At 46.1% G+C, this 57,671-nt stretch carries 53 protein-coding genes and 9 pseudogenes (2 of these 62 only partly in view); 12 read left to right on the forward strand and 50 right to left on the reverse strand.

The window, feature by feature from the left end; translation table 11 throughout:
- From RE628_RS26300 to RE628_RS29885, 5 genes and pseudogenes are all read right to left on the reverse strand, one after another.
- Positions 1 to 1,330: the 5' portion of a S41 family peptidase gene (locus tag RE628_RS26300; RefSeq protein WP_309156281.1), read on the reverse strand. The gene continues 137 nt to the left of window position 1, outside the view; 1,330 of the gene's 1,467 nt are visible here — the first part of the coding sequence; the start codon lies at positions 1,328 to 1,330; its stop codon lies beyond the left edge, outside the window.
- A 381-nt stretch (positions 1,331 to 1,711) separates the two neighbouring features.
- Positions 1,712 to 2,944 (reverse strand): murein hydrolase activator EnvC family protein, encoded by a 1,233-nt coding sequence (locus RE628_RS26305; RefSeq protein WP_309156283.1) that lies wholly within the window; start codon positions 2,942 to 2,944, stop codon positions 1,712 to 1,714.
- Between the two features lie 76 nt (positions 2,945 to 3,020).
- Entirely contained in the window at positions 3,021 to 3,935 is a 915-nt protein-coding gene (gene ftsX, locus RE628_RS26310; RefSeq protein WP_309156285.1) for a permease-like cell division protein FtsX, read from the reverse strand.
- The gene (locus RE628_RS29880; RefSeq protein ID WP_375143149.1) at positions 3,925 to 4,176 is read right to left on the reverse strand and encodes an FtsE family protein; all 252 of its coding nucleotides are present in this window, start codon (positions 4,174 to 4,176) and stop codon (positions 3,925 to 3,927) included. The genes ftsX and RE628_RS29880 overlap by 11 nt, the downstream gene beginning before the upstream one ends.
- Positions 4,177 to 4,637 (reverse strand): annotated as a pseudogene (locus RE628_RS29885) (cell division ATP-binding protein FtsE); the annotation flags it as partial. It abuts the gene before it with no gap.
- A gap of 425 nt (positions 4,638 to 5,062) precedes the next feature.
- Here RE628_RS29885 and RE628_RS26320 point away from each other — a divergent pair.
- The 3 genes and pseudogenes from RE628_RS26320 (at position 5,063) to RE628_RS26330 (ending at position 7,023) form a co-directional block, all read left to right on the forward strand.
- Positions 5,063 to 5,437 (forward strand): annotated as a pseudogene (locus RE628_RS26320) (collagen-like protein).
- A 345-nt stretch (positions 5,438 to 5,782) separates the two neighbouring features.
- Positions 5,783 to 6,106 (forward strand): transposase, encoded by a 324-nt coding sequence (locus RE628_RS26325; protein WP_309156287.1) that lies wholly within the window; start codon positions 5,783 to 5,785, stop codon positions 6,104 to 6,106.
- Positions 6,097 to 7,023: an IS3 family transposase gene (locus RE628_RS26330; protein WP_309154442.1), complete on the forward strand. Its 927-nt coding sequence runs from the start codon at positions 6,097 to 6,099 to the stop codon at positions 7,021 to 7,023. Before RE628_RS26325 ends, RE628_RS26330 begins: the two co-directional genes overlap by 10 nt.
- A gap of 93 nt (positions 7,024 to 7,116) precedes the next feature.
- Here RE628_RS26330 and RE628_RS26335 read toward each other — a convergent pair whose 3' ends face one another.
- From RE628_RS26335 to RE628_RS26390, 12 genes and pseudogenes are all read right to left on the reverse strand, one after another.
- Positions 7,117 to 8,046 (reverse strand): N-acetylglucosamine kinase, encoded by a 930-nt coding sequence (locus RE628_RS26335; RefSeq protein WP_309156289.1) that lies wholly within the window; start codon positions 8,044 to 8,046, stop codon positions 7,117 to 7,119.
- A 304-nt stretch (positions 8,047 to 8,350) separates the two neighbouring features.
- On the reverse strand, positions 8,351 to 9,490 hold the full coding sequence (locus RE628_RS26340; RefSeq protein ID WP_309156291.1) for an exo-beta-N-acetylmuramidase NamZ family protein: 1,140 nt from the start codon (positions 9,488 to 9,490) through the stop codon (positions 8,351 to 8,353).
- A gap of 197 nt (positions 9,491 to 9,687) precedes the next feature.
- On the reverse strand, positions 9,688 to 10,392 hold the full coding sequence (locus RE628_RS26345; protein WP_309156293.1) for a PIG-L deacetylase family protein: 705 nt from the start codon (positions 10,390 to 10,392) through the stop codon (positions 9,688 to 9,690).
- A gap of 16 nt (positions 10,393 to 10,408) precedes the next feature.
- Positions 10,409 to 11,113, reverse strand: coding sequence for a GNAT family N-acetyltransferase (locus RE628_RS26350; RefSeq protein ID WP_309156296.1), 705 nt, complete (start codon positions 11,111 to 11,113; stop codon positions 10,409 to 10,411).
- Between the two features lie 29 nt (positions 11,114 to 11,142).
- The gene (locus tag RE628_RS26355; RefSeq protein WP_309156298.1) at positions 11,143 to 11,361 is read right to left on the reverse strand and encodes a hypothetical protein; all 219 of its coding nucleotides are present in this window, start codon (positions 11,359 to 11,361) and stop codon (positions 11,143 to 11,145) included.
- A 66-nt stretch (positions 11,362 to 11,427) separates the two neighbouring features.
- A complete protein-coding gene (locus RE628_RS26360; protein ID WP_309156300.1) occupies positions 11,428 to 12,681 on the reverse strand; it encodes an anhydro-N-acetylmuramic acid kinase in 1,254 nt (417 codons plus the stop codon).
- Positions 12,681 to 13,541: a carbohydrate ABC transporter permease gene (locus RE628_RS26365; RefSeq protein ID WP_309156301.1), complete on the reverse strand. Its 861-nt coding sequence runs from the start codon at positions 13,539 to 13,541 to the stop codon at positions 12,681 to 12,683. The genes RE628_RS26360 and RE628_RS26365 overlap by 1 nt, the downstream gene beginning before the upstream one ends.
- Before the next feature lie 19 nt (positions 13,542 to 13,560).
- A pseudogene (locus RE628_RS26370) lies at positions 13,561 to 14,480 on the reverse strand (carbohydrate ABC transporter permease).
- 81 nt (positions 14,481 to 14,561) lie between these two features.
- A complete protein-coding gene (locus tag RE628_RS26375; RefSeq protein ID WP_309156302.1) occupies positions 14,562 to 16,034 on the reverse strand; it encodes an ABC transporter substrate-binding protein in 1,473 nt (490 codons plus the stop codon).
- Between the two features lie 29 nt (positions 16,035 to 16,063).
- A complete protein-coding gene (gene murQ, locus RE628_RS26380; protein ID WP_309156303.1) occupies positions 16,064 to 16,978 on the reverse strand; it encodes an N-acetylmuramic acid 6-phosphate etherase in 915 nt (304 codons plus the stop codon).
- A gap of 644 nt (positions 16,979 to 17,622) precedes the next feature.
- Positions 17,623 to 17,973, reverse strand: coding sequence for a hypothetical protein (locus RE628_RS26385; protein ID WP_309156304.1), 351 nt, complete (start codon positions 17,971 to 17,973; stop codon positions 17,623 to 17,625).
- Between the two features lie 480 nt (positions 17,974 to 18,453).
- A pseudogene (locus RE628_RS26390) lies at positions 18,454 to 19,322 on the reverse strand (MurR/RpiR family transcriptional regulator).
- A 282-nt stretch (positions 19,323 to 19,604) separates the two neighbouring features.
- Here RE628_RS26390 and RE628_RS26395 point away from each other — a divergent pair.
- The 9 genes from RE628_RS26395 to RE628_RS26435 all read left to right on the forward strand — a co-directional run bounded on the left by RE628_RS26395 (position 19,605) and on the right by RE628_RS26435 (position 28,452).
- The gene (locus RE628_RS26395) at positions 19,605 to 20,906 is read left to right on the forward strand and encodes a 6-phospho-beta-glucosidase (protein ID WP_309156305.1); all 1,302 of its coding nucleotides are present in this window, start codon (positions 19,605 to 19,607) and stop codon (positions 20,904 to 20,906) included.
- Positions 20,903 to 21,346 carry a hypothetical protein gene (locus RE628_RS26400; RefSeq protein WP_309156307.1) on the forward strand — a complete coding sequence of 148 codons (444 nt, stop codon included), beginning with the start codon at positions 20,903 to 20,905 and terminating at the stop codon, positions 21,344 to 21,346. Before RE628_RS26395 ends, RE628_RS26400 begins: the two co-directional genes overlap by 4 nt.
- 50 nt (positions 21,347 to 21,396) lie before the next feature.
- A complete protein-coding gene (locus RE628_RS26405; RefSeq protein ID WP_309156308.1) occupies positions 21,397 to 21,840 on the forward strand; it encodes a hypothetical protein in 444 nt (147 codons plus the stop codon).
- A gap of 380 nt (positions 21,841 to 22,220) precedes the next feature.
- Positions 22,221 to 22,538: a WXG100 family type VII secretion target gene (locus RE628_RS26410; protein WP_309156310.1), complete on the forward strand. Its 318-nt coding sequence runs from the start codon at positions 22,221 to 22,223 to the stop codon at positions 22,536 to 22,538.
- Between the two features lie 25 nt (positions 22,539 to 22,563).
- A complete protein-coding gene (locus RE628_RS26415) occupies positions 22,564 to 23,178 on the forward strand; it encodes a hypothetical protein (protein WP_309156313.1) in 615 nt (204 codons plus the stop codon).
- A gap of 71 nt (positions 23,179 to 23,249) precedes the next feature.
- Positions 23,250 to 23,744, forward strand: coding sequence for a hypothetical protein (locus tag RE628_RS26420; RefSeq protein WP_309156315.1), 495 nt, complete (start codon positions 23,250 to 23,252; stop codon positions 23,742 to 23,744).
- A gap of 70 nt (positions 23,745 to 23,814) precedes the next feature.
- The gene (locus RE628_RS26425; RefSeq protein WP_309156317.1) at positions 23,815 to 24,552 is read left to right on the forward strand and encodes a hypothetical protein; all 738 of its coding nucleotides are present in this window, start codon (positions 23,815 to 23,817) and stop codon (positions 24,550 to 24,552) included.
- A 14-nt stretch (positions 24,553 to 24,566) separates the two neighbouring features.
- Entirely contained in the window at positions 24,567 to 27,002 is a 2,436-nt protein-coding gene (locus RE628_RS26430) for an Mbeg1-like protein (RefSeq protein WP_309156319.1), read from the forward strand.
- Positions 27,003 to 27,213: 211 nt separating this feature from the next.
- The gene (locus RE628_RS26435; protein ID WP_309156321.1) at positions 27,214 to 28,452 is read left to right on the forward strand and encodes a CynX/NimT family MFS transporter; all 1,239 of its coding nucleotides are present in this window, start codon (positions 27,214 to 27,216) and stop codon (positions 28,450 to 28,452) included.
- A gap of 93 nt (positions 28,453 to 28,545) precedes the next feature.
- Here the strand turns inward: RE628_RS26435 and RE628_RS26440 are convergent, their stop codons facing one another.
- From RE628_RS26440 to RE628_RS26600, 33 genes and pseudogenes are all read right to left on the reverse strand, one after another.
- Positions 28,546 to 29,310, reverse strand: coding sequence for a hypothetical protein (locus tag RE628_RS26440; protein WP_309156323.1), 765 nt, complete (start codon positions 29,308 to 29,310; stop codon positions 28,546 to 28,548).
- 1 nt (position 29,311) lies between these two features.
- Positions 29,312 to 29,662, reverse strand: coding sequence for a hypothetical protein (locus RE628_RS26445; RefSeq protein ID WP_309156325.1), 351 nt, complete (start codon positions 29,660 to 29,662; stop codon positions 29,312 to 29,314).
- Entirely contained in the window at positions 29,659 to 30,036 is a 378-nt protein-coding gene (locus RE628_RS26450) for a hypothetical protein (protein WP_309156327.1), read from the reverse strand. Before RE628_RS26450 ends, RE628_RS26445 begins: the two co-directional genes overlap by 4 nt.
- Positions 30,037 to 30,040: 4 nt before the next feature.
- The gene (locus RE628_RS26455; protein WP_309156328.1) at positions 30,041 to 30,685 is read right to left on the reverse strand and encodes a YhbD family protein; all 645 of its coding nucleotides are present in this window, start codon (positions 30,683 to 30,685) and stop codon (positions 30,041 to 30,043) included.
- A 156-nt stretch (positions 30,686 to 30,841) separates the two neighbouring features.
- The gene (locus tag RE628_RS26460; protein WP_309156329.1) at positions 30,842 to 31,051 is read right to left on the reverse strand and encodes a hypothetical protein; all 210 of its coding nucleotides are present in this window, start codon (positions 31,049 to 31,051) and stop codon (positions 30,842 to 30,844) included.
- Complete coding sequence (locus RE628_RS26465) at positions 31,027 to 31,338, reverse strand: methyl-accepting chemotaxis protein (protein ID WP_309156330.1); 312 nt, start codon at positions 31,336 to 31,338, stop codon at positions 31,027 to 31,029. Before RE628_RS26465 ends, RE628_RS26460 begins: the two co-directional genes overlap by 25 nt.
- Positions 31,277 to 32,542 carry a methyl-accepting chemotaxis protein gene (locus tag RE628_RS26470; protein ID WP_309156331.1) on the reverse strand — a complete coding sequence of 422 codons (1,266 nt, stop codon included), beginning with the start codon at positions 32,540 to 32,542 and terminating at the stop codon, positions 31,277 to 31,279. Before RE628_RS26470 ends, RE628_RS26465 begins: the two co-directional genes overlap by 62 nt.
- Complete coding sequence (locus tag RE628_RS26475; protein WP_309156332.1) at positions 32,511 to 32,843, reverse strand: hypothetical protein; 333 nt, start codon at positions 32,841 to 32,843, stop codon at positions 32,511 to 32,513. Before RE628_RS26475 ends, RE628_RS26470 begins: the two co-directional genes overlap by 32 nt.
- Before the next feature lie 300 nt (positions 32,844 to 33,143).
- Positions 33,144 to 34,559 carry an argininosuccinate lyase gene (gene argH, locus RE628_RS26480; protein WP_309156333.1) on the reverse strand — a complete coding sequence of 472 codons (1,416 nt, stop codon included), beginning with the start codon at positions 34,557 to 34,559 and terminating at the stop codon, positions 33,144 to 33,146.
- 40 nt (positions 34,560 to 34,599) lie between these two features.
- Positions 34,600 to 35,835, reverse strand: a complete 1,236-nt coding sequence (locus tag RE628_RS26485) for an argininosuccinate synthase (RefSeq protein ID WP_309156334.1) — start codon at positions 35,833 to 35,835, stop codon at positions 34,600 to 34,602.
- Positions 35,836 to 36,062: 227 nt separating this feature from the next.
- The gene (gene argF / locus RE628_RS26490; RefSeq protein ID WP_309156335.1) at positions 36,063 to 37,025 is read right to left on the reverse strand and encodes an ornithine carbamoyltransferase; all 963 of its coding nucleotides are present in this window, start codon (positions 37,023 to 37,025) and stop codon (positions 36,063 to 36,065) included.
- Positions 37,022 to 38,212, reverse strand: coding sequence for an acetylornithine transaminase (locus RE628_RS26495; RefSeq protein ID WP_309156336.1), 1,191 nt, complete (start codon positions 38,210 to 38,212; stop codon positions 37,022 to 37,024). The genes argF and RE628_RS26495 overlap by 4 nt, the downstream gene beginning before the upstream one ends.
- Before the next feature lie 37 nt (positions 38,213 to 38,249).
- Positions 38,250 to 39,089 carry an acetylglutamate kinase gene (gene argB / locus RE628_RS26500; protein ID WP_309156338.1) on the reverse strand — a complete coding sequence of 280 codons (840 nt, stop codon included), beginning with the start codon at positions 39,087 to 39,089 and terminating at the stop codon, positions 38,250 to 38,252.
- A gap of 225 nt (positions 39,090 to 39,314) precedes the next feature.
- Positions 39,315 to 40,551 (reverse strand): annotated as a pseudogene (argJ, locus tag RE628_RS26505) (bifunctional glutamate N-acetyltransferase/amino-acid acetyltransferase ArgJ).
- Positions 40,552 to 40,638: 87 nt separating this feature from the next.
- The gene (argC, locus tag RE628_RS26510; protein ID WP_309156339.1) at positions 40,639 to 41,691 is read right to left on the reverse strand and encodes an N-acetyl-gamma-glutamyl-phosphate reductase; all 1,053 of its coding nucleotides are present in this window, start codon (positions 41,689 to 41,691) and stop codon (positions 40,639 to 40,641) included.
- Positions 41,692 to 41,922: 231 nt separating this feature from the next.
- A pseudogene (locus RE628_RS26515) lies at positions 41,923 to 42,815 on the reverse strand (YitT family protein).
- Between the two features lie 143 nt (positions 42,816 to 42,958).
- Positions 42,959 to 44,069 (reverse strand): peptide chain release factor 2 gene (prfB, locus tag RE628_RS26520; protein ID WP_309156340.1). Its coding sequence is split into 2 segments (ribosomal slippage): positions 42,959 to 43,996 and positions 43,998 to 44,069, totalling 1,110 coding nucleotides; the frame shifts between segments, so codons are not numbered across the junction.
- Between the two features lie 134 nt (positions 44,070 to 44,203).
- Positions 44,204 to 46,710 (reverse strand): annotated as a pseudogene (secA, locus tag RE628_RS26525) (preprotein translocase subunit SecA).
- A gap of 222 nt (positions 46,711 to 46,932) precedes the next feature.
- On the reverse strand, positions 46,933 to 47,481 hold the full coding sequence (hpf, locus tag RE628_RS26530; protein WP_309156341.1) for a ribosome hibernation-promoting factor, HPF/YfiA family: 549 nt from the start codon (positions 47,479 to 47,481) through the stop codon (positions 46,933 to 46,935).
- 205 nt (positions 47,482 to 47,686) lie between these two features.
- Positions 47,687 to 47,884 (reverse strand): cold shock domain-containing protein, encoded by a 198-nt coding sequence (locus RE628_RS26535; protein ID WP_309156342.1) that lies wholly within the window; start codon positions 47,882 to 47,884, stop codon positions 47,687 to 47,689.
- A gap of 234 nt (positions 47,885 to 48,118) precedes the next feature.
- Positions 48,119 to 48,454, reverse strand: coding sequence for a hypothetical protein (locus tag RE628_RS26540; RefSeq protein ID WP_309156343.1), 336 nt, complete (start codon positions 48,452 to 48,454; stop codon positions 48,119 to 48,121).
- 8 nt (positions 48,455 to 48,462) lie between these two features.
- On the reverse strand, positions 48,463 to 48,843 hold the full coding sequence (gene fliS / locus RE628_RS26545; RefSeq protein ID WP_309156344.1) for a flagellar export chaperone FliS: 381 nt from the start codon (positions 48,841 to 48,843) through the stop codon (positions 48,463 to 48,465).
- Positions 48,844 to 48,870: 27 nt separating this feature from the next.
- The gene (gene fliD, locus RE628_RS26550; RefSeq protein ID WP_309156345.1) at positions 48,871 to 50,355 is read right to left on the reverse strand and encodes a flagellar filament capping protein FliD; all 1,485 of its coding nucleotides are present in this window, start codon (positions 50,353 to 50,355) and stop codon (positions 48,871 to 48,873) included.
- 22 nt (positions 50,356 to 50,377) lie between these two features.
- Complete coding sequence (locus tag RE628_RS26555; protein WP_309156346.1) at positions 50,378 to 50,764, reverse strand: flagellar protein FlaG; 387 nt, start codon at positions 50,762 to 50,764, stop codon at positions 50,378 to 50,380.
- A gap of 357 nt (positions 50,765 to 51,121) precedes the next feature.
- Positions 51,122 to 52,399: a flagellin N-terminal helical domain-containing protein gene (locus RE628_RS26560; RefSeq protein WP_309156347.1), complete on the reverse strand. Its 1,278-nt coding sequence runs from the start codon at positions 52,397 to 52,399 to the stop codon at positions 51,122 to 51,124.
- 152 nt (positions 52,400 to 52,551) lie between these two features.
- Entirely contained in the window at positions 52,552 to 52,785 is a 234-nt protein-coding gene (gene csrA, locus RE628_RS26565) for a carbon storage regulator CsrA (RefSeq protein WP_309156348.1), read from the reverse strand.
- A gap of 1 nt (position 52,786) precedes the next feature.
- Positions 52,787 to 53,236 carry a flagellar assembly protein FliW gene (fliW, locus tag RE628_RS26570; RefSeq protein ID WP_309156349.1) on the reverse strand — a complete coding sequence of 150 codons (450 nt, stop codon included), beginning with the start codon at positions 53,234 to 53,236 and terminating at the stop codon, positions 52,787 to 52,789.
- 107 nt (positions 53,237 to 53,343) lie between these two features.
- Positions 53,344 to 53,907: a DUF6470 family protein gene (locus RE628_RS26575; protein WP_309156350.1), complete on the reverse strand. Its 564-nt coding sequence runs from the start codon at positions 53,905 to 53,907 to the stop codon at positions 53,344 to 53,346.
- Positions 53,908 to 53,927: 20 nt separating this feature from the next.
- Positions 53,928 to 54,854 carry a flagellar hook-associated protein FlgL gene (gene flgL / locus RE628_RS26580; RefSeq protein ID WP_309156352.1) on the reverse strand — a complete coding sequence of 309 codons (927 nt, stop codon included), beginning with the start codon at positions 54,852 to 54,854 and terminating at the stop codon, positions 53,928 to 53,930.
- 13 nt (positions 54,855 to 54,867) lie between these two features.
- Positions 54,868 to 56,470: pseudogene (gene flgK / locus RE628_RS26585) on the reverse strand (flagellar hook-associated protein FlgK).
- Positions 56,471 to 56,487: 17 nt separating this feature from the next.
- The gene (locus RE628_RS26590; RefSeq protein WP_309156354.1) at positions 56,488 to 56,988 is read right to left on the reverse strand and encodes a flagellar protein FlgN; all 501 of its coding nucleotides are present in this window, start codon (positions 56,986 to 56,988) and stop codon (positions 56,488 to 56,490) included.
- A gap of 9 nt (positions 56,989 to 56,997) precedes the next feature.
- Positions 56,998 to 57,283 (reverse strand): annotated as a pseudogene (gene flgM, locus RE628_RS26595) (flagellar biosynthesis anti-sigma factor FlgM).
- Between the two features lie 126 nt (positions 57,284 to 57,409).
- Positions 57,410 to 57,671: the 3' portion of a TIGR03826 family flagellar region protein gene (locus RE628_RS26600; protein ID WP_309159579.1), read on the reverse strand. It continues 161 nt past the right edge of the window; 262 of the gene's 423 nt are visible here — the last part of the coding sequence; its start codon lies beyond the right edge, outside the window; its stop codon occupies positions 57,410 to 57,412.

A 57,671-nucleotide genomic window follows, 5' to 3' on the forward strand; every position in this document is an offset into this window, starting at 1 on the left:
CACCGTCGGCCTTTAAGCCTTTTGCTGCCTGGAATTTCTCTAGAGCAGCCTCTGTCTTCTTATCAAAATATCCATCTTTCCGGCCTGGATCATAACCTATTCCGCTTAACATCATTTGAGCGCTCTTGATGTCTTCGCCCAACATATCATATTTATACGTCTTCTCCTTATTAATCGGAGCTACCGAGAAATAATCCGGCTGTGATACGGGAATGTCCGGCTCGATCCCCTTTTTATGAATCCACTCGCCATTTGGCGTCAGCCATTTGGCAATCGTAATTTTCACAAGACTGCCATCACCCATCTCTTTGGAAAAGCTCGACTGCACAGTTCCCTTGCCATACGTCGTTTCTCCAAGCGTTATGGCTCCTGCCGATTCTTTAAGTGCACCTGCCATAATCTCCGATGCACTCGCACTGCCCTTATTCGTAATGATGATCACCGGATAACTTTTACCCTTGCCCTCAGTAGAACTCATCTTCTTACGGTTTTTATTCTTATCTTCGATTTGAACAATAGCCTTTCCTTTGGGTACAAATTGCTCGGCCATTTTCTCAACGACCTGAAGCACACCGCCAGGATTATTCCGTACATCAATGACCAGTGCCTTCATCCCCTGTTTCTCAAGAGAAGCCAGCTCCTGTGCGAAGCGATCCGCTGTATTCATCGAGAACTCCGTAACTTCAATCACGCCAATGTTCCCTTGCTTCATGCTGGAATAGACCGTTTCCAACGCAATATCATCACGGACAATCGAGAATTCCAGTTCATTGGTCGTTCCTGGGCGCTTGACCTTAACTTTTGCCTGCGTACCTTTCTTACCGCGAATCTTGGCAACTGCTTCATTCAAGCTAAGCCCTTCAAAGGATTCACCATTGACCGAGAGCAGGATGTCCTTCGGCTTAATGCCAGCCTGTTCTGCGGGAGAGCCTTTGATCGGTGACACGACGACGACCTTGCCATCTTCCATCGATACCTCAGCACCAATCCCGGTAAAAGAACCTTCGATTTGTTCGGAGAACTGCTGCGCGGTCTCCGGAGCCATATAAGAGGTAAACGGATCGCCAAGCGCATTCAGCATACCAACAATTGCTCCGTCTACCAGCTTGTTCTGGTCAACATCTTCTACGTAATTTTTCTCGACAAGATCCATAGCCGTCTCGATCTTCTTGATACCGCTCTTGTTACCGCCAAAAGCATCAGCAAAAATCCCGCTGCCTACCGAACCTGAGCCTGCAAAAGTCCACTGGCCTGTTAACGTTAAAGTTAGGATACTACTGAGCAGCATGGCGACTACGACCATAAGAGCAACTGTACGTCCTTTGAACATCTTCTCTTCTTCACCGCCTATGTATCTTAAATAGAATAGGTATTACATCATTCCTTCAGGAAGCAGTCCGCAAAACCACTGTCATCTTTAAATGAGTGTTCAAAAAGTCCGGTTTTCAGCACCGAGAAGGTTGGATGAAGCCAGGGCCTGAGGAGCGGAGTGTACGTTTTGGGTACGTGAGCACCGGAAGGCCCGGATGAATTCAAGATTCGATGTCGAATCTGCTTCCTGATTCACTTCGTAATCAAAAGCTGACTTTTTGAACAACCTCTTTTATTATATGCCCAGCTTGTACAGATTATTTACACACTTCTGGCCTGCCGCGCAAGAAGGAAAAACGGATACCCAAAGGTATCCGTCTCTTTGATATAACCTATTTTATTACAAATACGGCATTGGGTCTACCGGATTACCATTTATACGAACCTCGAAATGACAGTGCGGTCCGGTTGCCACGCCCGTTTGACCGACCTCGGCGATCTTCTCACCCTTTTTCACTGTGTCTCCGACCGATACCTTCGTTCCATTATTACGGATATGACCGTAAAGTGTCCATACATTATTGCCATGATCAATAACTACGGTATTACCGTAACCACTCCACCATTCTGCAACGATGACGACACCGCCCTCCGCCGCATGAATATCAGTTCCTTCCGAAACAGCGAGGTCAACCCCCGTATGCGTCTTAACCTGCCCTGTCACCGGATGCACCCGTGTACCGTATCCAGAGGAGACGCGCGCACCATTTACCGGAACCATCATCGAACCGCCATTTCCCGTAAATCCGCCTGATCCCGAATAGGAAACCTTCTTAGTTGTCGTCTTAGCTTTAACGATTTGAGCCGCTTTGATCTTCTTCTTCTCATTCTCAAGAGCGGAGCGTTTGGTTGCCAATTCAACGAGCAGCTTGTTCTGTTCCTCGGTAATCTCATCCTGTTCATCGATCTGGTCGCTATATTTCGCGATCAATTCCTGTTTCTCGGATTCTTTCTCTTCAAGAATACCCCTGCGTTCCTCCGCTTGAGCGAACAAAGTCTTCACCTTGGCATAGTCCTGTTCTAACTGATTCTGCTGGTCCTGAAGGAGTTCCTGATCATGCTTATGCTCGTCCAACAGGACTTTGTCCTGGTTCATGATCGCCTGCAAGGAATCAGCCCGTTGCAGAAAATCCGAGAAGCTAGTGGAAGACAGCAATACATCTAAATAAGAGACAGCGCCATCGGTATACATAATACGAACTCTCGTATCCAGCAAACCTGAGCGTTCCTCAATCCGCTGCTTCGTCTCGTCCAGCTGGTTCGCGGTATCCCGCAGATTCTCCTTCGTATCCTCAATATCCAACGCAATCTTGGACAGTTCATTGCTGACTGTATCTATCTGTGTTAGAACCTGCTTCAAATACGCCTGGTTCTTGTTCACATAGTGTTGTGCTTTCTGCTTCGTGTCAGCAGCCTTCTCCTGCTGAATCTTTGCTTTCTTAGCCTGCTCTTGAAGCTGCTTCAGTTCAGCATCGATCTGATTGATGGTCTTAGATTTGGCATAACCCTCAGTTGGGTTGAACATCGTAGCGGCTATAGTGATAACGGCAATCACGGATATCCATTTCTTCAACTTCTTTTCCCCATCCTTCTCACATTTTAGATTAAGCCTCTTCCCAAGCTCATTTCTCTTCTGCACCCTAACACGTCTATACCTTCAAAAACTTACGAATGGACATGAGACTTCCCCAGATGCCTATCAACAATCCAAGGCCGATTAGTAGTCCACCGATCTGAAATGCGACCTCATTGATCGGAACGAGTCTGAAGGCGAGCGTCATATCTGCGGCTACCGCTTGCTCTAGCTCCTGATACCCGAAGACCAATACACCCACCGTAATGACGGAGCCGATCAATCCAATCAGCGCTCCCTCGATAAAGAATGGCCAACGAATGAAGGCGTTGGTTGCTCCCACGAGCTTCATAATTCCGATCTCACGACGTCGTGCTAGAATCGTCACTCTGATCGTGTTGGAGATGAGGAACATGGCCATTAACGCCAGTCCAGCTACAAAGATAAAGCCGATGTTACGGATCCCCCTCGTAATCTTGAACAGCTTCTCCGTCGTCCCTTTACCATAGTTAACTTTGTAGATCGGCTTATCAGGATTATTATCGTTGAGTGCTGTTATTTTGCTGGCAACGAACGACGCCGTTGTAGGTTCGATCAATTTGATCTTGAAAGTATCGGGGATCGGGTTCGTCTCATCGGTATAACCTTCCAGCAAGTCCTTCCCTTCGGCGCCCAATTTCTCCTTGAACTCCTTGAGCCCTTCGGACTTCGGGATCATGGTTACCTCACTGACTTCCGGCATCGACTTGACCTCTGCCATCAGCTTGTCCCGCATGGCATTATCCACATTCGATTCTAAGAACACACTAATCTGAACCTGACTGTCCGCATCGTCTGCGAAGGAATTTATGTTAACGACAAGCATAATAAATACGCCCAATATAAATAGAGACACAATAATTGAAGTTATGGATGCCACTGACATCCAGCCATTGCGGAGTACATTCCGCGCCCCTTCACGAAACTGTCTTAAGAGGGTACTAAAACTCATATCCGTATTCCCCTCTCATCTCATCACGAACGATATTGCCATGCTCAATAGCGATGACGCGCTTACGCATCGTATTTACAATATCCTTGTTGTGGGTCGCCATAACAATCGTCGTACCGCGAAAATTAATCTCATCTAATAGCTGCATAATTCCCCATGATGTCTCCGGATCAAGATTCCCGGTCGGTTCGTCGGCAATGATGACCGACGGGTTGTTCACGATCGCTCTGGCGATCGCCACCCGCTGCTGCTCTCCCCCGATAATTGGGATGGATCACGATTTGCCTTATTTTTCAGGCCGACCAACTCCAGCACCTCGGGCACCCGCTTGCGAATCACTTTCTTCGGGGCTTCGACAACCTCCATCGCAAATGCGACATTCTCATATACATTCATTTTGGGTAGCAATCTGAAATCTTGAAAAATAACGCCGATATTCCGCCTGACATAAGGAATCTTACGTTGCTTGAGCCTACCGATATTAAAACCGTTTACAGATATCTGTCCTTTTGTAGGCAATTCTTCCCGATATATTAGCTTCATAAAAGTCGATTTCCCTGCGCCAGAGGGACCGACCAAATATACGAATTCATTGCGGTCGATTTTGACCGAGATACCCTTCAAAGCATGGGTCCCGTTAGAATATGTCTTCCAAATATCCTGCATTTCTATCACTTCATCACGTCCTAAGCCTTGATTCATATCTAGTTAATTGTATACGCAGTCAACTACTACAATTTCGACATCTTCCAGCCAAATCCTTTATAAGCTGAGCCAAATTTCATCAGTTCGATAATTATTGTAACAAATATGTTACCCTTTGAGTACCCGCAAGTTACCATTATTTCAGCATTTATATCATAAAAATGGTTGTACATTAAGTTTTTCCAGTAATGATATGGTGTGAACAAATCGATGTAATTACTGTCAACATAGGGGAGAAGGGATCAAGTGACTTATGATTATTTTTGCAAAAAAAGAAGCTCCCCCTCATTTAGAAGGGTCGCTTCTTTCTTGAATTCACACAAAACATTACAACAATGATGTGTTCCATGAGGTATAGGCATTGGCCCAGTCCGGAGAATTTATTCCTGCATATCATTACATTAGCCCACTTTAGATAAGGAGTGAACTCGAATGTCGTTTATTTCACCCATCGGCCCCCCTTTGGACCACCTACTGGACCTCCGACTGGACCTCCATTTGGACCACCGGGAACAGTTGGACCACCAGGGGTACCACCTGGAACTGTTGGACCACAGGGACCAACTCTACCACCTCCAGCTTTTGAACCGACGATAACTGCCTTTGCGGTTGACCCCCAGCGATTTCCCGTTGCTTGTATCGAAACACTTTTATTTGGCTTAATAATGGAAACCGCTTCTGGTTCTATCCAACCTTTGTCGGAAGATTCTCGGTTGCAGGTTTTAGGTGGACCTGGTAGGTTTTGGTTGATCTCCGGAGTTAGTTTAAGTGAAATCAGCTCATTTACATGTTTTTAGAGGTTGTTCAAAAGGCCCGCTTTTGATAAGAAAACCTTTAGTCGAGGCCACTTCAATAGTGAGCGTCAGCGATGATTAGGTAATTTTTTGCACACGTTTAACGGATATAAGTGACACTTATAATAGAAAAACAGCCGTTTTCAAATTTCAACGGACACCACGGGCGCTTAAATCTTACGGAGATAGCTAAAAGGGGTATTTTCACTAAATACCCTTCAGCTATGTCCGTTATAATTTATAATGTTCGAAATTCCACTGCTAAGCGACTGTGGCTATTTAGCCCCCTAATCCGATTGGACACTCTAATCCACCTCAGATACACTAAAATAAGTGAGGAGTTAGTCCATGAAAAGACGATTTAGGTGCCCCAATGAGACGAAGAAGGAGCTTGTGGTAGAGGTGCTTTCCGGGTATCGAACGGAGATGGTAGCCCGGAAGTATGGAATGTCTCCTAGAACGTTAAGCCAATGGGTTCGCCAGTATCAGGATGAGGTGAGTGATCTTATGACAAAGAAGCAAAACGATGCGGAAAAAATGAAACAGGATGCAGCTAATTACAAGGAACTGCAGAAGAAATACGACGGTGCTATGAAACTACTAGGAGAAAAAGAGCTTGAGAACAGCATTCTGCGGGACTTGGTAAAAAAAAAGTATCCCGATTGGAAGTAGCTATCCACTGGATTCAGCAAGGGTATCCTGTTCAAAAGGTTCTCCTTCTATGTAGAGTTCCGCGTTCAAGTTATTACTATCGGTTAAAGCATCCTGAGCGCCAGCAGCCTATTAGCAGCGGTCGACCTATACCAGGCTTCTCCTATGACAAAGATGGAAAGAAAGTAGGAGATGCTCGCATTAAGGAGAGCCTCAGACGTTTGATTCAAGGCCCTAACGCCGCCTTCGGCTACCGGAAACTAACGACGTTGTTACGGCGAAAATACAGGCTAATTATTAACAAAAAGAAGACCTACCGCCTATGTAAAGAAATGGGGATTCTCCATCCACAACGAGAGTTGAGGAATCCCGTACCCAGAAAACTTGCTAATAACCGTATTGTGAATGGACCAAACCAGCTGTGGCAAATGGACATTAAGTATGGTTACGTAGCCGGCAAGCGCCGACATTTTTACCTGGCCAGTATCATTGACGTGTTTGACCGGAGCATTGTCGCTCATCACCGCGGAAAGGTTTGTAGCACAGGAGACATTTTACGTACAGTCCAGAAAGCGCTGTTTAAGCGTAGAATCCATGAACAAGAGCACAAGCTAGTGATTCGAACGGATAATGGGCCGCAATTCATTAGCAAAGCGTTCCATGCCTTTTGTGAGCAAGTAGGCGTAGAGCACGAAAGGATCCCCAACCAAACGCCAAACAAGAATGCTTTTATTGAGTCTTACCACAGTATTGTAGAGCAAGAATGTTACCAGCGGAATTGCTTTGAAACCTACGAAGAGGCTTTTGTAGAGGTCGACCGGTTTATTCGTTACTACAATACAGAACGCATCCACGGTAGTCTTTACGATTGGTCGCCCAAGGAATATTTGCGTTTAGTGACCACAGGCCTGATTAACCCAAAGAATATTGCATTATGATGTGATTTCCTAAGCATGATGTGGAAAGTGTCCAAACTTAGGGGGTTGAACCGGTGGTGTCCGTTACGAAATCACTGTGGCTGTGGCAAGTCACTATTCAGTGCCCTTCGACTTATGGTGCCACGCCATCATCATGGCTCCCCAGGCAGCATCGTGCTTGGGCAAGGCGCAAGACAATTCGGGATAGCGTTCAGCTAACCTCTCTCTCAAGGCCGTCTGAATAAAGGTATTATCCAGCAGCACGCTACCTGCTAGCGCCAGGCTTCCTTTCTGCAGGTCGAGATACTCGGCAACGGGAACGATTAGCTCGAATAATGCATCTGCACTTCGCTGTGATATACCCATCGCGGCAGCATCACCGATAGCGCAGGCCTCGGACAGAACCGGGGCCAGTGCTGCTACATCCTTCTTTGTTCGATTCTGGTCATAGACAAAGCCAATGACCTCCTTCAAAGATCCCTTCGACAATTGCAGCTTCTCATAAATTCGATCGCTAATGGCTGTCGGAGGAATCCGCCCATCACTGGCCTGGACAAGCGCCGCGAGCAGCTGCTTGCCTATGCTGTAACCACTCCCCTCATCGTCGATCAGATGGCCATACCCGCCTGTGCGGTGAGAGGCCCCCTGCTCATTACGACCGTAGCAGATCGAGCCTGTTCCAGAGATGAGGATGATGCCATGTGGTTGGTTAAGCGCACCATACAGTGCCGTCTCATGATCGCCGACCAACGTCAGTCCGCCGCAGTATCCGGCATGGCGAATCGCTTCGGTTAACCGCTCTGTTACCCCCGCAGCACTAATACCGGCAGCACCGAGGCATATATGCACACAATGCTCCAAGCTACCGCAGACCGCCCCAATCCTCACAACGATCTCTTCAATGCTACTCTCTACGACTCTATCATCCTGCCCATTATAGTTGATCGGACCTGACGTGAAAGTCTCTATCATCCGCCCGCTCTCATCGGCAATAACAACCTTTGTCTTTGTTCCTCCTCCATCTAGGCCAGCGACATATTTCAAAAAGAATCACGCCTTTCTCTCTATAGAGCTCCCCTAACGAAACTGGGTATCGTTTTTTAGGCCAAAAAGAGCTGCTAAAAATTCTAACGAAACTAGGTATCGCTATTGAAGTAAATTAGTAGCTAAAAGTCTGGATTTTACCCGAATAACGATATGGTGTTTCGTTAGATTTTATTTGCCGCTGTTTTTGAGGATATAACGATTTGTAGTTTCGTTAGAGATTGAAGTTTGCAAAAAAGCACATTGAATGCATAAGCTTAAGTCAAAAATCAGTCTTTTAAACTCGCCTCTTAGAGGCTTCACATCAAGTATAGAGATGATACTTTTGCTTTTCTCTAGCAAAGTCTCGGCTTTCTTCACGGAACTTCTCTAGCATTTCCGTAAGTTCAACCTCTTCCCGGTAGAGCTTGTCGCCACATAGCAGATCGATGAATGGACGTGATCCCTGCTTGAGTGGAGGTAAGTAGGCAAACTCTTCATGGTTTCGCTTCACGGTATACATCAACGTTGTTCCCGTCTCCACCGATCTATATGTAAGCGCGTCGGTCACATAAATCTGTACACCAGCACATAGCTCTCCCTCAAACTTCGAGGTTGTTGGTTTGAAGTAAACAGGCCGAAAGCGGACTCCCGGTAAACCCCGGCCATTCATTTCATCAGCGAGGCGCTCACCGTTGATAAACGGCGCCCCAATGATCTCAAACGGGAGCGTCGTCCCGCGTCCTTCTGACAGATTAGTACCCTCGAACAAGCAGGTACCGCCGTATACCAAGGCCGTCTCAAAACGTGGAATACCCAGTGAGGGATGAACCCAAATCTGGCCTGTTTGCGGGAAGAGCATGTTCCGTTCCCATCCCACACAGGGAACCACATGGAGCCTCGCATTCCAACCCTTCTGCTCATTCGCCATAATCGCTACTTCTCCTGCTGTCAGACCATACCGGACACAAAGCGGATAATTTCCGACAAAAGATTCATATCCAGGTTTGAGAACATTCCCCTCCACCGTCAGCCCGTCAAGCGGATTAACACGGTCCAATACGACGAATTCCTTGCCTGCCCTGGCACAATCCTCCAGGGCATACAACATCGTATAAATGAAAGTATAATAACGCACGCCCACATCCTGAATATCATAAACAACGATATCCACCTGATCGAGCATTTCTGTAGTCATCCGTTTGGAATCCTGACGATAGAGGCTGTATACTGGAACGCCAGTTAAAGCATCGGTATATGTTTCTACCATAGCCCCTGCTGCCTGATCCCCGCGCACGCCATGCTCTGGCGAGAATAGGGCGGTAAGATGGAAATTGTCATGTAAAATTTGAATCGTGGATACGAACTCTGAAGTGATACCCGTCGGCGTAGTGATCAAACCAATCCGTTTACCTTTGAACAGATGAGAATGATCCAATATGTGGTCGATTCCATTCTTAATCATACCCACTACTCCTTATAGAGGATGTTCAAAAAGTCCACTTTTGAGCACGAAGTTAATCCAGAAGTAACTCCGCATCGAATCTTGAATTCACCCGGGCCTTCCGGTGCTCACGTACCAACTACGTACGCTCCGCTCCTCAGTCCCTAGCTTCATCCAACATTCTCGGTGCTGAAAACCAGACTTTTTGAAACACATATTTATAGTTCTGCCTGAATAACCCGCAAAGACTCCTCCGGAATCATGAAGGTCTCTGCATAAGTCTTGCGTGCCTCGATTCCCCGGACCCTGGACAGATGCTTGTAATACTCTAAGTAAGGGAAAGATTTGCTTCCCGTCACGAACCAATGCTGGGATACTGCCTTCACCCATAGATCATATGCTTCCTGATCAAAATCAAGATAGATATACGGCTTGTAATCTACAGCATCCTCCCAGTTTTCCGCATAGTACAGCCGCGAGGCAAAGTGTGCTGGTTCCTGCCGCTGCATGGAGGCGAGCCCTGCAAAGAATCGAGCATCGTTCACGATCGAATGCGTCGTTCTATGGTCTTTGTGCATGCTGTTCTTAAAATGAGTGATGATGATGTCAGGTTTAACACGGCGAATCACATCGCAAACGCGAAAGCGCATATCCTCGCTGTCGCTTAGCTCTCCATCGGGTATGTCGAACACCATCGACTCACCACCCAGCATATCGGCGAACACCTTTGCTTCCCGTACCTTTTGTTCTCGGTATTCCTGCATGTCCTGTCCTGCCGGAACACCACGCTCTCCTGCCGTAAGTGCCAACGTGACGACACGATCACCCATTAACGAATGGCTAGCAAGGACGCCTCCCGCCGTAAGCTCCATATCTCCAACATGACCGCCGATCGCTAGAATCGTTAGTTTCTTCCTGCTCATTTTCAGAACTCCCTCCTCATAATGGCAAACCGTTTGACCGTCTGAAAACCTGCTTTCTCATAAATGCGCTTGGCCGGATTACTGCTGCCTGTAAATAGAGACATATAATCCGCCCAATCTGGCGGAAGGCCTCGCACATTTCAAAGAACAAAATGCTGCCAAGACCATGTCCCTCATGCTGGGGATGCACACCAATGCCGGTAAAGAAAGCCCGTCCGCTTGGCTCACGAATGATAGGTCCGGCGAATCCCGCTACATGTCCTTGGTAGGCCGCTATCATTACCGGAACACCTTGCTCTGCATAGCGAGGAATCTGCTCACGCCACAACGGATTATCCAGTCCATCTAGCATCTCCTCCAATCCCCTATGCTTTGAGAGATCGAACAGTTCTACTCGATATCCATCACCTTCAGCCTTACTCTCCTTGACTCGAACTTCCTCTGGAATCTCAAACTCGGCAAGCGGCATATACATCCCACACTCCTGCGCCCGCTCTACATACCCGTAACAGAGCAGAAAGTCATGTAATCTGCTTCCCTCTGGCACTCCAGGAGCATTATTATGCTCATGATCCGCTGTTCCTGGAATGATCCAAGACAGCATCATCGGATTAAAAAACAGGCAATCCGCCTGCTTCTTACCAAGCCGCTGGAACCGGCACTCTAAGGCTTCGACCATTAACTTGTAAGAAGGATCGTTCTGAACAGCTTCATCTAGCACGATACAGGTAATATAGCCTGCTTCTTTGCCTAGGGGCAGATCATCCCCGTACAGCCGCAGGCAAAGCCCTGAACATGTTCTTCCTGATCCAGCATGACAAAGGTGGATTCACGGTCAAAATAAGGGTTCAATAGAAATAGGGCCGTGAAACTGGCCTCCGTTAATCTTTTATATCCGTCCCGGACGGCTTCCTTATTCCATAACTCAACCGTTCCAGCTAGGAACCGATCATCCCATGTTACGATCATGTTCTGATGACCTCCGCTTCCATTGGACTCTAAACTCCCTTCAAAAGGGAACTTTTTGAACTATCTTTAATATGGATAACTAATCTTGCCCATAATGACTGGGCTTATCGCTCCGGTCACCGCCGACAGATTGTTCGGCTGCCTAGCCAGCGTGTAATCCGCCAGCAACGCAAAAGCAACAGCCTCCTTAGCATCACTGCTTCGTCCCAACTGCTCTTGCGTGAGTACCTGAACCCCTAGCGGTTTCATTTCCTCCTGCAAGTAACGGAGCAATTCGGTATTATAGCTCCCACCGCCGCCAACGACCAACGTATCTGCCGGATAACGCTCTTGAACGTATCTACGATATGCCTCACTTATGGACCGAGCTGTCAGCTTCGTTACTGTCGCTACTAGTTCCTCATCTGACAGGCCGTACTCCTGTTGGTAGGCAAACAATCTAGCAATATAAGATGAGCCGAATAGCTCTCTTCCTGTAGATTTAGGTAAGCTCTGCATGTAGTAAGGCTCCTGCATTAGCAAGTCAAGTAGCCCCTCATTCGGACGTCCTCGCGAAGCGATAGCTCCTCCAACATCCATCTTGCTCTTCCCGCTGCTCATATGCGTTACCAGACCATCGATAAGCATATTCCCTGGCCCCGTATCAAAAGCGAATACCTCATCTGCATTGCATCCTGCCGGAAGCACCGTCATATTACCGATTCCCCCGATATTTTGCAGCAGAAGTGTCCGCTTCTCCTCCCCATACAGCAAATACTCCGTAAACGGTACGAGTGGGGCTCCCTGACCTCCCACAGCGATATCAGCTGAACGAAAATCAGACACACAGGTAATCCCTGTCCTAGCCGCGATCACTGCGCCCTCACCGATCTGCACTGTGTAACGCAAATGATAGCCACCCATGGCTTCCCCCATCGGACTATGATACAGCGTCTGACCATGGGAGCCGATATGTGCGATATCAGCCACCCTCAAACCGGATTTAGCAATGACGGACATGGCTGCCTCCGCGAACAGTTCACCAAGCCACACGTTAAGCCGACCCACCCGATCCAGCGTAGCCTTCGTGACGTCGAACAAGGCAAATATTTCGTCTCGAACCTGAGAGGGATAAGAAATATTTTCGAATACTAGCAGCTCAAGCTCAGGTCTCGTTCCCGGGGTGCCTGTGATCTTCACGACTGCCGCATCAATACCGTCCACCGACGTACCAGACATGAGTCCAACTGCATAGCGTGTCGGCATGTTTGCTGACCGAGCCTTATCCATCTGCCCCGCAGCAAATCTCGTCGTCCGCCCTGAAGTCTGTGTCCTGTCCATTAACCCTTCACCGCTCCTACGGTGACACCTTCAAGAAAGTACCTCTGCAGGCTGAAAAACAGGATGAACATCGGTATCGCCGAGATCGTAGCCCCGGCCATCATCGGTGCGTAATATGTCGTATTAGCAAAGCGGAAGTTTTTGAGTCCCACCTGAATCGTCTGCATATCCATCGTATTCGTGACCAAGAACGGCCAGAAGAAGGTGTTCCAGCTATCCATGAAGGTAAGGATGGCCGTAACCGCCATAACGGTCTTCGACAATGGCACGATCACTTTCAGGAAGATTTGAAGTTGGTTGCATCCCTCGACCTTGGCACACTCAATAATTTCATTAGGTATAGAGGACATAAACTGTTTGGTTAAAAATATGCTATAGACGCTGACCAGTCCAGGCATGATTAGAGCCTTGTACGTATTCTGGATCTCAAATATGTTTACGATCAGAATGTAGAGAGGCACTTGGGTCACTTGATATGGAATCATCATGGCGCAGAGCAGGATTGCGAACAGAACGGACCGGCCTTTGAAACGAATTTTCGAGAAGGCATAACCTGCCAGCGTGGCGAAAATCACGTTAGACAACGTAACGCATCCCGCTACAAACAATGAGTTCAGCAGCCATCGATAGGAATGTTCACTGTAATCGAAGAAAAATTTATAGGATGCAAAAGATACTTTGGTAGGCCACAGCGTATAGTTCATGGACCCAGCTTCAACGGGGTCCCCTAAAGAAGAGATAATCATGAAGTAAATCGGAAATAAAGTTGCCAAAGCAAACAGCAAGAGAAGAATCATAATGGTTGTATTTCTGGTATATTTAAGCGTTTGATTTCCGGTATATTTCTTGTACAGAGCCATGTGTCATTCTCCTCCCCTATTAATACTCAACATCATTGCCGAAGAATTTGAATTGAATGAGGGAAATACTGGCAATAATCGCAGTCAGAACCAAAGATTGCGCAGCCGCCTTGCCAAACTCGAAGTATTTAAATGCATTGTTAAATATAAGCAGCCCAACCATCGTCGTCGCATTGTCCGGTCCGCCTCCTGTCATCAGATAGGCGTTCTGGAACACCTGGAAGGAACCGATGACACCGGTGACGAGCAAGAATAAAGTCGTAGGCTTCAGAAAAGGAATAACGATATACCAGAGCTTCTTAAGAAAGTTCGCTCCGTCCAGATCAGCGGCTTCATAATAACTCTCATCAATCCCGAGGAGAGCCGCCAAATAAATAATGATGCTGGTGCCATGGCTCGACAGCCAGGCCATCAATACCAGCGAGAACATCGCGGTGGAGCTGGACCCAGCCAGTTCAGGTTGGAAATGCCGAACAACCCTAGCAGCTTGTTTATAATACCACTAGGCATCGGATCAAAGATCCACAGCCAGACGACCGATAAAGCTACCCCAGAGACGACTGCCGGTAAATAATAGATCGCTTTAAATGCAGTCTGTGTCCGCTTTTTCAAAGGAAGAATCAGAATCGCTACCGCAAAAGACAGGAATAAGGTAACTGGTACGGTGAGCAAGGTGTATACAACCGTATTTTTAATAGACTTCCAAAACAGGGAATCTGTAAACGTATTGATATAGTTCTCGAATCCTATGAACACGGAGCCCAGCGGGCGGTATTCCTGAAAGCTGATGATGAAAGCACTGACCACGGGATAAGCCGTAAACATTGCATAGACAACAAGAGCCATAGCAATAAAGGCATAGCCCCAGGCGTTGTCGCCTCTCCACTTTCGTTTCTTCGCCGCTGCTTTTACCGACTGTACTTTCACGATTTGGCTCATATGTATTAGCTCCTTTTCCAACCGTTTTGCCAAAATGACCCGGGTAGCCATTGAAAAAAACGGCTACCCGAGCTAAGATAATTAATCCTTCACAATACCGTCTTCTCCGAATGTCTTGATGGCTGCAGCCTTCACAGCTTCATACATATCTTCCGGAGTGATCTCGTTCGCAAGCAAAGCCTGCAGCTTAGGAACAATCACTTCATCCTCAATTTTGATCGCTTTGGCGCCAAGATCAGATGGAATATCTGGACGCGGCGGATTGGCATGTGAGAGAAGCTTCTCTACAGCTGCTACGTTGTCCGGATTACGGTCAACTGGCATGCTTGCAGCGGCATCTCTGGCACTCTTCGAAATATGAGCAGCAAACAAATCATTGTTCGTCGTCGCAGCAACCTTACCGCTGGCAAGGAAATAGGCCGCCTTAACTACGTTGGCTTTATGCTCATCTGTCGGCTCCTTCTTACCTCGGAAGGTAACATATCCGTCTACGACAGTGCTGGAAATCGGCTCTTCGCCGAGGAAGGTAGGAACCGGCAATACGATATAATCTACCGGGATACTACCGCTGACAGCGCTTCCATCATTGGCCTTAATTTTCTCGTTATTCTGTCTAGCATTGTTCTCGAACGTTGCAAGACCTTTACCTGTAATCATCGTCTGTCCAGTCAGGAACATATTCCAGCGTTTACCTGCATCTACCGAGCTGAGCTCCTTCGGCATCGAACCGTCATCGATCATTAGGCGAACGTCCTTCAGCACTTCTAGGAAATTTTTGCTCGTTAAGGCGTATTTCAAATCCTTAGTAAATGGAGCAGGTATCCCCGCATTTTTGATCAGAATGTTCAAGTAGTCCTTACCTGTTACACCCGCGGTAGCAAATACGAACCCGTAACGCGTCGTCGTATTCCCGTCTTTGACGACACCCTTCTTGATCGCTTCGCGGAACTCATCAAAGGTCCAGCCGTTCTGCTGTACGCTCTTCCAGTCTATGTTGGCCTGTTCGAGAAATTCCTTGTTCCCACCCAGCGCGTGCACTTCCATATATGCCGGGAAGCCGTACAATCCGTCAGCTCTCTTCATATACTCCAGCGGAGTCTTATCATAGTCATTGATCATATCTGGTGTCGCCAAATCCGTAATATCCATCAGCATATTCTGCTGCAGATACTTCGAGATTCCGTCCGAGCCTATAAAGGCAATATCCGGAGGACTTCCCGCATTAACCTGCGTATCGAGCTTCTGGGTCATATCCTCCCAGCTAGCAGGCTCAATCTTCAGCGTCAGATTTGGATAAAGCTCATTGAAGTCTTTCTCCATCTGTTGGAACATATCTTGGAAATGTCCCGACACCGGTGGAAGCAGCGCCGTAATCGTATCTTTCGCTTCCGGTTTTGTATTGTTAGCAGATTTGCCTGAATTCTCCGTCTTGTTATTATTGGCAGCTGTATTGTCTTTACCGGAATTGCCTTTGTTCGATGAACCGCAAGCCGTTAGTGCAGTTAAGGACATGGTTAGTGCTAAGACTAATGCCAACACACGCATTTTTTTCATAACAAAAATCCTCCCCCTGGAATTTCATACTAAACTACGCGATTTGTAGTACGAATGGCTAACTTCAAACTTCCTTCACATTCCTGAAGTACCTGCTTACCCGTCTCGGCATCCAGCCCCGTCTTGATCATCAGGATTGCCAGCTTGCTATTCATCGACGCCTTCTGCAGGTATTCACTGGCCGTGTCATCATCGACTCCTGCCGCAATCTTGATGATGCGGATGGAGCGGTCATAGAGCTTCTTGTTGCTAGCCTTCAAGTCCACCATCAAATTGTTGTATGTCTTCCCCAGTTTGACCATCGTGCATGTCGTAAGCATATTAAGCACGAGCTTCTGAGCCGTACCAGCCTTCAATCGGGTCGAGCCCATAATAACTTCGGGACCTACTACAGGAGCAATACACACATCGCACACGGCTTCCAGTCTGGATCCCTTGTTATTGACAACTCCAATCGTTGTAGCTCCCAGTTCAGCAGCCCTCTTCAAACCTGCAATGACGAAGCTGGCCGATCCGCTGGCCGAGATGCCGACAACGACATCACGCGCGGTTACTAAGGCCCGCTCAATTAAGGCAATCCCCTCCTCTATGCTATCTTCAAAACCTTCGACAGCCACCCTTAAAGCTATATCACCTCCGGCAATATGCCCTTGCACTAGCATGGGGTCTACTCCAAAGGTAGGTGGACATTCTGAGGCATCCAGTACTCCTAATCTCCCGGAAGTACCAGCCCCTATATAAAACATTCTTCCACCATTCTTAAGCGAATGATATAGAATATCCACCGCCTTCATGATTTGAGGAATTTCCGCAGCCACGGCAGCTGGAACCTTGGCATCCTCCTGATTGAGCAGATGAAGCATTTCTTCGGTTGTGCACTCGTCTATCATCTGTGTCTGGGGGTTGACTTTCTCTGTGGTCAGTTCTGCAAAGTATTGTTCCATAGCTGATCCCTTCTCCTCACTGATGGTCTCAATCTCTATTTCTTAGCATTAGCTTAAATGAGCGCTCACCTATACGTCAATAGTTTTTGGAATAAAATTTTATTATGTAATATTATTTTGTATTTTTAATTCAATGTTTCAACAAAAAAAGATAGTATTTCTTATTTTTCTCCATCCAGAAAATGCCCCTCTATGGGCGGCAGGTCTTTGATCAAGTGTCTCTGGCGTCTGCTGATGGTTAGTAGGCATGACATGTTCGCCTCCATCCAAAGGCGTTTATACTGAAAAACGGGGTATCGCGACAAGGAATTTGACGAAGCAGAGTTTCGTAGCGATGTGTTTCGTTACGGTTTACGGTGGGGTGAGTGGCGGGGGATAATTGGTTGTGCGGCTTACGGTGCACTTACGGGTGCATTTACAGTCCGATTGGTGCTTCACTTGGAGTTATCGCGATTTATCGGTATGGGTTCGAACTTGACCTGATCTATCGGACATTATTGACCGTTAGAGCTGATCCTTGAATACTCTAACCTTCTTACGGACATTTTTGTCCGTAAGAAGGTTGTAGTACCGAAAAAAGACATGTTTTTTTCCTCTAACGGTCAGAAATGTCCATTAAGATAACGAAGTGGTCTCTTCTTGCTCTAACGGTCATTTTTGACCACTTGATAGGTACAATAGCGCTGTTGTCCATTGTGAACAAGTAACACGTCCATTTTTACAAGTTTGTCTAAAATACGTCTCACCTGTCTATCGGATCGATTCAAGTACATGGCCAGCTCTTCGGATCGGAAAGGCCGGATGGACCCACGCGCAAAGCGCAGAGCCTCTGCTTCAATCCAGCTAAGTGAAGGACTCGTTGACAAGGATACAAACTTACCGACAAAAGATAGTGTCATCTGCTGGATAACCTCTGGTTCTTCCTCAATCGACAAATAGGCAACAGGCAGGAACAACCAATCATCCAATACAAGGTAAGCTTGTTTCTTACACAAATCTCTAAACCTCCATGCTTCAATATCCCTCGCGTGAGACCGATATCCGTGGATCTCGATGCTACCTTTGGCGCCGCCGGCATATAGACCAGATCCAAATAACGATAGCGGCTGCCATAATCCCGAACTTCCCACTCTGCATATACATGGTTAAAGTTTCCTATAGCCGGGTACCATATCTTCCTCAGAAACTCCTTCGTACCGTGTCCAATCTCCTTTTGCAGCATTTCACGTCTTCTCGGATTTTTTTCTGCAGCGAGTTGATCATTAAGCCATTGGTTCATTTTTGTCTCAAAACCGCTCATTGTCCCTCTTCCTTTCTATCTGAAAATAAACAATGCCGCTTTGATCACAAGGAATCGCAAACGATCCCGAATCAAAGCGGCATGTGCTTCACACCATTATCAATTTTTCGTTAGTTTTGTCTCGCACGATTCGCGAGCTAAACTGGCTTAAGCTCTGAATCACTCCAAGTCCTGTCTATTTCCGGCTGCGATGTTTGCTGGCCAATATATTGTGCGTCTTGGTTAAATATTTCTTCACATTCTTGTATTCAGCGCTGGCTACGCCGGCGAACAGAATATCGATAATCGTCAGCATTGCGATCCTCGAGCCCATCGCTCCGCTTCGCATCGTAATCTCAGGAGTCGTGATACCGAGCAAAATGTCAGCCTTATCCGCGAGTTCACTCTTGCTATACCTGGTAATCGCGATAGTAGATACATTGTTCTTCTTAGCGATCTCGAGCGTATCCAGAATCTCCACCGTATCCCCGAATTCGAGACAAAGATCGCGACATCTCCCTTGCCAAGCAAGGTCGCCGCAGTAAGCTGGCTATGCCCATCTGTGTATGCATGGCACATTTTGTTGATCCGCGAAAATTTCTGCTCCCCATCCATGCAGATCAAACTAGAAGCACCGATCCCAAAGAAGACGATACGGTTGCTGGAGCGTAGAACTTTAACCGCCCGTGCTACCTCATTTCGGTCAATTACGCTCAGCGTGTCCTCAATCGATTTGATATTGTTATGCGAAATATTCGAAATAATCGTGAATAGGTCGTCACCCGGCTGAATATCTGTATAGACATCCTTTTGCTCCTCATCGATCGAGCCCAGAGCTGCAGAGATGCTGACGATGAAATTCCGGTATCCGCTGTAACCCATTGTCTTGCAGAAACGGAGCACAGAGGCATCGCTCGTCTTACTGAGCTGGGCCAGACTTTTGATAGAGAGGTGCGGAATCTCCTCCATATTAGCTAGAATATATTCGGCCACCATTCTCTCCACTGGAGTCAGATTGTCCTTCATCTCACGAATTTTGATCAGAATATTATCATTAATCGCCATGTAATACTCCCCACTTACCTTGATTAATTTATATGAATAAATGCTTGCACGAATAGATGGCAATACTTGCACCTATCTTAAGCGCTTTTGGGCTAGAACACAAGCTGATAGCGAAGAACAATTGGAAAATTATTAGAAAATAATATGAAATATTATTTCAAAAACATAATTCATTATAACATTAAATTGCAAAATATTATTGTCGAAAATATGAACGGGTGCTATAATGACGGCGATGATAACAACTGGAGTTCTATCCCATAAAGCATAGGAGGAGTTCAAATGACTCAAAAGCTGAAGATCTCCATTATTGGTTCCGGAAGCACCTATACCCCTGAACTTATCGAAGGTATTATCAAACGTAAAAATGTACTGCCCATTAGCGAGCTGGTATTCATGGATATCGATGCCCGCAAACTGGACATTGTCGGCCAGCTATGCAGACGCATGATCGAGGCCGAGCAGCTCTCCTGCCGAGTAACGATGACACAGGATCTAGATGAGGCACTGCAGGACGCAGACTTTGTATTGGGACAAATCCGGGTTGGCAAGCTGCCCGCCAGAGTTCTGGATGAGAAGATTCCGCTCAAATATCATTTGATCGGCCAAGAGACCTGCGGAATCGGCGGATTCTTTAAGGCGATGCGTACGATCCCTGCCATGTTGCATATCGCGGAACGAATGAAGGAGCTATGCCCCGAGGCCTGGCTAATCAATTTCTCAAACCCGGCCGGGATTATTACGGAGGCGCTGCTGAATCATAGCGAGGTTAAAATGCTGGGTCTGTGCAATGTTCCTTTTAACATGTTCAAGAGCATTCGTGAGACGCTCCATTTGGAGCATCCCGAATTCACCTATATTGGGTTAAATCATCTGAGCTGGATTACTTCAATCAGACAGGACGGTAAGGACTATCTCGAAGCAGCGCTTGATATGGGGCTGAACAGCGAAGCGATGAAGAATATTCCGTCCAGTGGCTTCAGCAAAGAGCTGATTCAGACGGTCGGCGCAATTCCCTCCTCTTACCTCGAATACTACTATTTCAAGAACAAGAAACTTAAGGCGGTTCAAGAGAGCGAGCTGTCCCGAGGCGAGAAATGTATGCAGATCGAAGAGGAATTGCTGCAAATCTATACCGATTCCAAGCTGCACACGAAGCCGGAGCTACTATCCTCCCGCGGTGGAGCCAATTATTCTGAAGTGGCCATTAGCCTGGTAGATGCGATTTACAATGATAAACAAGAGGTTCATGTCGTCAACCTGTTGAATCAAGGCGCACTCAATTTCATGGAGGACAATGATGCCATCGAGGTATGCGCTGTTGTCGGCAAAGACGGTGCCAAGCCTATTAAAATCGAAAACTTCAACAATCGCCATATTATCGACTACATGCGTATGGTTAAAGCCTATGAACGCGAGACTGTCTCTGCTGCGGTCAGCGGAAGCGAGGATGCAGCCATGCGTGCACTGCTCATGAATCCACTCGTCGGTGATTATGACGCTGCCTACCATTGCTTCCAGGAGCTCAAAGAGGCCCATAAAGCCTATTTGCCGCAATTCTTCAAGGAAGACAGCAGCAGATGAACCAGACTAATAATTACATTTTAGGCGTCGACGGAGGCAACAGCAAAACGGACTATTATCTGTTCGATCTTCAAGGCAATTATATCGATCATCTTCGCACCGGAACTTGCAGCCATGAGCGATTTCCAGATGCCTATGCCAGCACCTACCGGATCATGCAGCAGCATTTGGAGGAACTGCTCACTCCTCACGATCTGAAGGCTAATCAGCTCGCTGCCGCGGCCTTTGGCCTCGCAGGGGCCGATATTCCTTCCCAGAAGGAGCAACTCGGCTATGTAATCGAACGACTCGGCTTCAGTACCTATGCCGTGGACAATGATTCCTTCCTCGGCATTAAGGCTGGCAGCGAGAAGGGCTACGGCATCTGCTCCATCAACGGTTCGGGCATGTCCACCGGTGGAATAAGCCGATCTGGAGAACGCCTGCAGGTCGGGGGATAGGAAGCGAGCTATCCGGCGATGAAGCAGGCGGCTTCTATCTCGCCCGTAAAGTGCTGCGTACCATATACGACTCCTTCTACCGGATGGGTACAGATACGGCCATGACCAAGCCAGTCATGGATCTCCTGAATGTAAGCCATAGATCGAAGTTTATCGAAGTCATGGTTGAAGGTACCGTGAAGCGGAACATCCCGAATAAGGAGCTCATGCAAATTTTATTCTCGACTGCTGATCAGGGCGATACCTCAGCCATTAACATCATTGATCAGACGGCCGAGCAGTTAGCCCGCTCCAGTGCAGGCTGCATGAACAATCTCGATTTCTCCCAGGAGGCGGTGGCCGATATTGTGCTCGCCGGATCCGTCTGGATCAAAGCCGAGAGCCCGTTGTTATTCGAGAAATATCAACAATATATGTCCCGTTGGGCTCCTTGCGATTGCCGTTACATTTTTCTCCAAGTTCCCCCGCTGCCGGAGCCGTACTATGGGCACTAGAGCTACTCCATGGTCAGCCCGTACATACCGAGCTCCGCCATAAGGTGATCCGTAGTATTGAACAGGTACAAGATGAACAGAGAGCTTCAGCAAGATCATAATATTTGATGAGTTTATACCATATAAATATAAGAGCCATCCTTAGGTAGATAACTAGCTCCTTAAGGATGGCTCTTTCTATTTTATAAGTTATATATTTAATACTGGATTTATAGTAAAATTAATCCAAACAAATCATTATGAACCGTTTGTCCAAATTTCCAAAAAACTGGTGCACCCGCGTGTTTATTATTCGTATATCCAGAATGATGTGGGGTACCGGAATATTATGAAATAGATGAATTTAGAACCCGTGAAAATTAAAGGGGGAGGAATGAATCGTGTATTCATCGAGTGAGATCCGTTTTACGGCCAGTAAGACTTCTCAAGGAGAAGCAGACCTGAAAAAGACAGAGAGACAGCTCAGTTCTGATGTTCAGGAGGCGGCTTCCTGGTGGAAAGGAAAAGCTGGCTCGGCGTTCAAGGATGACTACACGGGGCATACCAAGAGTGAGATTACCCGGCTATATGCGGAAATCCGGGATATTGAATTGGGGCTAGAACGATTAGCTCGAGAGGTTCAGATCGCTGATGATCGGCGTCGGGCCGAGGAAGCTAGAAAGGCTTTGGAACTGCAAAAACAACAGAAAGGCAAGTGATCAACCAACAAGGAGAGCGAATGTGATGCTAAATGAGAGACAATATCTACTGTTATGTCAATTGGCTGACACCGGATTACTGAAAGCGCAGTGTTCCGGAAGCGTGATGGAAATTACCCGAAGCCTGATACCATCTTTAACGTTACAGAAGCAGGCAGATTTGGCTGAGGCTATTTTAGGGTGCGCAAGCTTCGCCGAACTTGAGTTGAAAGAGCAACCCAGCAATGGGCGCCATTCGGATTGGATTCTATTTCTGAACAAAGAGCAGCAGCAAGGCATCGTAGTCATACTTCAGCCTAAGGAATCGGAAGTCCAAGGTGCATATTCGTTCCCATTGGATACCTTGGTGCAACCCATTCGAGAGCAATTACCACTTGGAGTTAACACGGTATTTACCGGATTAGGCCAGGGTGGCTGGCATGCCGCTGTACTTGCAGAAATGCTCGATACGGATGCTATTGTGTTTGGTGCGCCTACACAAGAGGAACTCCCGGGACGAACGATCAATTATATTGGTGAAAATGACCCGATAGGAGATCATACTGAAAAGGTTGTATTTATGAAAGAATCGGATAATCTCGGAGAAGAGGATATCGTCCCTCTTTTAGAAAGCTGGCCCTTGATGACAACGGGAAATTAGTCGTATCAGAACAAAGCGAGTTCTCCCGATTCGTAAGTTGGTTTTACAACACTGCTGGAACGGTAGAACCGGTGATATGGAAGTTCTTTTTTCCTGGAACGGAGGAAGAAGAAGTAGCTGTCCTTGCAGATCTTGGCATCTATTCTGTGTTCTTAAAAGTTGGCCAGCTTAACAATGAAAAGGTCCTCCGGTCTATCGACGAAATAGTGCGATATGCTACAGCGAAACTAGAGTCCTATCGCGGCCAACTAGCTGCCGAATTGGAAAAGCTGCCAGACGACAACTATGATCACCGGATTTCGGAAACGGCGCAAAAATATACGAAGCAGGCAGAGGTATTCATTATGCGTACGTTCGAAAGTGTCCAAACTGTGTTTATGGGCGCCGCTCTGTTTACCCTCGAGCAGGAATCGTTTAATACGAATACTTTCATTGACCGTTTTCATAGACAACTCCATGACTTATTGGATCAGGAATTAGAACGTGTCACAGAGTGCCTCGATCAAGTAATTGCTCGTCGGTTGGATCAATTCTTTCAACTCCCTCAATTTAATTTAGAATGGTGAGGCGGAATCTATGAGTCGACGGGTAGTAGAAAGATGAAAGCTCCATATTAACATTGTTGGGAGGAAGCTGATGAATCAATGGGCAGTACGAATATTACTCGTTGTTATAATAGGAACGATGATGATCTTAGGAGTGAGTGGATGTATGAATAAGAAACAACTGGCTGAGGAAAATAAACCAAACCCAGAAGTCATTAAAGAAAGAGTTTTGACCCATTTACAGGAGAAGTATGGTGAAGAATTCGTTCCGATTTCCTTTAACGGCAGCAGTTGGGCCTATGCCTACAATCAAATGTACCTATCTCCAAAGAATGGATCGGAATCGGATCGTTTCGAAGTCCGCATCGTGATCAATAAAGATGGAACCTACGATATAAGTGATGGATATTTTGGCATTTTAATCGCACCAAAATATGCGAAAGTGGTTTCCGAATTCTTAGGAGGAATATATAAAGATTTTAAGTTTTTCATCAATTTTGGCGAAGGTGTATTTCCAGATCGTTTGAACAAGAATACAAAGTTGGATGAAATTTATAATGCAAACGAGTTTTTTAACTCGGATATTACGGTGTTTGTAAAGGATGAATCGGCTAAGGGAATCGACACTATTGATAGTCTAAACAAGATTGCTGAGAAAATGATAGATAAGAAATTGGTCGGGAACGTGACCATTTATATCGTCAAGAATGAGAAGTTCGACTCTATAACGATGGAAGCCTTAAATGCGGTAAATGAGGATGAATACTTCATTGGTGACTATAATATTTTAATGATTGGTAAGGATTTAGAAATAATAAAAATAAGGTAGGGGGAGGACATCATGTGTCTGAACTAAGTGATCGTCAGTTAATTCTATTAGATAATTTGATATATCTTGATGATGTAGCAAATCGAAATAATAAAAAAGTTGAAGATATTGTAGATGATCTATTGAAAGGCGGACTGGACAAAAGCCGTACTGTAAAAGATGGTATTGTCAGCTACCCTGGTCTAATGACCCGAGAAGAATGGGTTACCGTATTAGAAGCCATTAGGAACGATCCCCAATTGACGAATTTAACCCTAAAACATGGCAACATCGGAAACGTATACGATAAAAATGGAAATATCATCGTTGATCAGAAAGGGAAATCCCTAGAAGTCGGTGCCCGTATGGCCACCTTTGTTGATTCCGATAAGAATGCTACGGTTGTCTTCCGCGGTACTGCCGGAGACTATGAATGGTATGACAACGGGACGGGCGGATATTTATCCGATACTGATATGCAAAAGCAGGCTTTGAAGTATATCGAAAGTCTACCCTATACCAACATTACGGTTACCGGCCATTCTAAGGGAGGCAACAAGGCTCAATACGTCGGGATTCTTTCTGATAAGGTGGCTCGGGTCCTATCTCTGGATGGACAGGGATTCTCGAAAGAATTCATTGAGAAATATCAAGATTTGATAAATAAGAATACGCATAAAATCACTTCTATCTCTGCGGAAAATGATTACGTAAACTGTCTGCTAATACCGGTAGCGGGGAAATTCATCTACATTGATACCGAGTATCAACAGGATTTCCTAAGGAATCATAGCCCCGGCATCGTGTTGGATGAAAACGGACATTTGCGTGATGTTGCCGAACAAGGGGCTATTCCACGGCTTGTTAACGACTTAACGATCTATTTAAACGCTAATATGAAAGAGCCGGATCGAAGTTATGCGATGGACGGACTATTGGCTTTACTGCAACACGGAGACGAAGGATTTCAAATAGTTAGCCAGGAACAGACTAATGAGAGCATCAAAATTGTGCTACCGTATGTAGCGGATTATCTTATAGAGAAAGCTACCCAAGGTGGAAAGGATTTTGGAAATCTGCTGGCAGCCACTATTGGGATGGCTATGATGCCTCAGGAATTCATGGATGACTTTTTGCGTTATTTGAAAATCAATGCAGACAATTTCAGCTACCTGAGTCAATTAAAGAAAGAAATATTCGCCATCTTGGGTCCTATAATCCGTGAGAAGCTGCAAGCCTTTGTATCAGATTTAGGGGATAAAATTGCAAATAAAGCTAAGGAAATTGCGGCTAGCATTTCTGAATTTGCCAGTAAAATCACAGACCGATGGGATGCTATGGTGGGCATAATCAATAACTTTATGTCGGATCTTAAAAATGCAGGTATAGCGGCCCTAGAAAAAATCAACCAATATAAAAATAAAATTTTCCAAGGTGTCCAAGACTTCGGGAATTGGGTTGCCGAAGGTACGCAAAAATCAGCCGACGCTGTCAAGAATGCTTGGAACAGTTCTGTCGATACAGTCAAAGGCTGGTTTGGAGTCGTTAAAGAGAAGACTACCCATGCAGTCAATGATCTGAAAGACGGGATAGAACATGTAGCCGATTTAACCCGTACTACCTACAATAAATGGGTTGATGCCTCGGTATCGAAAGCAAACGAGATCGGCAATTGGCTAGTAAGCAAGCTGGATCAGGCCCGAGATAAGATGAGGGAAATCGGCTCGAAAATCAACGCTTCATTCACTGCTTTTGTGGATAAATTAAAGGATGGCTGGGAGAGCCTCAAGGATCATATGAGGAGCCTGGCTAAAAAAGCCAAAGACGCAGCAGTCCAGACTTATGAAGGTATTGCGCGGTTTGCCCAGGCCTTGAGCCAGACGGTAAGTAGCTTTTGTGATAAGCTAGTCTCCACCTATAGACAAATCGTGGAAGGCATCAAGAATTCCTGGGATAAGCTCGTTAATAAGGTTACTAATCTATTCAGCGATCTAAAGAATACAGTCAGTATGAAGGTTATTGAATATAAGGAGAAAATGAAATTAATGGTGTCCTTGTCTAAGGATAAAGTGAAGGACCTGGGTAAACAAATTTATAATGGAACTAAACAGTTTACTAGCAAGGTCATAAAAGGAATGACCAGAATATCCGGAGGGCTTATTACGGTCAGCGTGGACCGGCTCAGTGATTTACAGACGAAGTTCAAACAGATGGACGACGATATCGTGTCTACAACAGGGCGGATCATGAGCGATGCGGACCGGATTGCGTCTGACATCTCGCGTGCCTATAGCGAATCTAACGTACAAAGCCAAATTCGTCAGCTTCAGAAGGCGATTGACAATGTCCGAAATCGCAGCAGACGGATTGCTGCAGAAATGCAGCGTAAAACACATTCCATCATGATCGCACGCGATCAGTATCTGAAAGTCGAACAAATGGTGAGAAGCGAAATTCGAGGTTTGAGTTAATATACTGGTTCTGCATCTGCTTACTCCTTTTGTTGTAGTTGAAAATTACACAAAAGGAGTAAGCAGATGTTTTTTCTTTTCGTATAAATTTATCTATTGATTGCAAAAGTTTTCATGTGCTATCGTTAAATGAACTTTTTAAATACATACATTTCACTCCCGAATTAATATTAAATATTCGGTAGAAATCGGAAGGTGGCTAGCAGTAAATATGAAATCCAATGAGGTTACCGCTGATCCCAAGGCTAAAGCCTTACATGCGACCAAATCAGCCACGCCGCTGCTCTTTATAGCGGTTCTATTGACCGCTGCTACTCTTCGATCGCCATTAACAGGCGTCGGATCGCTCATCACGCAAATCCAGGCCTCAACAGGACTTACGCATACGATGGCTGGCATGCTAACAACGCTTCCGTTGATTGCCTTTGGCCTGTTCGCCCTAGTCGCGCCGAAGCTCTCAAGTCGCTTCGGCATGGAGCTTACCCTACTCGTTAGCACTGCGCTCCTGATCGTTGGCATTCTAGTTCGCTCTGTGCCAGGTATCGCCCCTCTATTCATGGGTACTGCGTTAGCCGGCATTGCTATTGCGATATGTAATGTCCTCGTTCCCGGCTTAATCAAGCGTGATTTCCCACGGCAAATCGGGATGATGACTGGATTGTATTCATCATTCATGAATCTATGGGCAGCGATTGCCTCAGGAATCAGTATTCCGCTCTCACTGACCTTCCTTGGCTGGCGCGGATCACTGGCCATCTGGGCCGTACTGGCCTTAGCTACGGCATTAACGTGGCTGCCTCTATTACGCCGTACGAGTATGGCTAACAAAGTAAAGCCTGACGTTGCTCGAAATACCGACGCGCAGAAATCAGTTCAAGTATGGCGCTCTCCCGTTGCTTGGCTCGTTACAATCTATATGGGATTCCAATCCATTATGTTCTACATCGGGGTATCCTGGTTGCCAGAAATTTTACATGAACAAGGTATGGATATGGCTAAGGCGGGCTGGATGCTCTCGCTCATGCAAATTCTAAGCATGATCGGCTCCTTCGTAATGCCACTGATTGCTACGCGATCACAAGATCAGAGATGGATTACCGCTGCATCCTCCGCCTTCTTCCTGCTCGGCTTCGGCGGTGTATGGATCGGGCCGCATCATCTAGCACCGTTATACATTATGTTAATCGGACTTGGCTGCGGCACCACCTTCAGTCTGGTCATAACTTTCTTCTCGCTGCGCTCACATACATCCGAACAGGCAGCGGCCATGTCAGGTATGTCCCAATCGATCGGATATTTACTGGCTGCAGTTGGCCCGACCCTATTCGGCTACATCCATGACGTTAGCGGCGGCTGGAATGCCCCGCTGGCCACAATCGTTTCAATGTCTATACTGACCATTGTCTTCGGATATGCTGCCGGACGTAAGGGCTATATCAGTTCTAAATAAGAGGATCCCCTATAATGACAAAAAAAGGCTTCTTTTGCCCGTTTAGCTACTACTAAGCTGAACTACAGACAAAAGAAGTTTTTTTATTCCGACCTATAGCCCAACGTACCTGCTATCCTCAATCACGGCATCTTTATCTTGCTTCAAACTCTCCCGATACTCCACCAGACCGATTTGACAGCCCTTTCCGATGATTACAGTTGAACCGCGTACCACTCTAGCAATCGTATTCTCCAGATATAGACGATCTCCCTCGATCACTTCGGTCTCCAATTGCGGCAGACCCTTGAATGTGAATAACGAGACCCATTTCTGAACGGTGCTTGGCTCGATCTTGATCTCTCCACCCACAACCTCGGCGACTGCGCTCTTGCCATAGAGATCGATTTCGATCTTATCCGCGTTGAGCATACCGTTCACTTGCAGTGCTCCCCTCAATCGGAAATACTCAGCCTGGATGTCATGACGGACTGTACAATTCCCGAAGATCTGAATCTCCTCGCCGGATATCCGGTTGCCAACCGTAACATCTCCAATGAAATTTGTCTTGGCCGCAGACAGATCTCTACCAATCCGCAAGTTCCCTGTTATCGCCAGGCTACCGCCCTGCAAATCCTCCGTCGTTCTGATCTCACCCGTCGATTTGAGGCTCTCAGCACGTAGACTTCCTTCCACGTCCAAGTTGCCGGTACCCCTGAATTTGGAGCAAACAATATCACCGTCAATCTTTGCATCGCCAAGAATCTTAACATTATCGAATATTCCGCCGTTCGAATTGCTGTTGCCGATAATCCGCAAATCAGAGCGATGCTCATTATCCCCTACAGCCATGTCCATTCCACCTTTTGAATTATTCATATTACACCTGCTCCGCGCTGCCAACCGAAGCCTTCGGATCAATCTCACAGTGCTGCTTATATTCAACCCGTTCAATCTCGCAGCCAGGTCCTACCTTCACCATATTCCCGCGAACGATTCTAGCCCGCGTCTCCTCTAACTCAACGATATCGCCTTCAATAGAGTCGACGGTCAGCTTCGCTGCCAAAGAGGATGACAACAGACTTAACAATCTTCGCGGAGAAGCCAGCTTCCTTCTTACTACAATTCGTTCACCGCCGATTTCATGTGCCTGGCTACTTCCCTCCAGAAGAATCTCTAACTCCCCAGCATTAATCATCCCACCAGCGCGAATCTGACCGTGAACCTTCAAGCGCTCAAACTCTGCATTTTCCCCGTCTTCATTCCACCATCGACCTTGGCGTTCTCACCGGTTATTCCTCCGGTCGCCGTCAGCATCCCGTTAATATCCATCTCATCGTATTTCACAGATCCATCCACTTTCAGCATGCCGTCAACCCGCAGTTCACCACCGCGAATCGATCCCGATGCATTGCCAGTTCCGTTCATACGGAATTTGCCCGCTTCAACAGACTCTTTCACCTTCAACGTACCGTTAGCTGTTAGTGACTCGCAGACAACTTCGCCGTTCAAAGTCGCAAGCCCATCAGCTACAATCTTTCCATAGACTCCACCGGCAACCTGGCCGATTCCATTAATCTTTAGATCCTTGAATTCATTCCCCATGAACTTAACCCTCACTCCTATTTACAAGTAGTTTTAGTTCTTCAGTACATTGTGCCAGCGATAGATGGGCGACAATCTTCACCCCAGGATCCATATAAATCTCCTGATCATTAGGGACGAGAAGAAAAACCGATACTCCCATTTTACGAATCAAAATAATCCCGCATTCCATACCCGCCATCCGCGGCAGATGCTCATTCATCGCCTGAATCAGAAGTCGCCCTTCGTCCAACGCAATATCCCCACTCTGAAGCCACCGATCCAGCACATAAATGCTTAGCAGCTTATCGAACTCGAATATCATATGCTGCGCCGCAGGATCAACCGTTTCAATATATAAATTCAGGGCAGATGATGTAACAATATTACGCTCCATGATTTCCCCTGCTGTTAATTGGATATCAGTCAGACTTGGTGAGAATACATCTGCCAGTGCATCCAGAGACAGATCATCCTTCATATTCAGAATCCTGTCGATCCGCTGTATAATCCTGTCGCGTGGGAAGAAGGTCTCCTGCCCCGTGAAGGACGATTTGCGGATGAACCACTGTTCGGGAATCAAATTTTTTCGTTTCCAACGATATAGCTGCCCATAGGATATTCCGGTCAAATCCAGCAGTTCTTTTTTAGATATTAAGTCCTCGCTCATTCATATACCCCTTTCCTACGAAAATAATGTAACATAACATTGTTACGTTGTAAAGTTGGCAAAATTACTACATTACTCTCCCTTTGAAACTGTGGACAAAAAAAGTCTCCAACGCATTAACTAAATACGTTAGAGACTTGATTTTAAGGTCTGACTTTATTCTTTATCGAATTTAAAATACTCCACCTGGCTGTTCATTTCGGTTGCGATCTTAGCCAAGCCCTCCGCCGCAGAAGCGATCTCCTGTATCGAAGCAAGCTGCTGCTCCGTCGCTGCCGTAACACTCTGGAAGGAATCCTGGCTCTTGGCCGACGTATCGGCAATACGGGCAACCGAAGCCGTTACCTGATCCGCGCTGGCCGACATTTGTTCTGTAATGGCCGATACATCCTGAATCTGCTCGATAATCTGCTTGGTCGACTGCTCGATTTGTTGGAACGCCGTCTGCGCATCCCCGTAACGGTCATACCAAGCTCTACATTAGTAACCACATCCTGACTCATTTTCGCATAAGCTCGTTCCGTTAATTCAGCCATCATGGTTAAGCTCTGCTGAATCTTCTCAACCGTTAGCTTAGATTGTTCAGCCAGCTTACGCACCTCTCCAGCTACAACGGCGAATCCTCTTCCTTCCTCGCCGCTCTGCCGCTTCAATCGCAGCGTTCAGAGCCAGCAGGTTCGTCTTCACCGAAATGTCCGACACCGCTGCGCTCATGTCTGTCACATGGGAGCTGATCTCGGTCATTTGACGAATCATTTCAGCCGATTCTGCCGTGGAACGGTGAATCTCATCCATCTGCGCTGCGACGATGGCCATTTTCTCATTGCCGATCTGAATGTCCTGCTCCGTCTGAGAAGAAGAGCTCGCGATATGATTGGATGCTTCGGCGATTCGATATATACCTTGAGACATCTCCTCCATCGCCCTTGCTCCCTCTGCTGAAGAGACCGCCTGTGCTTCCGCACCTGTGGAAGCATCCTGAACGAGGTCAACGACATGTTCTACCGCTTTGGAGTTATGCTCTGTGCTTGCTGTCAGCTCTTCGCTGGATGCCGCGAGTTGACTGGAGACTTCGGCCACGCTGCCAATAATTCCCCGTATCGACCCCACCATGTTGTTATAGTTAGCCGATAGTTGGCCGACTTCATCCTTGCTGCTAACAGCGACCTGCTCGTTCAGGTAGCCATCGCTGACCCTTTTCGAGGATATGTTCAGTCGTTCTATCGGCTTCGTAATCGCACGAACGACGAAATACAGCAGTCCAAGACCGACAACCAAAGATACACCTGACACAATCAGTGAGTTCCAGAATATAGGCATCGCAGCCTTTTTAATCTCATCTTCTTCCATAACTCCGACGACTTTAAATCCCGTCCATGAATTGGTCACGTAATACACCCGCTGTGGCTTTCCACTAACTGGACTAGTATAGTTGAGGAAGCCTGATATAGACGCCTTGATCTCATTAACATACTCCCCTTCAACCTCATCACCAATGGCTAGTGTCGGAGATGCCACAACATGATTCGTCCGATCAATGATATAAATAAATTTTCCTTTTCCTAATTCTACTTTTCCAACCATTTCATTGATTTTTGCTAGATCCAACGATATCGTCAATGCTCCTTGCCCATCGGCCAATGCATGACTAATGAGTAAGGTATATTTGCCCGTTATTGCCGAACGAAATGGATCGATAATCACGATTTGATCGGAATTTTCCATCGCAGCCTTATACCAATCACTCTTTCGCGGATCATAATCCTGTTTGCCAGAGCTCGGTGCCATCAACCAAGCGCCGTTATTGTTACCGACAACAACATCCTCAATCCCGGTGTTTCTCCTTAAAGAGCTCAATCAGACGTATCAATTCAGGTGATTTACTGTCAATCTGCTTCGAGTCTATCTCCATCACCAATTGTTCTAAATTCTGGACCTGAGCCTCAATAACACGATCCAAGGTATCCTCGAATTCAGTTGCACTGACCTTCACAATCTCATCTGTTTGCACCTGAAGCTGCTTCTTGGAACTCTCAAAGCTGCTATAGGCAATCAGAACATTTGGCACGATAAACATAACAGCGAACAATATGAATAATCGGTTACGCATAGTACGGACTTCTACTAGAGAATATAAACGTTTGATAATTCCCTTCAAAAAAAGCTCCTCCTACAATTTGATAGTATACTCAAAAGAGATGTACCTCCCCTACTATCCCCACCAAAAAATATGTATTTCAATGCTGTACTTTAGTATGTAGTGATTTCACATGACTTTTGAGGGTATATAGCGGGATATCCCTTTCTTCGACAAAATTCGTGCAAATGTTAATATGTATCTGAAATTTTCATGATAATTTCATAATATTTATTCACTAGGTTTCATAACGCAAAAAACCACCGCATCCACAAATGGACACGATGGTTCAATAGTTCAATACTACAGCGTATATTCGCTCTATTTACTCTTCTCCGTATATTCCACGACCCAATCAGCCGTTGCCACGAGTTTTGTCTCTGCACGCCCGATCGCTGCCGCTACTTGTTCGGAGGCCGTCCCGCCGTATACATTACGGGCATTGACTACCGCCTCAGGTTGCAGCACATCGTAGATGTTCTCGTCGAACAAGGAAGAGAATTGCTTGAATTCCTCCAACGTCAGATCGAGCAGGAACTTGTTATTTTGAATGCAATACAGCACGGTCTTTCCGATGACCTCATGTGCTTGGCGGAAAGGCATGCCTTTATTAGCCAGAAAATCGGCAATATCGGTCGCGTTGGAAAAATCCTTGTTGACCGCATCGCGCATCTGACCTCTGTTCACCTTCATCGTAGCGATCATTGGAGCGAATAGCTTGAGCGCCCCCTGCAACGTCTCTACCGTATCGAACATGCCTTCCTTGTCCTCCTGCATGTCCTTGTTATAGGCCAATGGCAGTGATTTGAGGACAGTAAGCAGTCCCATCAGATTGCCGTAGACACGCCCGGTCTTACCACGCACCAGCTCTGGTACATCCGGATTCTTCTTCTGCGGCATAATGCTGCTTCCGGTGCAAAATGCGTCATCCAGCTCAATGAAGCGGAACTCCGTGCTGCTCCATAGAACCAGTTCCTCGCTCAGACGCGATAAGTGCATCATCAGGATCGAAGCATCGGCCAGGAACTCGATAATGAAGTCGCGGTCGCTGACCGCATCCAGACTGTTCTCATAGACGCTGTCAAAGTGGAGCTGCTCGGCGACATAATGACGGTCGATCGGGAAGGTCGTCCCCGCTAGCGCTCCCGCACCAAGAGGAAGCACATTAATACGCCGGTAGCTATCTTGTAGACGCTCAATGTCCCGTTGGAACATTGATACATAGGCCATTAAATGATGCGCGAACAGAATCGGCTGAGCTCGCTGTAGATGCGTATACCCTGGCAGAATCGTCTCCTGATTCGCCTTGGCCTGCTCCAGCAGCGCTTCCTGCAGATCATGCAGCAGACCTACGAATTCTACCACCCGCTTGCGCAGGTATAGATGCATATCCGTTGCAACCTGGTCATTGCGACTGCGTCCAGTATGCAGCTTACCGCCTACAGGACCGATCTCATCGATAAGTTGCTTCTCGATATTCATGTGGATGTCTTCATTTTCAATAGAATACTCCAGTTCCCCGCGCCGAATTTGGCCAAGTACAGTATGAAGTCCCTCTTTAATCTTATCGACATCCTCTTCCGGCAGAATTCCGCATTTACCCAGCATACTCACATGTGCCAGACTTCCCTGCACATCTTCCTCTGCCAGTAGCTTATCAAAGCCGATCGATGCCGTATATTGTTCAACCAGCCTGTTCGTCTGCTTCGTAAAACGTCCGCCCCACAGCTTGCTCACCTGACCCACTCCTATCCTCTAATCTATGTCATAAATCTGCTTATTTATTGTTCTGCTCTACTCCAGAGCTTACCTTCAGACGCAATGCGTTCAGATGTATGAAGCCTGTGGCATCCCCTTGATCATAAGCCTGGGTAGGATCGGCTTCCATTGTAGCGATATTCGGATTGTAGAGACTTACCGGACTCTTCACGCCAGCGGCGATGATATTGCCTTTATACAGCTTCACGCGTACAGTACCCGTTACATTCTTCTGGCTCTCTGTGACCAATGCCTGCAGCGCGAGACGCTCCGGTGCGAACCAGAAGCCGTTGTATACGAGCGTGCTGTAGCGGGTAATCAGACTGTCGCGCAGATTCATGACTTCGCGGTCCATCGTCAGCGACTCCATCTTGCGGTGCGCTGTGAACAGAATCGTTCCGCCTGGGGTCTCATATACACCGCGGCTCTTCATACCTACAAAGCGGTTCTCTACCATATCAACGCGGCCGATGCCATGCTTGCCGCCTAGCTCATTTAGCTTATCCATAATGCCCAGCGGACTGAGCTGCTCCCCGTTAATAGCTATGCAGTTACCTTGCTCGAAATCCAGTTCAACATATTCCGCTTGATCCGGAGCATCCTCCGGCGATACGCTGAGCAGGTACATATCCTTATTTTCAGGTGCTGCCGCATCAAACCATGGATCCTCCAGCACACCGCTCTCATAGCTAATATGTAGCAAATTGCGGTCCATGGAATATGGCTTCGAAGCCGATGCAGTAACTGGGATACCATTTGCTTCGGCGTATTCGATCATCTCTGCCCGGCCTGGGAAACGGTCGCGGAACTCGTTCAGACGCCATGGTGCAATGACAGCGATCTCCGGTGCAATTGCAGCCGCCGCCATCTCGAATCTAACCTGGTCATTACCTTTGCCTGTCGCTCCGTGAGCGATCGCTGTTGCTCCCTCTTTACGAGCAATCTCCACCATCCGCTTCGCGATCAGTGGACGGGCGATACTCGTACCAAGCAAATACTGCCCTTCATACAACGCCCCAGACTGGAACATCGGATAAATGAAGTCCTTCGCGAACTCATCTTGCAAGTCATCGATATATACTTTGGAAGCACCGGTGGCAAGCGCCTTAGCCTCAAGCCCATCCAGTTCCTCCTTTTGACCGATATCCGCTGTAAACGCGATGATCTCCGCATCATAAGTTTCCTTCAACCACTTCAATATAACGGAAGTATCCAACCCTCCAGAATAAGCCAATACAATCTTCTGCTTCGCCATAGTTTCTCTTCCTCTCTTGTACTATATAAGTTGAAGTAATAACTGTGAGGAAGACGGCAACGGGTGAAATGTTCTTCCGATCGCTGTTGTTCGCGGATTTCTTGATTTAATAGAATCCAACAAGGTAGAAATCCGTTCACAAAGGCGAACGCTACGCTTCTCCAGAATCATTTCACCCTTTTGCATGTCCCCTGCTTTTTTGAGTTCAACTTATATAGGATTTATATTTATCCCATTAATGCTGCCATTAGCGCTTTTTGCGCATGCAGACGGTTCTCAGCTTGATCAAAAATAATCGAATGCTTGCCGTCAATAACGCCCTCGCTAACTTCTTCCCCACGGTGAGCAGGCAGACAATGCATGAATACATAATCATCCTTAGCATAAGAAGCCAACTGTTCATCGACCTGATAATCTTTGAAGGCGATCTCGCGCAGCTTCTGTTCTTCCTCAAAACCCATGCTTGCCCAGACGTCCGAGTAGATCACATCGGCATCCTGAACCGCAGCCTTCGGATCATGAACCACTTCAATGATCGCACCCGTAGCCTTGGCGAACTCTTGCGCTTGCTGTACCACCGCGGCATCAGGTGCATAGCCTTCTGGACTTGCTACACTAACATGAACGCCCAATTTCGCTCCGCCAATCATCAGGGAATGCGCCATATTGTTGCCATCACCGACATAAGCGAGCTTGATGCCTTGCAGCTTGCCCTTGTGCTCATAGATCGTCTGATAATCCGCCAGCACCTGGCAAGGATGCGCCAGATCGCTTAGTCCATTGATGACTGGAATTGAAGAATACTTGGCTAAGTCAACCACCTTGTCATGCCCGAAGGTCCGAATCATAATCCCATCCAAATAACGGGACATTACCCCAGCTGTATCGGCAATCGTCTCACCACGACCCAACTGGATATCATTCTTGCTAAGGAACAGCGCATGTCCCCCCAGTTGATACGTCCCCACTTCAAAGGATACACGTGTCCGGGTCGAAGATTTCTCAAAAATCAGACCGACCGTTTTTCCCTTCAGCGGCTCATATACTTCTCCGTTCTTCTGCTTGCGCTTCAGCTCAATGGCCAAATCGATCAAATATTGAATCTCCTCGGTGGAGTAATCATCCATTTCCAAAAAATCACGGCCGTGCAAATTAAAAGTTTTGTCCGTCAATGGTTGAATTAGGCTCATAGTTTTGCTTCCTCCTTGCTCGTATGTGTTGCAATGATTGCTGCCAGTGTGTCCACAGCCTGATCGATCTCCTCACGGCTCACGTGTAGGTTCGGCAGAAGCCGAATGATGTTAGGACCCGCGGTTACAAATAGCAGCTTATTCTTCTGGCCTGCGGTAACAAGCTCAGCGACTGGTTCTGCGCACTCAATCCCAATCAAAAGGCCCATGCCACGAATATCCTTCACAAAAGACTGTCCGTCGAACACCTCTTTCAAGCGTTCAACTAGATATCTTCCGGCCTCCGCCGCCTTCTGCGGCGTATTCTCTTCCTTCATGGTCTCTAGTGTTGCAATGACCGAGGCTGCCGCTACCGGATTGCCACCGAAGGTAGAAGCGTGGCTCCCTGGAGAGAATGCTTCGCGCAAATATTCCTTGGCAAGCATCGCTCCTGCTGGTAGTCCGCTGGCGATCCCTTTGGCTGCGGTGAAGATGTCCGGCTCGATGTCGTATTGCTGATGAGCGAACCAGGAACCGGTGCGTCCCATTCCTGTCTGCACCTCATCAATAATTAGCAGTAGTCCTTGCTCCTTGCAGAGCGTGGAGAGACCCTGTACGAATTCAGGTTCTACCGGATAGACTCCACCTTCAGCCTGAATCATCTCAATCATAATCGCTGCCGTATGTGGGCCAATCGCCGCTTGCAGCGCATCCATATCGTACAGAGGAACCGTCTTGAAGCCTGCTGGAAGCGGAAGGAAGCCATCCTTCACCTTCTGCTGCCCAGTCGCCGTTAAGGTTGCCAGCGTACGTCCGTGGAAAGACTGCTCGAACGTAATCACTTCATAGCGGTCCACACCCTTGATTTTCTGATGATAACGACGGGCCAGCTTGATCGCCGCCTCATTCGCTTCAGCCCCACTATTACAAAAGAACACGGCATCCGCACAGCTGACCTCGGTCAACAATCGCGCCGCCTGCTCCTGCTGCGGAATCTGAAACAGATTCGAGACATGCCACAGCTCGTCGAGCTGCTCCTTCACTTTCTGTTTTACCTTCTCTGGAGCATGCCCAAGATTAGTCACCGCAAGACCGCTCATGAAATCGAGATAACGATTGCCTTGATCATCCCATAACCAACTACCATGCCCTTTGACCAAATTAATCGGATAACGCGAATAAGACGGGAAAAGTGCGCTTTGTGCCATGTTTTTCAACTCCTATTATTTAATATTGATATCTTTATTAGCCCATGCGTACGATCCGGGTACCGATCTTCTCACCGGATAATACCCGGCCCAGAATTCCCGGCTCGCTACCGTCCACAATAACAACCTCGTCTACCTTCCCCTGAATGCAGGCAATCGCCGCCCGCACCTTCGGGATCATACCGCCGTAGATTTCTCCGGTCAGAATCATATCTTCAATCTGTTGTACGGTTACTGTCTCAAGCACACGCTTCTCTCCGGCTGTGCTCTTAAGAATACCCGGAACATCCGTAACAACGATCATCTGCTTCACGCCCAGTACCGAAGCGACGGCCCCAGCTGCTGTATCGGCATTAATGTTATAGCGACTGCCATCCGTTCCTACGCCGACCGGTGCAATCACGGGAATATATCCAAGTTGCAGAACACCTTCGATCAATTCCGCGTTCACATCGGTCACATCGCCGACCAGGCCAACTTCTGCAGCGGCTTGCACCGGTTTGGCAATAATCAATCCACCGTCGACTCCCGACATCCCGAGCGCTTTGCCACCCGATTGACCGATGCGACGGACTACCTTCTTGTTAATGCTTCCGGCAAGCACCATCTCCACCACATCTAGCACTTCCTCGGAAGTATAGCGGAGCCCATTCACAAAGTGAGTCTCGATCCCTAGCTTATTCAAATTGTCTGAGATCGCCGGACCACCGCCATGAACGATAACAGGCTGTACGCCTTCGGCCTGCAGCTTTGCCAAATCGCTGTAGAAAGAATCCGGCAATTCCTCAAGCGTGCTGCCGCCGCACTTCATCACAAACGTGCCTTTCTCCCATTCCTGATTCATCAAGAGCTCGTTCCCCTCTAAAGCTGTCTCCATGTATGATCCTCCTTCTGATAGATTGATAGAGGTAGTTCAAAAAGTCCGATTTTGATCACGAAGTAAACACTGAATGCTTATTCGACATCGAATCTTGAATTCAGCCGGGCCTTCCGGTGCTCACGTACCAACTACGTACGCTCCGCTCCTCAGTCCCTAGCTTCATCCAACCTTCTCGGTGCTGAAAATCGACCTTTTTGAACACTCACTAATAGAAATATATTACTAAGTGCGGTATGCCGCGTTGATTCGTACATAGTCATAAGTTAGGTCGCAGCCCCAAGCCGTCGCTTTGCCTGGGCCATTATGAAGCTCAACATGAATCACGACCGTATCTCCCTGCAAATAGGAGAGGGCCTCCGCTTCGTCAAAAGCCACCGGCTGCGAGCCGGACAATACGGGGATGTTGCCGAGCTGGATATCAACGGTGTCTGGATTTACCGGCTCGCCGGCTCGCCCTACCGCCGCAATGATCCGACCCCAGTTCGCATCGGCACCAAATACCGCCGACTTCACAAGGCTGGAACCGATCACTGTCTTGGCAATTGCACGGGCCGACAGATCCGTGACCGCTCCGTTCACTGTCACCTCAACGAGACGCGTTGCCCCTTCGCCGTCGCGGGCAATCGCCTGGGCCAACGTCTGGCATACATGGCGGAAAGCAGCCGCGAAACTATCCCAATCGGGATGCCCTGGTGTCAACTCCGTATTGCCTGGCAAGGCCGCTGGCCATAGCAATCAGCATATCATTCGTACTCGTATCGCCATCTACTGTAATCATATTAAACGTTACATTCGTCGTCTCCCCTAGCAGGCTTTGCAATGCCTGCGGAGAAATCGCAGCATCCGTTGTTACGAATCCAAGCATCGTAGCCATATTCGGGTGAATCATCCCCGAGCCCTTGGCCGCTCCACCGATCGTCACTTCATGGCCGTCCACGGTAAGCGTTACACAGGATTCCTTCTTAACCAGGTCTGTCGTCAGGATCGCTTGGGCAAATTGGTCAGCACCTACTTCGCCTACCGCCAGCGCTGCTGGCAGGCCCGCGATCCCGCGGGCTACGCGGTCCATCGGCAGCAATTCGCCGATGACGCCAGTGGAAGCAACGGCCACCTCGCTTGCAGCGAGGCCAAAAGCGTCCGCAGCTGCCGCGCGCATCGCATATGCGTCGGCCTCGCCCTGGCGGCCAGTGCATGCGTTGGCGTTGCCGCTGTTCACGACCACAGCCCGTAGCTGCCCGTTATTTAACGCGATAGATTCCCGCGTCACCTTCAGTGGTGCAGCCTGGAACACATTGGTCGTGTAGACCGCCGCCGCCGTCGCCGGCACCTCACAATATATCGCGCCGAGATCGTTGCGCGATGTCTTCTTCAAGCCGCAATGTAGCCCGCCGGCCTGGAATCCCTTCGGCGAAGTTATCGAGCCTTCCGGAACAATCTGAAACAAACTAACCACTCCCATGACGATCCTCTCCATTTCCTAAATCCTGTTTATCTTATGAATCTATTAATTTCGTCTACCATATCTCTATTCGCTGTTCGAATCCGATTATGGATACACAGGACTCAGCTTAAGTCCGGTCGTCTCGTCCCAGCCCATCATCAGATTCAAATTCTGTATCGCCTGACCGGCAGCACCTTTGACAACATTATCTGTCACAGCAACAATCGTGACTCTTCCGGTCCGCTCATCCACAGAAAATCCGATATCGCAATAGTTCGAGCCGAATACTTCCTTCGTCGCCTGCCATTTACCCGCTTCACGAATCCGTACAAACGGTCTCCCAGCATAAAATTCGCGGTATAACGATACAAGTCCTTCTTCTGTATAATCGCCCTGCAATTTCGCATACATCGTGCTCATAATTCCTCTCGTCATCGGCACCAAATGCGTCGTGAAGGTCACCGTCACCGGAGTTCCGGCAGCGAGCGTTAGCTCTTGCTCTATTTCTGGAATGTGCTGATGTTTATTTAATTTATATACTTTCATATTTTCATTCATTTCCGCGTAATGAGTCATCAGACTTGTTCCCCGTCCTGCACCAGATACGCCTGACTTGGCATCGATAATAATGCTTGTCGGATCAATCCAACCTGCGTCAAGAGCAGGAATCAGCCCAAGGAGTGTCGTGGTAGAATAGCAGCCAGGGTTGGAGATGAAGCTTGATCCGATCACCAGATCCCCGTTAATTTCACATAGTCCGTAAATTGCCTTATCCAGCCACTTCTGATCCGCCGCCTCATGCTTATACCATGTTTCATACGAAGTTCTATCCTTAATCCGGAAATCACCTGAAAGGTCAATAACGCGTAGCCCCACTTCAAGAAGCTGTGGCACCAGCTTGCTGCTGACTCCTGAAGGTGTTGCTGTGAACACGACGTCCGCTTTCTCGGCAATCTCCTGTGGATCAACTCCATCCAAATCCTGTACCATTAACTCTGACAAATGCGGGAAACCATCCGTAATCGGTTCGCCTGCGCTGGAGGATGAAATCACCGATACAATCTCTACATGCGGATGTCCCATTAAAAAACGAATCAGCTCCACGCCGCCGTAGCCCGTGGAACCAACGATTGCAACCTTTACTTTTACAGTATCCACTCTCTGTCCCCCTCTTCCTCTCCCTTGCTTATATACAATCAAATGTATAAATCCGTAATTAATATGTATTATTATACGGTCTGACTTATATAAATACAACCATTAATTATTTTAATTTTGGCTTCTCTAGAAATCGATAGAAGGAGAATTGAGCAACAAAAAAACACACCCTCTGGTCTTCACCAGAAAGAGTGTGCTTATAAAATTCTTTAGACGAATTCGGAGACTGTACTATAACCCCTCAACCCTCTTGAAGCCTTCTCCTAGAACTTCATGAGCATTTGTAATAATCACGAAAGCAGTCGGGTCAAGCGACTGCACCAACATCTTGAGTCTAGTTATCTCACTCTGACCAACGACGACCATGAGCACCGTGCGCTCCTCCCCAGTATATCCGCCGTGGGCATCCAGTTTGGTTAAGCCGCGGTCCAAATGCTTCAGCACCGCCTCGGATATTTCATCCGTCTTGTCAGCAATAATGTATGCCACCTTCGTATAATTGAAGCCGAGCTCAATCATGTCGATGATCTTACCAGTAATATAAAGTCCGATGAGAGCGTAAAGCGCCTTCTCAGGAGACAGAACAAACATAGCTATTAATATAACCATACCGTCCATCATCACGACACAGACCGATAAGTTCAACCGGGTTAGCTTCTGGATAATCTGGGCGAGCGTTGACAGTCCCCTGTCGATGCGCGACCTCGGAAGACAATTCCAAGCCCGAGTCCGACACCAATACCGCCATACAAAGAAGCTAACAACGGATCCGTCGTTGGAACAGACCAATCCTTTGTCAAGAAGACGAATAGTGGCAGTACAATAGTACCTAGCAAGGAGCGGATGGCATAGTTGCGCCCCAGCACCAGGTAGCCTGCTATAAATAAAGGAATATTGAGAGCCCATTGTGTATATGCTGGCTCAATGCCGAACACCGATTGGACAATAACCGAGATGCCGGAAACCCCACCAGATGCGATATTGCTTGGTAATAGAAATAGATTGAAGGCCAGAGCCGTAATAAATGAACCCAAAATAATCATGACCGTATCGATTGTATGACGAATCGGCCCGTTTACCGGAAAATATTCATTAAGCCTTCGTTTGCGGGTTGGTGACGACACCCCAGTTCCTCCTTAGCTATCATCTCAAAAAAATCCCTACACACCGGAAGAACTTGACGAGACATATTGGAGCCTGCTCTCCCCAGCTCTACCATGTAATGTGTAGGAATCGTTATTCTTTACATTCGTTATTAGACTAGCTATTAACCTTCAGTTCTGATCTGACTCCGCAAATAACCGTCAATAAATGCGTCCAAATCGCCGTCCATGACAGCACCAACGTTCCCGGTCTCTACCGAGGTACGATGATCCTTGACCATACTGTAAGGGTGGAATACGTACGAGCGAATTTGGCTACCCCAAGCGATATCAGATTGTTCACCGCGGATCTCATCCAGCGCTTTCTTCTGTTCCTCCAGCTTGCGTTCATAAAGCTTTGAACGGAGCATCGTCATTGCGCGCTCACGGTTCTTGATCTGCGAGCGTTCATTCTGACACGTCACGACGATCCCAGTTGGCAAGTGAGTAATCCGCACCGCAGAGTCAGTCGTATTGATATGCTGACCACCCGCACCGCTCGCCCGGTACGTATCGATCTTGAGATCCTCGGTACGAATCTCGATATCCACATCATCGGTAATCTCCGGTACTACATCGCAAGAAACGAACGAGGTATGTCTGCGGCCTGAGGAATCAAATGGCGATATCCGAACCAGACGGTGTACACCCTTCTCCGCCTTTAAATATCCGTAGGCATTGTAGCCCTTAATCAACAGCGTTACACTCTTGATTCCGGCTTCATCTCCCGGTAAGTAATCAAGTGTCTCGACTTTGAAGCCGCGTTTCTCTGCCCAGCGTGTATACATCCTTAGCAGCATAGAGCCCCAGTCCTGGGATTCTGTTCCTCCGGCACCTGGATGCAGCTCAAGAATCGCATTCATCTTGTCATATGGCTCACTCAACAGCAGTTGAAGCTCGAAATCTTCTAACTTCTTCAACAGCGATGTTACAGAGTTACTGATCTCCGACAATAATGACTCATCATTCTCCTCTTCAGCCAGTTCCGCCATCATCTCGATGTCGTCATACTCCTGCTGCAATGTATTGTATTGGTCGACAGAGGACTTCACAGCGTTCATCTCTGCGATTAATGCCTGGGCCTTGTCATTGTCATCCCAAAAGTCCGGTGCCGCCATCTTCTCTTCATAGTTCGCGATCATTTCCTGCTTCAGGTCTAAGTCAAAGAGACCCCCTAAGATTAGTTAGTCGCGTAGCTATCTCTCTCATATCATGCTTTACATTTGGATCGATCATGCTGTTCAATCACCTTCCTGTACGATTATTACGCTCATTTTATACATTTCTAGTGTTAATCACAATAGGACGCCCTATTAAAAAAATAAAAAAAACGGGGAGCTATCCGATCACGGAAGCTCCCCGCTGTCTAATTATGCGTTCTGTCCGTGGCAGTGTTTGTATTTCTTACCGCTGCCGCAAGGGCAAAGATCGTTACGTCCTATTTGCTCGTCGCGCTTCACCGGACGTTTCTCTGCTGGCTCACCACTAGTCGAGATTTTGTCCTCATCTACAACCGCCTGGCGCTCCTGGTTCGTCTCGATTTGCGCCTTCATAATATAATTCGCAACTTCTTCCTGAATCGTCGCAATCATCTCGTTGAACATCTCGTAGCCTTCGAATTGGTACTCGCGCAGTGGATCCGTACCGCCGTAAGCACGCAGATGAATACCTTGACGCAATTGATCCATCGCATCGATATGATCCATCCACTTGCTATCTACAGCACGCAGAGCAATAACTTCTCGAATTCACGCACCAGTTCAGGACCGATCGCCTGCTCACGAGTATCATATTTCGCCATAACCTTCTCGAAGATGAATTCGACCATCTCATCGGCCTCTTTGCCCAGAGATCGTCGCGGTTCAATGCGCCTTCATCAAGCATCTTCGAATTCATATAATCGGCAATCTCTTGTAATTCCCAGTTCTCCGGAATGTCATCCGCGGTATGAACCGCAACGACACGCTCAATGACCGGTTTAATCATATCCACGACAATTTGCTTAACATTCTCTGATTCAAGCAGCTCGCGGCGTTGCTTATAAATAATCTCACGTTGCTGATTCATCACGTCGTCATATTGCAATACGACTTTACGCACGTCGAAGTTATTACCTTCAACACGTTTCTGAGCGGATTCAACCGCACGCGTAATCATCTTGCTCTCGATCGGCTGATCCTCTTCGAAGCCAAGACGCTCCATCATGTTCATGACGTTATCTGCCCCGAACCGCTTCATCAATTCATCACCAAGCGACAAATAGAACTGCGTCGAGCCCGGGTCACCTTGACGTCCGGCACGACCACGAAGCTGGTTATCAATCCGACGTGATTCATGACGCTCTGTACCAATAATATGCAAACCGCCAACGTCGTTTACACCTTCACCAAGTAAAATGTCAGTACCACGTCCTGCCATGTTCGTAGCGATTGTAACGGAACCCGGCTCGCCCGCGCGAGAAATAATCTCGGCTTCTTCCGCATGGTATTTGGCGTTCAGCACTTTATGAGGAACACCCTTACGCTTCAGCATCTCGGAGAGAAGCTCAGAGTTCTCAATCGAAACGGTACCAACCAGGATCGGCTGATTCTTCTTATGGCGCTCTACGATCTGGTCCACAACCGCTCTGAACTTGCCTTCCTCGCTCTTGTAGACAACATCTGGCATATCAACCCGCTGATTCGGACGGTTCGTCGGTACTTGAAGCACTTCAAGCCCGTAAATCTTCTTGAATTCCTCTTCCTCGGTCTTCGCTGTACCTGGTCATGCCAGCCAGCTTGCGATACATCCGGAAATAGTTCTGGAATGTAATAGTCGCGAGCGTCATGCTCTCATTCTGAACCTCGATGCCTTCCTTCGCTTCAATCGCCTGATGTAATCCATCGCTATAACGTCGACCTTGCATAATCCGGCCTGTAAATTCATCGACGATGAGCACTTCATCTTCAGTAACAACATAATCCACGTCACGGCGCATAATGACATTTGCCTTCAGCGCTTGGGTAACATGGTGGTTCAGCAAGATGTTACTATGATCATATAAATTCTCGATACCGAAAGCTTTTTCCGCCTTGGCAACCCCTTTTTCAGTAAGAGCTACGGCTTTTACTTTGATATCAACGGTGTAATCCTCTTCACGCTCCAGCTTCTTCACAAATCGATCAGCAAAATAGTAAAGCTCCGTCGACTTCTCAGCTTGTCCGGAAATGATCAGCGGAGTACGTGCTTCGTCAATCAGGATGGAGTCAACTTCGTCAATAATACAATAGTAGAGCGGACGTTGTACCATTTGCTCTTTGTAAAGAACCATATTGTCGCGCAAATAGTCAAAGCCGAACTCATTATTCGTACCATAAGTAATATCACAAGCATAAGCTGCTTGTTTATCCTCATGTTCCATACCGTTCAAATTGATGCCTACGGTCATACCAAGGAAGTTATAGACTTGGCCCATTTGCTCGCTATCCCGTTGCGCCAAATAATCATTGACCGTAACGACATGCACGCCTTTGTTTAACAGAGCATTCAAATAAACCGGCAGGGTACCGACCAGCGTCTTCCCTTCACCGGTTTTCATTTCAGCGATTCTTCCTTCATGCAAAGCCATACCGCCGATCAACTGCACGTCATAGTGACGTAGGCCGAGCGTTCTCTTGGAAGCTTCTCTTACTGTAGCAAAAGCTTCTGGAAGAATTTCGTCCACAGTTTCGCCCTTCTCGATCCGTTCACGAAACTCTGCGGTCTTCCCTTGCAATTGCTCGTCCGATAAAGCTACGAACTGAGGTTCCAAATTATTAATAATATCTACCGTCTTCATCAGACGTTTAACGTCACGTTCATTCGTGTCGCCAAATATCTTTTTCACTAATCCCAGCATGATTTACCCCTTTCACGCATATACAGATGATTTGCCTAAATTGTAACAGTTTGTAATCAATGCCGCAACACACGACATCACCGTGGCACATCGGCAATTTGCTCCTATATGAATAAAGAGCCCTACCCGCTTAGCGGATAAAGGCTCGCTCCTTTTACTTCAATTGAAAGAATTACCATTTAGATTCCAACAATCGTCATGAATGGATACGAATTGTTACAGCTATTCTTGCTCGATTAATCCATATTTGCCATCGTTCCGTTTGTACACCACGTTGGTCTCATTCGTCTCAATGTTAGCAAATACGAAGAAATTGTGACCTACCATATTCATTTGCAAAATAGCTTCTTCTACATCCATCGGTTTCAAAGTGAACTTCTTCGTCCGAACGACTTCGAGTTCGTCTTCTTCTGCGTCACGTGCAGATCCGTTCACTGGACCTTCGACGAACAAATTCTTCAGACCGCTCTCCTGACGGAATTTACGGTTGATCTTCGTCTTATGTTTACGGATTTGGCGTTCCAGCTTGTCCACGACCCCATCCATCGATGCATACATATCATCGCTTCGATGTTCGGCACGTAGCACTACGCCTGTAAGAGGAATTGTGACTTCGACTACATGCAAGCCTCGTACAACACTCAGCGTTACATTACCACCTGTAGTCGGCGGTACATCAAAGTACTTGTCAAGTCGGCTGAGCTTCTTATCTACGTATTCTCGCAATGCTTCGGTCACTTCAATTTGTTGTCCTCGAATACTATAATTCATAGGGCACTCCTCCTTTGACTTTGCACCTTTATTATATCACACATATTAACCCAAAGTAAAAAATGTAAAAGGCAAGTTAATGGCAAAATCATGACGTCAAGAACAAATAAAAAACCCTGGTTTCCCAGGGTCTTATTGCTAGCGAATCTCTAATTGCTAACCATCATACATTATATATGTAGGTCGGCTTATAAGTGCCGGATGATTATAATTTGATTACGTTAGCCGCTTGTGGTCCACGAGCTCCGTCGACGATATCGAATTCTACGGATTGGCCTTCTTCCAAAGTCTTGAAGCCTTCGGATTGAATAGCGGAGAAGTGTACGAATACGTCTGTTCCTTCTTCAGTTTCGATGAAACCGTATCCTTTTTCTGCGTTAAACCATTTTACTTTACCTTGCATGCACTAACATTCCCTTCATTATCAAGTAAGAGTTCGGTCCTTAAAGAACAAGCCCTCACTTTTGAGTTTACCACCCAAACTTAACCAGTGTCAATTACCAAAGAAAAGGTTTTACTGTAAAAATAATGTATGGATTGGTTTAATATAAATTTTACATTTTATATTTTTTCTTCAGTACATGATATCACGAATAAAACATAAACAAGACCGATAATCTTTTATCGGCCCTGTTTACTAGTTCCTTCTGTCCATTAGAATACTATCAGATGCATACGAAGTCTCATAGGCACTTCGCTGCTGCTTCGCTTGATCCCGCTGCATTAACCAATCAGAGGCTTCTAATTTGAGTTGCTCCATCCTCTGGCGAATCATCTGATCAAATTCCAAAATAGAACCAAGCTTCTCTTGCTGAGAATGATTCAACGAAATACGCGAGGCATTGACAACGATCTGATCAACAATAAGCTGGCGCTGCTCTACAAAAGCTACGAGCTCATCACTCGACATCTGGTTCAATGAACTACTGACAGACCTCGTAATCTGATCCAACTGTACTAATAATTCGTCCATTATTTCTCCTAATCCCCGCTGACTGCAACAAACTTCGCGGCCTGAGCCCAGGACTCTCGGAGATCTAACAGATACCCTAGCACTTCTTCAGCAGGGGCCTCCTGCTTCTTAATGTTCGCCTCTATCAGAAGATGATTCATGTACTCATAGAGCGCAGACAGCCCCTTAGAGACCTCGAAGCTATGGTCCAAAGTAACTGTTAATTCCGATATGATAGCCTGTGCTTTATTTAGTAGAGTATTCGTCTTATCATAATCCCGCTCCTGGATCCCCTCGATGCCCCCTCGAACGAAGCGAATCGCTCCATCATACAGCATCAGCAATAACTGTGAAGGGGTGGACGTTTGTACAGAAGTCTTTTTGTATTTATCGTATGGTGATGTAATCATTATCATTCACTCCTAAAAAGGCATCACTCATTGAGAAAGTAGATTTGTTATGCTCGAAGACTGAGAATTCATTTTATTAATTGCAGTTTCCATTGCTGTAAATTGACTATAGTATTTAGATTCAAGAGTAGTTAGCTTTTTTTGTAAGTCTGAGATACGATCATTAACACTTTTAAGTTCTTTTCCCATTACACTTTCTGTATTGTACGCATCTGTTAAACTGGTGGAATATTTAGATGTACCAGCCCGTTCGGAAAGGGATTCCAGTGGGCCCATCAAATTATCGTACAGTTTATTAAAGAATCCACTCGTCCCATCCGCTCCAACAAATAGCTCTAAAACAGCATCAGGATTATCTTCTATCGCCTTCTTCAATTTATCTTCATCTAGCACTAACTTACCATTCTCATAATATTCACCTGTAGTAATACCTATTGAACTGAGATTGATTGAAGCACCTTTCACCTCTGCTCTAGTGACCGCATCACGCATATCCCAAACTGCTTTAGTAAGGATCTCATCATTTCGGAGCAAGCCGCTTTGGGCCTTCTCTTGCCATCTCTTAATGTCATCCTCTTTCATTCCAGACTTTTGTTCGTCAGTTAGTGGCGGAAAATTACGATAACGTTCCTCATTCAGTTTACCATTAATGGTTGCCAACACCGAGTTATAATCTGAGATAAAAGATTTTATGGTCTCTAATACTTTTGTAGAATCTGTTTTAGAGGTAATAATGGACGGCTTACCCGCCTCAGTCTCGGCAAGAAGAGTAATCTCAACTCCATTAACCGTAAAAGTATTACTTGAATATTCTAATGGATCGCTACCGTTAATTGAAACCTCCGCTTTATCACCGCCTACATATGATGAACCACTTAAATTAAAGGCATCCATCAGATTGCCCCCAAAGTCCACATTCTGGTTACCATATTCCTTTGACTTTAACGTGATTTTTCCAGTGGTCTCATCCAGCGCTGCCGTTACATTCGCCTGAGTATCACTATTGATTTTACGAATCACAGAATCAATTGTGTCAGATGAAGAGAACTCCAGTGTAACATCTTTGCCCCCAGAACGTGATACTGTTAAAGAAAATTGTTTTCCATCATCTCCCTCGCCAACAGCTCCGGCAAGACTATCTAATCTTGTATTCTTTGTCACGTTATTTCCAAGGCTACTTACACTGGTTATAGATCTCTGGGTGGCTAATTGCTGGACCTCAACCGTCATTTTCACTTGATTTGTGCTTGACGTTGCTTTAACACTAATAGCATCCTTATCTCCTGACACTTCCGCCTTATAAGGATTCAATTCTGAACTCGTTTTATATTTCCATAGTTTATTATTGCGAAAATCCACTAATTGACTGTTAATCTGTCTGTAAAAATCGCGTTTCCACTCAATCGTTTGTTTTTGTTGAGTCAATTTATCAAGTGGCACTCTCTTTGCTTGCATCATCTGTTTAACTATACTATCAATATCCATCCCTGAAGCCAGACCTGAAATTCTCAAAACTATTCCTCCTTCACTCTACTTATACACGTTCATCAATTAATATACCTGCAAACTCCATCATCTTCGCCACTAGATCCAGCGTCTTCTCCGGTGGAATCTCCCGAATTAATTCGCCCGTATCACGATTCAGAACTTTAACCATTATAGAGTTAGTTTGCTTATGAACACTAACCTCAAACTCTGTATGCGGGCCCTCAAGAGCTTTCATAGCACGATCTATTGCCTTGATCAATTGCTCTTCACCTATTGAAATATATTTACCCTGACGCTCCATACGCATTACTTGCCCCTCATTTGTAATGAGGACTCCACGGTCGTGGTCACTTGGCTCTTTCTTTGCGGGGGAGTAGCTAGATGTATTGCTTAACATTGGTGTTCTCCCGGATAATGATAATTCAGGCTTCATCAATCAACCCTCCGGTTCACTCAGAATAATATTAATATATATATCGGCAAATTAAGCAAATGGCTTAATATGATTTACGAAAGTAATTATTTATCCAATTAGCTGATAGGGAACAATATTACACCAGCCTACTAAAAGAATTAACTAAATACCAAAAGTCGAGAACTAACACTATTAGAATATCTACTTTCTTAATAGATCAAATTATTCGTGAAATATGCGCATAGAGGATAACCCCATAGAACCCGTGAAACATCATTTCTGAAGTAATCAGATTTCTACCTGTGACTCTATACATTCCTAAAAGAAAAAAGAGACCTTAGAGTGTTCCTAAGGTCTCTTTCCTGAATATAAATCTTAACGAAGCAATTGCAAAACGCCTTGAGGCTGTTGGTTCGCTTGAGCCAACATAGCTTGTGCAGCTTGTGTAAGGATGTTGTTCTTCGTGAATTGAACCATTTCCTTAGCCATATCCACGTCACGAATACGGGATTCAGCAGCACTCAGGTTCTCGGAAGAAGCTCCCAAGTTGTTTACTGTGTGCTCCAAGCGGTTTTGGTAAGCACCAAGCTTGGAACGTTCAGTCGATACACTTTCCAAAGCAGTGTTGATTGTAGTGATCGCTTTACTTGCAGTAGAAGCTGTAGAAATATCAGTGCCTCCAACAGTAATTTCAGCTTTATCAGTCAAAGCAACTGTAGAAGTGAATAATTCTTTTCCATCCACATCTGTAAATGTTATTCCATCAGCTGATTTCGCATATACTTTACCATTCGAGTCTAAAATTGTTTTATCCGCAGCATTATAAGTATACGTACCAGATTCAAGACCCGAGTTAGCAAATTGAGCTTTTCCTGTTGCACCTGTACCGTCAAACGAAACAGCTCCGGATGTTACCTTTTGATCAAATACCACTTTACCTGTAGCACCTGCTCCAGAACCATCAGCTTTTTCCATAGTAAATGTCAAGCCATCGGTACTTTTTGCAATTACTTTGTTACTGGAATCTAACAAATCATATTTTCCGTTACCATTGTCTCTAACAGTATATGATTCGCCTTTAACAAGGCTCAACTCACCTGTAGCACTAGCAGTTACGGTACCAGTTGAATCAACAGTAGCCCCACCGATAACCCCAAGCGCACTGGATCTCATATCCCCAACAGTCAGGGAGATATTTTGTCCTTCATTGGCACCAATGTGGAAAGTACCTTGGAACGAACCGTCAAGTAATTTCTTGGTGTTGAACTCTGTATCTTTACCGATACGAGTCAATTCTTGTGCCAGTTGGTCAACTTCCTTTTGCAGGTTAGCACGGTCTTTGTCAGTATTTGTATCTGTAGCGGATTGAACTGCAAGTTCACGCATACGTTGCAAGATGCTATGAGTTTCAGTCAATGCGCCTTCAGCAGTTTGGATCAAAGAGATACCGTCTTGTGCGTTTTTGGAAGCCATATCCAAACCGCGGATTTGTCCGCGCATTTTCTCGGAAATTGCCAAGCCTGCAGCGTCATCCCCTGCACGGTTGATACGAAGACCAGAAGACAATTTTTCGAGGTTCTTAGAAGAAGCACTCGTATTTGCACTCAATTGACGGTGAGTGTTCAAAGCAGCAATATTGTGATTGATAATCATTTGTATTTCCTCCTTGAAATAATTTATCCCACATCCATGTGGTTTCGCTCGCTACCCTTAAGGTCGGCCGCCCTTCCGAAATAGCGTCTAATACATTTATCGACAAACAGACGATGCATGTTTAGAGCTATTTAATAAAATTTCTAAAAAATTTATTTAGGATGATTATATTGCTCTAGTAATGCGCCTAAGTTAATAGATGCTTGGGATACAGAGTCCCTGTTGGCCTCCTGGATCGATAAATAAACCTCTTTACGGAAAATTTCTACATTTCCAGGAGCAGATATCCCCAGCCTTACAACATCCCCTTCGACACCAAGAACTGTTACTTCAATCTCGTCCTGTATAACGATAGATTCACCTTTCTTGCGCGATAATACAAGCATCCTATTCACCCGCCTTATCGGCTAAGGATGGTTCCTCTTTAGACCAAAGAAAATGACGTGAACTATATTCGGTAGAATGAAGTATAACCTGCTTAGCTCTTTGGGTCTCCAAATTAAAAACAACAGGAGCCAATAGATTTATAGTTGACTTCGAAACTTCTTTATTAAGCGTCAAGATACAACGAATCATAAGCAATGTCCCTAGCTCTAATTCTTCGATTGCATGATCAGACAGTTCAAATTCATAATCGGGGAAGAATATAAATGGATCTGTGATGAGAAGAGCAATCTGACTCTCTTGTACCGATTGCAAATAAGAAAATGGACCGTCCGGCAAATCTATGACTGCAAATTGAGTGTATTCTTCAAATCCTGGTATCCCTTTAGGGAAATTAAATATTTGTTTTTCTTTAACATCAACGACTCCAAATTGAGCTGTATCTAGCTCCATTCTGCTCGCCCCTTAATATACAATATTGAAACAACTTCCAACACGATACGATAAAATATTAAAGCTATAGATGGTTATATTACCACTATAGCTTATAGTAAAATCTATTACATTTGCACATCAATATTGGGTTGTGTAAATTGAATAGAAGCATATTGCTTAACAACTATGTTCAAATAACCATGCTGAACATCAATTTCAGGGTTATGCTGCTGCCCTCTAATATCTGGTTTCATGGGTGTAACATTAATTTCCGGTCTATGTGGCTCCACATGGATATTTACATTATCATAGGATGCAGGTGCACGATACTCTACAAAGGGATTTCTCTGCCAATCCCCCCCATAAATCTCAGCAATCGTATTCCCCGGCAAATGAATAGCTGCCAATTGGTTACCCTGCTCCACGCGCTTAGCCAACCCTTCAAGAAATAACTGTGGCAACTCTGAATAAATCTGTCGATTCATCTCCAGAGCCGTGCCCCCATTATAAGCTCTCCATGCTTCATGTTGATCGATCTCCATCTCCGGTCTAGGCTGAACTATTCGCATATCAGCCCGTGGGGACTCGATCTCCATTTCTCCTCTTGGCTGCTTAATTAATATTTGCGCTCTGCTTGATTCCATCTCAAGCAGAGAAGGTTGGGTCGTAATTTGGATTTGAGGAATCACAGAACTGTCACCACCATTTTTTATCTAAGGAAGTCAACCAAAGATGTAGAAATGATTTTCGATCCAGAAGCTAGGGATGCGTTATAAATACTTTCAGCAATCTTGGACTGAATAACTACCTTCTCATAATCGGCATCCTCAGTTTTCGCCTGCATGTCTGTTAGATTAATCTCTAAATCCTGCAACCGCGTGTTCATAAGTTCAACACGATTTGTCTTTGCTCCAATTTCAGCGCGTACCGTCATCACTTTATCCAAACGTGTATCAAATTTATCGAGTTCACCAGAAATCGCCGGAAAATCACCATTACCAAGAGCCGTTGTTAACCTATCGATCATCGTAAAAAGATGGTCGTCATCCTTCTCAGAAGGTGAGCCGAATATTTCATTTCCCGATGTATTAATTGCTAATTGTATGCTATCTCCAACAATAAAATTAATCTGTCCAGAATCTGTTAGTAGATCCCCAACATTAATAGTATCAGATAGATTGTTTGCATCCTTTGCAAAATCATATGGCTTCTTATCATAATTCTCGCCATTAAAGATATATTTCCCATTCATCTTACTATTAGCTAAATCAATCAATTGTTCTTTCAATTGTTCAACTTCCGTCTTAATGCTGTCCAAAGCAGATTGTGGGTTGGTTGAATTCGAAGCCTGAACAGTCAATTCTTTCAAATGTTGAATGATACCGCCTACTTGACCAACTACTGTATCATTAAAATCCAGCCACGACAGGGCGCTATCGACATTGGCCTGGTGCTGGCTATTAGAAGACAATTCTGCACGATAACGCATGGAATACGTAATCCCAACCGGATCATCCGATGGCTTATTAAGCTTCCGCCCTGTAGATAACTGCGTCTGTAAATCGTTCATTCGTACGCCATTACGATTCAAATTCAGTAGCAACTGAGAACTCATCATATTATTCGTAACTCTCATAGTGCTTTACCCCCTATCGGCCTACAACGCCAGTAGAATTAATCAATTTATCAAGCAGTTCATCAAAGGTCGTCATAAACCGTGCTGCCGCGGTATATGCATGCTGGAATTTAATCATATTTGCCATTTCCTCATCTAATGAAACTCCGCTCACGGATTGCCGCCGTGTATCCACTTGGGTAATCAGTATCGAGGAATTTTCAGCCTGACGGGCTGCTTCCTGAGACTGTACTCCCAATTGCCCAATCATAGCACTATATTGTGAATTCAACGTGGACTCTGCTCCACTGTCAGCCGTAATCTTAGTCTCATTCATAGCTGAGAACAAGAGAGCAAGTGTGTTGTTCCCTTTGACTACAACCTGGCCTGTGCCACTAGCTTCAGTCCTTAACGATGTGGCTACCAACGTAGGATCATTGGCAATCTGATCATTTAGCTTAATAGTACCTGCGTCTGTACCTGTAAAGAATGGAAGTCCACGATCTGTAGTTCCGTTCAAGGTGAAGCCTAATTGATGTAGTCCATTTAAGCCCTTTACATCAATTTTGGTATCTCCCTTAAGCACAGCATTAGCAGGTATCCTGGAACCGGCTGCAAGCAGCTGGTCTGTTCCGCCAACCGATATCAAGGTATCAACATTCACAATTGTTCCTTCTGGAAGCATTGACCCCGCCGGAATAGAGACATCCTTCATTGTGCCGTTCATGATCGTATTAGCTAAATCATTAAGCTTTGCCTGGTTATCAGCAACGTAATTATTACGAGAATAGATCATCCCATATACTTCGCCGCCAGTTAGTGTTCCCGCAGCATAAGCATTCTCTAAATAAGCTCCCTTCTCCGCAGGAGTAGCTCCAGCATTGACTTCAACCTGAACGGTATCTCCTTGGACAGAGTCTCGCCCCGAGCATAATTGTATAACCCTGTTCTGTGTCCTGTACCGATACATTAATAATTTGGGATAGCTTATCTGTCAAATAATCACGTTGATCCCTCAGATCGTTCGCATCGTCTCCAAGACTTTCAATTCTAGTAATAGATTTATTCAAATCGGCAATCGAAGATAAATAGGACTGTACTTCATCCGCTTTAACCCCTACATTATTCGTTAGATCCTGACTCAAATTACTTAGCTGACGGCTCATGTAATTAAAAGCATCAGTTAATGCCATTGCGTTCTGAACTACAATCTTCCTGGCTGTTACACTCTCAGGGTCCTTACTTAAATCGGACCATGATTTCCAAAAATTATTCATGACAGTACGAAGCCCTGTATCCGAAGGCTCATTCATAATTCCTTCAAGCTTGGATAATGTATCCGCCTGAATATTCCAATTCCCGTAGGCAGTTGCTTCCCCTCGATATTCATGATCTAGAAATGTCTCTCTAATCCGAGTAATTGAGGAAAATTCAACACCTGTACCTAATTGCCCTGGAGCTATAGAACGATTCATTCCATAGGCTTCGATAGGGGAAGAAGCTTTCATATTCACGACTTGCCGAGAATAACCCGGAGTATTGGCATTAGCAACATTATGTCCAGTAGTATTCAAAGCCGCCGTCTGTGTGAACAAACTACGCTTGGCTGTTTCTATCGAGTGAAATGTGGATGTCATATGATCCTCCTCTGAATCTAAGCTCGTGTATCAAATAATCCTGGTTTTTTCACCCCACCCGATTTACCGGCAGGATGCTGATAAGTGACTTCTTCGTCTTCCCTTCCACCTAGTAGTTCAAGGGAATAATCGATAAATCCAAGAGATTGTTCTATCAACTTCTGATTTAATTCGTTTAATGTTTTCAGTTCATTTAAGGTATGTGATAGTCTAGATTGTGCATCCTGAAGCGCCTTTTTGTCGCTAGGATCAAAGGCTAACCTCGTTAATTCCGTCACAGTCAATTCCAGTTGAGATCTGATCCCCTTCTCAATCAGGAAGTCCTGGCAAGCCTGCACACGACTAGCCTCTAATTGTTCAATCTGCTTCAAACATCTAGACTCCTGATTCATCACTTCAATCAGCTTCTCAACATCATTATTGACGATAGCTCCTTGCTTGTTCTTGCTAATTTCCAACATGTCCTGATGAACTTCATACAGAGAATCCAACGAATCAATTACTTGCTGTATAGACATAGCCGCCCCCTAATTCTCGGTGTAAGACTTAAAGTATGGAAGAAGCTTCTCAGCAAGCTTGCCAGGCATCTACGTGATAGGTTCCCGTGGAGACCTGCTCCTTAAGTTCCTCGATGCGCTTCATGCGCTCTGGTGTCTGTGAGTTCTCCTGGGCTTTCAATAACTCCATACCTTCTGTGGAAATGGACAACTCGTCTTTACGCCGCGATTTATTATTTAATCCTGTGCTTTGGGACTCGTACTGACGTTGATAGTTATTTATGGCGCCTACCCGTCCGGTATCATTAATTTTCATGGGCTTCACCTTTCTTTCCAAATAAAAAAACCGATAATCTTTAATAAGTTTATCGGCGTAAGTTCACACTTATTTTATAGCGAACTATTGGTTTATGAAGAATATTATGCCATAATATCAAGGTTTTCAGCGTTCTGGTGCTCGGAATTTGTCGACGATCCCGTATGCACCACCACTTCGCTTGTCTTCCTGATGAGCGGCCTTGGTCGATTGTTCCCTATTAGCTGCATTTATGTCGCGAGCCAGACGGTTCCTACAACTATCGCACATGTTCCCTTCATAGATCAGAATTCCGCATACTTCACACGGATACATCATATTCGGGTTATTAGCGATCGAGATGCGACCCTCTTTAATGAATTTCGTAATTTGTCTTGTGGAGACTTCC

The organism is Paenibacillus sp. D2_2 (genome assembly GCF_031199965.1).
GTDB lineage: Bacteria > Bacillota > Bacilli > Paenibacillales > Paenibacillaceae > Fontibacillus.

What these genes read in the sequence shown, in the direction of transcription:
- ftsX (WP_309156285.1), bottom strand. Translation starts at nt 3,935, where the DNA reads ATGAGTTTTAGTACCCTCTTAAGACAGTTTCGTGAAGGGGCGCGGAAT.
- RE628_RS26325 (WP_309156287.1), top strand. Translation starts at nt 5,783, where the DNA reads ATGAAAAGACGATTTAGGTGCCCCAATGAGACGAAGAAGGAGCTTGTG.
- RE628_RS26340 (WP_309156291.1), bottom strand. Translation starts at nt 9,490, where the DNA reads ATGATTAAGAATGGAATCGACCACATATTGGATCATTCTCATCTGTTC.
- RE628_RS26345 (WP_309156293.1), bottom strand. Translation starts at nt 10,392, where the DNA reads ATGAGCAGGAAGAAACTAACGATTCTAGCGATCGGCGGTCATGTTGGA.
- RE628_RS26355 (WP_309156298.1), bottom strand. Translation starts at nt 11,361, where the DNA reads ATGATCGTAACATGGGATGATCGGTTCCTAGCTGGAACGGTTGAGTTA.
- RE628_RS26360 (WP_309156300.1), bottom strand. Translation starts at nt 12,681, where the DNA reads ATGGACAGGACACAGACTTCAGGGCGGACGACGAGATTTGCTGCGGGG.
- RE628_RS26365 (WP_309156301.1), bottom strand. Translation starts at nt 13,541, where the DNA reads ATGGCTCTGTACAAGAAATATACCGGAAATCAAACGCTTAAATATACC.
- RE628_RS26375 (WP_309156302.1), bottom strand. Translation starts at nt 16,034, where the DNA reads ATGAAAAAAATGCGTGTGTTGGCATTAGTCTTAGCACTAACCATGTCC.
- murQ (WP_309156303.1), bottom strand. Translation starts at nt 16,978, where the DNA reads ATGGAACAATACTTTGCAGAACTGACCACAGAGAAAGTCAACCCCCAG.
- RE628_RS26395 (WP_309156305.1), top strand. Translation starts at nt 19,605, where the DNA reads ATGACTCAAAAGCTGAAGATCTCCATTATTGGTTCCGGAAGCACCTAT.
- RE628_RS26400 (WP_309156307.1), top strand. Translation starts at nt 20,903, where the DNA reads ATGAACCAGACTAATAATTACATTTTAGGCGTCGACGGAGGCAACAGC.
- RE628_RS26415 (WP_309156313.1), top strand. Translation starts at nt 22,564, where the DNA reads ATGCTAAATGAGAGACAATATCTACTGTTATGTCAATTGGCTGACACC.
- RE628_RS26425 (WP_309156317.1), top strand. Translation starts at nt 23,815, where the DNA reads ATGAATCAATGGGCAGTACGAATATTACTCGTTGTTATAATAGGAACG.
- RE628_RS26435 (WP_309156321.1), top strand. Translation starts at nt 27,214, where the DNA reads ATGAAATCCAATGAGGTTACCGCTGATCCCAAGGCTAAAGCCTTACAT.
- RE628_RS26440 (WP_309156323.1), bottom strand. Translation starts at nt 29,310, where the DNA reads ATGAATAATTCAAAAGGTGGAATGGACATGGCTGTAGGGGATAATGAG.
- RE628_RS26450 (WP_309156327.1), bottom strand. Translation starts at nt 30,036, where the DNA reads ATGGGGAATGAATTCAAGGATCTAAAGATTAATGGAATCGGCCAGGTT.
- RE628_RS26455 (WP_309156328.1), bottom strand. Translation starts at nt 30,685, where the DNA reads ATGAGCGAGGACTTAATATCTAAAAAAGAACTGCTGGATTTGACCGGA.
- RE628_RS26460 (WP_309156329.1), bottom strand. Translation starts at nt 31,051, where the DNA reads ATGTCGGCCAGCGCGGATCAGGTAACGGCTTCGGTTGCCCGTATTGCC.
- RE628_RS26485 (WP_309156334.1), bottom strand. Translation starts at nt 35,835, where the DNA reads ATGGCGAAGCAGAAGATTGTATTGGCTTATTCTGGAGGGTTGGATACT.
- argF (WP_309156335.1), bottom strand. Translation starts at nt 37,025, where the DNA reads ATGAGCCTAATTCAACCATTGACGGACAAAACTTTTAATTTGCACGGC.
- RE628_RS26495 (WP_309156336.1), bottom strand. Translation starts at nt 38,212, where the DNA reads ATGGCACAAAGCGCACTTTTCCCGTCTTATTCGCGTTATCCGATTAAT.
- argB (WP_309156338.1), bottom strand. Translation starts at nt 39,089, where the DNA reads ATGGAGACAGCTTTAGAGGGGAACGAGCTCTTGATGAATCAGGAATGG.
- hpf (WP_309156341.1), bottom strand. Translation starts at nt 47,481, where the DNA reads ATGAATTATAGTATTCGAGGACAACAAATTGAAGTGACCGAAGCATTG.
- RE628_RS26535 (WP_309156342.1), bottom strand. Translation starts at nt 47,884, where the DNA reads ATGCAAGGTAAAGTAAAATGGTTTAACGCAGAAAAAGGATACGGTTTC.
- RE628_RS26540 (WP_309156343.1), bottom strand. Translation starts at nt 48,454, where the DNA reads ATGGACGAATTATTAGTACAGTTGGATCAGATTACGAGGTCTGTCAGT.
- fliS (WP_309156344.1), bottom strand. Translation starts at nt 48,843, where the DNA reads ATGATTACATCACCATACGATAAATACAAAAAGACTTCTGTACAAACG.
- RE628_RS26555 (WP_309156346.1), bottom strand. Translation starts at nt 50,764, where the DNA reads ATGAAGCCTGAATTATCATTATCCGGGAGAACACCAATGTTAAGCAAT.
- RE628_RS26560 (WP_309156347.1), bottom strand. Translation starts at nt 52,399, where the DNA reads ATGATTATCAATCACAATATTGCTGCTTTGAACACTCACCGTCAATTG.
- csrA (WP_309156348.1), bottom strand. Translation starts at nt 52,785, where the DNA reads ATGCTTGTATTATCGCGCAAGAAAGGTGAATCTATCGTTATACAGGAC.
- fliW (WP_309156349.1), bottom strand. Translation starts at nt 53,236, where the DNA reads ATGGAGCTAGATACAGCTCAATTTGGAGTCGTTGATGTTAAAGAAAAA.
- flgL (WP_309156352.1), bottom strand. Translation starts at nt 54,854, where the DNA reads ATGAGAGTTACGAATAATATGATGAGTTCTCAGTTGCTACTGAATTTG.
- RE628_RS26590 (WP_309156354.1), bottom strand. Translation starts at nt 56,988, where the DNA reads ATGTCTATACAGCAAGTAATTGATTCGTTGGATTCTCTGTATGAAGTT.